The organism is Brevibacillus reuszeri, assembly GCF_001187725.1.
GTDB lineage: Bacteria > Bacillota > Bacilli > Brevibacillales > Brevibacillaceae > Brevibacillus > Brevibacillus reuszeri.
The window spans coordinates 922,747-980,417 of record NZ_LGIQ01000005.1; the positions used below are offsets into that span (position 1 = coordinate 922,747).

56 protein-coding genes and 2 other annotated features (2 of these 58 only partly in view) are annotated in these 57,671 nt (G+C 48.7%); of the genes, 53 read left to right on the forward strand and 3 right to left on the reverse strand.

Features of this window, described 5'->3' with window-relative positions:
• From lonB to ADS79_RS08000, 4 genes are all read left to right on the forward strand, one after another.
• Positions 1-396, forward strand: partial view of an ATP-dependent protease LonB gene (gene lonB / locus ADS79_RS07985; RefSeq protein WP_049737872.1) — the end only. The gene continues 1,299 nt to the left of window position 1, outside the view; 396 of the gene's 1,695 nt are visible here — the last part of the coding sequence; the start codon falls outside the window, past its left edge; it ends in the stop codon at positions 394-396.
• Positions 397-667: 271 nt separating this feature from the next.
• Entirely contained in the window at positions 668-3,007 is a 2,340-nt protein-coding gene (gene lon / locus ADS79_RS07990) for an endopeptidase La (RefSeq protein ID WP_049737873.1), read from the forward strand.
• Complete coding sequence (gene yihA / locus ADS79_RS07995; RefSeq protein ID WP_049737874.1) at positions 3,004-3,663, forward strand: ribosome biogenesis GTP-binding protein YihA/YsxC; 660 nt, start codon at positions 3,004-3,006, stop codon at positions 3,661-3,663. Before lon ends, yihA begins: the two co-directional genes overlap by 4 nt.
• A 44-nt stretch (positions 3,664-3,707) precedes the next feature.
• Positions 3,708-5,060, forward strand: coding sequence for a protein O-GlcNAcase (locus ADS79_RS08000; RefSeq protein WP_049737875.1), 1,353 nt, complete (start codon positions 3,708-3,710; stop codon positions 5,058-5,060).
• A 135-nt stretch (positions 5,061-5,195) separates the two neighbouring features.
• Here the strand turns inward: ADS79_RS08000 and ADS79_RS08005 are convergent, their stop codons facing one another.
• The gene (locus ADS79_RS08005; protein WP_307725630.1) at positions 5,196-6,131 is read right to left on the reverse strand and encodes a DMT family transporter; all 936 of its coding nucleotides are present in this window, start codon (positions 6,129-6,131) and stop codon (positions 5,196-5,198) included.
• A 271-nt stretch (positions 6,132-6,402) separates the two neighbouring features.
• On the opposite strand from ADS79_RS08005, the gene hemA reads away from it, so the two are divergent.
• From hemA to ADS79_RS08100, 19 genes are all read left to right on the forward strand, one after another.
• A complete protein-coding gene (gene hemA, locus ADS79_RS08010) occupies positions 6,403-7,764 on the forward strand; it encodes a glutamyl-tRNA reductase (protein ID WP_049737876.1) in 1,362 nt (453 codons plus the stop codon).
• Positions 7,765-7,825: 61 nt separating this feature from the next.
• Complete coding sequence (locus ADS79_RS08015) at positions 7,826-8,644, forward strand: cytochrome C assembly family protein (protein ID WP_049737877.1); 819 nt, start codon at positions 7,826-7,828, stop codon at positions 8,642-8,644.
• 21 nt (positions 8,645-8,665) lie between these two features.
• A complete protein-coding gene (gene hemC, locus ADS79_RS08020; protein ID WP_049737878.1) occupies positions 8,666-9,595 on the forward strand; it encodes a hydroxymethylbilane synthase in 930 nt (309 codons plus the stop codon).
• Positions 9,592-10,404 (forward strand): uroporphyrinogen-III synthase, encoded by an 813-nt coding sequence (locus tag ADS79_RS08025; RefSeq protein WP_049737879.1) that lies wholly within the window; start codon positions 9,592-9,594, stop codon positions 10,402-10,404. The genes hemC and ADS79_RS08025 overlap by 4 nt, the downstream gene beginning before the upstream one ends.
• The gene (gene hemB / locus ADS79_RS08030) at positions 10,388-11,365 is read left to right on the forward strand and encodes a porphobilinogen synthase (RefSeq protein WP_049737880.1); all 978 of its coding nucleotides are present in this window, start codon (positions 10,388-10,390) and stop codon (positions 11,363-11,365) included. The genes ADS79_RS08025 and hemB overlap by 17 nt, the downstream gene beginning before the upstream one ends.
• Before the next feature lie 3 nt (positions 11,366-11,368).
• Entirely contained in the window at positions 11,369-12,652 is a 1,284-nt protein-coding gene (hemL, locus tag ADS79_RS08035; RefSeq protein ID WP_049737881.1) for a glutamate-1-semialdehyde 2,1-aminomutase, read from the forward strand.
• 207 nt (positions 12,653-12,859) lie between these two features.
• Positions 12,860-13,336 (forward strand): GyrI-like domain-containing protein, encoded by a 477-nt coding sequence (locus ADS79_RS08040; protein WP_049737882.1) that lies wholly within the window; start codon positions 12,860-12,862, stop codon positions 13,334-13,336.
• Between the two features lie 117 nt (positions 13,337-13,453).
• A complete protein-coding gene (locus ADS79_RS08045; protein WP_049737883.1) occupies positions 13,454-14,266 on the forward strand; it encodes a HipA family kinase in 813 nt (270 codons plus the stop codon).
• A 262-nt stretch (positions 14,267-14,528) separates the two neighbouring features.
• Positions 14,529-15,320 carry an alpha/beta fold hydrolase gene (locus tag ADS79_RS08050; RefSeq protein WP_049737884.1) on the forward strand — a complete coding sequence of 264 codons (792 nt, stop codon included), beginning with the start codon at positions 14,529-14,531 and terminating at the stop codon, positions 15,318-15,320.
• Between the two features lie 88 nt (positions 15,321-15,408).
• Complete coding sequence (locus ADS79_RS08055; protein WP_049737885.1) at positions 15,409-17,283, forward strand: bifunctional metallophosphatase/5'-nucleotidase; 1,875 nt, start codon at positions 15,409-15,411, stop codon at positions 17,281-17,283.
• A 116-nt stretch (positions 17,284-17,399) separates the two neighbouring features.
• Entirely contained in the window at positions 17,400-17,729 is a 330-nt protein-coding gene (locus tag ADS79_RS08060) for a PadR family transcriptional regulator (protein ID WP_049737886.1), read from the forward strand.
• Positions 17,716-18,267, forward strand: a complete 552-nt coding sequence (locus ADS79_RS08065) for an HAAS signaling domain-containing protein (protein WP_049737887.1) — start codon at positions 17,716-17,718, stop codon at positions 18,265-18,267. Before ADS79_RS08060 ends, ADS79_RS08065 begins: the two co-directional genes overlap by 14 nt.
• Before the next feature lies 1 nt (position 18,268).
• Complete coding sequence (locus ADS79_RS08070; protein WP_049737888.1) at positions 18,269-19,117, forward strand: DUF4097 family beta strand repeat-containing protein; 849 nt, start codon at positions 18,269-18,271, stop codon at positions 19,115-19,117.
• Positions 19,118-19,258: 141 nt separating this feature from the next.
• The gene (hemE, locus tag ADS79_RS08075) at positions 19,259-20,296 is read left to right on the forward strand and encodes a uroporphyrinogen decarboxylase (protein ID WP_049737889.1); all 1,038 of its coding nucleotides are present in this window, start codon (positions 19,259-19,261) and stop codon (positions 20,294-20,296) included.
• A gap of 18 nt (positions 20,297-20,314) precedes the next feature.
• Complete coding sequence (gene hemH, locus ADS79_RS08080; protein WP_049737890.1) at positions 20,315-21,247, forward strand: ferrochelatase; 933 nt, start codon at positions 20,315-20,317, stop codon at positions 21,245-21,247.
• A gap of 13 nt (positions 21,248-21,260) precedes the next feature.
• Positions 21,261-22,670 (forward strand): protoporphyrinogen oxidase, encoded by a 1,410-nt coding sequence (gene hemY / locus ADS79_RS08085; RefSeq protein WP_049737891.1) that lies wholly within the window; start codon positions 21,261-21,263, stop codon positions 22,668-22,670.
• A gap of 90 nt (positions 22,671-22,760) precedes the next feature.
• A complete protein-coding gene (locus ADS79_RS08090) occupies positions 22,761-24,257 on the forward strand; it encodes a LysM peptidoglycan-binding domain-containing protein (RefSeq protein ID WP_049737892.1) in 1,497 nt (498 codons plus the stop codon).
• A gap of 13 nt (positions 24,258-24,270) precedes the next feature.
• Positions 24,271-25,269: a phosphotransferase gene (locus tag ADS79_RS08095; protein WP_049737893.1), complete on the forward strand. Its 999-nt coding sequence runs from the start codon at positions 24,271-24,273 to the stop codon at positions 25,267-25,269.
• The gene (locus ADS79_RS08100) at positions 25,256-26,251 is read left to right on the forward strand and encodes a protein kinase family protein (protein ID WP_049737894.1); all 996 of its coding nucleotides are present in this window, start codon (positions 25,256-25,258) and stop codon (positions 26,249-26,251) included. Before ADS79_RS08095 ends, ADS79_RS08100 begins: the two co-directional genes overlap by 14 nt.
• Positions 26,252-26,375: 124 nt before the next feature.
• On the opposite strand, the gene ADS79_RS08105 is transcribed toward ADS79_RS08100, so the two are convergent.
• Positions 26,376-26,558, reverse strand: a complete 183-nt coding sequence (locus ADS79_RS08105; protein WP_049737895.1) for a hypothetical protein — start codon at positions 26,556-26,558, stop codon at positions 26,376-26,378.
• A 157-nt stretch (positions 26,559-26,715) separates the two neighbouring features.
• On the opposite strand from ADS79_RS08105, the gene ADS79_RS35970 reads away from it, so the two are divergent.
• From ADS79_RS35970 to ADS79_RS08215, 22 genes are all read left to right on the forward strand, one after another.
• A complete protein-coding gene (locus tag ADS79_RS35970) occupies positions 26,716-28,818 on the forward strand; it encodes a PP2C family protein-serine/threonine phosphatase (protein WP_236699912.1) in 2,103 nt (700 codons plus the stop codon).
• Positions 28,819-28,885: 67 nt separating this feature from the next.
• Complete coding sequence (locus tag ADS79_RS08115) at positions 28,886-30,121, forward strand: ATP-binding protein (protein ID WP_049737896.1); 1,236 nt, start codon at positions 28,886-28,888, stop codon at positions 30,119-30,121.
• Positions 30,122-30,233: 112 nt separating this feature from the next.
• The gene (locus ADS79_RS08120) at positions 30,234-30,557 is read left to right on the forward strand and encodes an STAS domain-containing protein (protein ID WP_049737897.1); all 324 of its coding nucleotides are present in this window, start codon (positions 30,234-30,236) and stop codon (positions 30,555-30,557) included.
• A gap of 68 nt (positions 30,558-30,625) precedes the next feature.
• Positions 30,626-30,864, forward strand: a binding site (T-box leader).
• A gap of 39 nt (positions 30,865-30,903) precedes the next feature.
• Positions 30,904-33,576, forward strand: coding sequence for a valine--tRNA ligase (locus tag ADS79_RS08125; protein ID WP_049737898.1), 2,673 nt, complete (start codon positions 30,904-30,906; stop codon positions 33,574-33,576).
• Between the two features lie 43 nt (positions 33,577-33,619).
• On the forward strand, positions 33,620-34,993 hold the full coding sequence (locus ADS79_RS08130) for a bifunctional folylpolyglutamate synthase/dihydrofolate synthase (RefSeq protein WP_049737899.1): 1,374 nt from the start codon (positions 33,620-33,622) through the stop codon (positions 34,991-34,993).
• Between the two features lies 1 nt (position 34,994).
• On the forward strand, positions 34,995-36,377 hold the full coding sequence (gene murC, locus ADS79_RS08135; protein WP_049737900.1) for a UDP-N-acetylmuramate--L-alanine ligase: 1,383 nt from the start codon (positions 34,995-34,997) through the stop codon (positions 36,375-36,377).
• A 145-nt stretch (positions 36,378-36,522) separates the two neighbouring features.
• Complete coding sequence (locus ADS79_RS08140; protein WP_049737901.1) at positions 36,523-37,527, forward strand: ketoacyl-ACP synthase III; 1,005 nt, start codon at positions 36,523-36,525, stop codon at positions 37,525-37,527.
• A gap of 148 nt (positions 37,528-37,675) precedes the next feature.
• Positions 37,676-38,161: a prepilin peptidase gene (locus tag ADS79_RS08145; RefSeq protein WP_049737902.1), complete on the forward strand. Its 486-nt coding sequence runs from the start codon at positions 37,676-37,678 to the stop codon at positions 38,159-38,161.
• An 81-nt stretch (positions 38,162-38,242) separates the two neighbouring features.
• Positions 38,243-39,514, forward strand: coding sequence for a hypothetical protein (locus ADS79_RS08150; protein ID WP_049737903.1), 1,272 nt, complete (start codon positions 38,243-38,245; stop codon positions 39,512-39,514).
• Positions 39,515-39,678: 164 nt separating this feature from the next.
• Entirely contained in the window at positions 39,679-39,918 is a 240-nt protein-coding gene (locus ADS79_RS08155) for a DUF4321 domain-containing protein (RefSeq protein ID WP_049737904.1), read from the forward strand.
• Positions 39,919-39,926: 8 nt separating this feature from the next.
• On the forward strand, positions 39,927-40,514 hold the full coding sequence (locus ADS79_RS08160) for a Maf family protein (RefSeq protein WP_049737905.1): 588 nt from the start codon (positions 39,927-39,929) through the stop codon (positions 40,512-40,514).
• A 102-nt stretch (positions 40,515-40,616) separates the two neighbouring features.
• The gene (radC, locus tag ADS79_RS08165) at positions 40,617-41,315 is read left to right on the forward strand and encodes a RadC family protein (protein ID WP_049737906.1); all 699 of its coding nucleotides are present in this window, start codon (positions 40,617-40,619) and stop codon (positions 41,313-41,315) included.
• Between the two features lie 37 nt (positions 41,316-41,352).
• Entirely contained in the window at positions 41,353-42,396 is a 1,044-nt protein-coding gene (locus tag ADS79_RS08170; RefSeq protein WP_049737907.1) for a rod shape-determining protein, read from the forward strand.
• Positions 42,397-42,410: 14 nt separating this feature from the next.
• Entirely contained in the window at positions 42,411-43,373 is a 963-nt protein-coding gene (gene mreC / locus ADS79_RS08175) for a rod shape-determining protein MreC (protein ID WP_049737908.1), read from the forward strand.
• Positions 43,373-43,897 (forward strand): rod shape-determining protein MreD, encoded by a 525-nt coding sequence (gene mreD / locus ADS79_RS08180; RefSeq protein ID WP_049737909.1) that lies wholly within the window; start codon positions 43,373-43,375, stop codon positions 43,895-43,897. The genes mreC and mreD overlap by 1 nt, the downstream gene beginning before the upstream one ends.
• A 26-nt stretch (positions 43,898-43,923) precedes the next feature.
• Positions 43,924-46,368 carry a peptidoglycan D,D-transpeptidase FtsI family protein gene (locus ADS79_RS08185; protein WP_049737910.1) on the forward strand — a complete coding sequence of 815 codons (2,445 nt, stop codon included), beginning with the start codon at positions 43,924-43,926 and terminating at the stop codon, positions 46,366-46,368.
• A gap of 96 nt (positions 46,369-46,464) precedes the next feature.
• A complete protein-coding gene (gene minC, locus ADS79_RS08190) occupies positions 46,465-47,142 on the forward strand; it encodes a septum site-determining protein MinC (RefSeq protein WP_049737911.1) in 678 nt (225 codons plus the stop codon).
• Between the two features lie 19 nt (positions 47,143-47,161).
• Complete coding sequence (minD, locus tag ADS79_RS08195) at positions 47,162-47,956, forward strand: septum site-determining protein MinD (RefSeq protein WP_049737912.1); 795 nt, start codon at positions 47,162-47,164, stop codon at positions 47,954-47,956.
• 57 nt (positions 47,957-48,013) lie between these two features.
• The gene (gene rodA / locus ADS79_RS08200) at positions 48,014-49,144 is read left to right on the forward strand and encodes a rod shape-determining protein RodA (protein WP_049737913.1); all 1,131 of its coding nucleotides are present in this window, start codon (positions 48,014-48,016) and stop codon (positions 49,142-49,144) included.
• Between the two features lie 234 nt (positions 49,145-49,378).
• The gene (locus ADS79_RS08205) at positions 49,379-49,579 is read left to right on the forward strand and encodes a cold-shock protein (protein WP_049737914.1); all 201 of its coding nucleotides are present in this window, start codon (positions 49,379-49,381) and stop codon (positions 49,577-49,579) included.
• Positions 49,580-49,749: 170 nt separating this feature from the next.
• On the forward strand, positions 49,750-50,529 hold the full coding sequence (locus ADS79_RS08210) for a M23 family metallopeptidase (protein ID WP_049737915.1): 780 nt from the start codon (positions 49,750-49,752) through the stop codon (positions 50,527-50,529).
• Positions 50,522-51,358, forward strand: coding sequence for a M50 family metallopeptidase (locus ADS79_RS08215; protein ID WP_049737916.1), 837 nt, complete (start codon positions 50,522-50,524; stop codon positions 51,356-51,358). Before ADS79_RS08210 ends, ADS79_RS08215 begins: the two co-directional genes overlap by 8 nt.
• A 1-nt stretch (position 51,359) precedes the next feature.
• On the opposite strand, the gene ADS79_RS08220 is transcribed toward ADS79_RS08215, so the two are convergent.
• Positions 51,360-51,902, reverse strand: a complete 543-nt coding sequence (locus ADS79_RS08220; protein WP_049737917.1) for a GNAT family N-acetyltransferase — start codon at positions 51,900-51,902, stop codon at positions 51,360-51,362.
• A gap of 125 nt (positions 51,903-52,027) precedes the next feature.
• Here ADS79_RS08220 and ADS79_RS08225 point away from each other — a divergent pair, with 125 nt between their 5' ends.
• The 8 genes from ADS79_RS08225 to ADS79_RS08260 form a co-directional block, all read left to right on the forward strand.
• Positions 52,028-53,509: an Rne/Rng family ribonuclease gene (locus tag ADS79_RS08225; protein ID WP_049737918.1), complete on the forward strand. Its 1,482-nt coding sequence runs from the start codon at positions 52,028-52,030 to the stop codon at positions 53,507-53,509.
• Positions 53,510-53,576: 67 nt separating this feature from the next.
• Positions 53,577-53,653, forward strand: a sequence feature (ribosomal protein L21 leader region).
• A gap of 10 nt (positions 53,654-53,663) precedes the next feature.
• Complete coding sequence (gene rplU, locus ADS79_RS08230) at positions 53,664-53,975, forward strand: 50S ribosomal protein L21 (protein ID WP_049737919.1); 312 nt, start codon at positions 53,664-53,666, stop codon at positions 53,973-53,975.
• Positions 53,976-53,988: 13 nt separating this feature from the next.
• On the forward strand, positions 53,989-54,339 hold the full coding sequence (locus ADS79_RS08235) for a ribosomal-processing cysteine protease Prp (protein ID WP_049737920.1): 351 nt from the start codon (positions 53,989-53,991) through the stop codon (positions 54,337-54,339).
• A gap of 7 nt (positions 54,340-54,346) precedes the next feature.
• The gene (gene rpmA, locus ADS79_RS08240; RefSeq protein ID WP_063230242.1) at positions 54,347-54,640 is read left to right on the forward strand and encodes a 50S ribosomal protein L27; all 294 of its coding nucleotides are present in this window, start codon (positions 54,347-54,349) and stop codon (positions 54,638-54,640) included.
• A 107-nt stretch (positions 54,641-54,747) separates the two neighbouring features.
• Positions 54,748-55,329, forward strand: a complete 582-nt coding sequence (locus ADS79_RS08245) for a Spo0B C-terminal domain-containing protein (protein ID WP_049737922.1) — start codon at positions 54,748-54,750, stop codon at positions 55,327-55,329.
• An 18-nt stretch (positions 55,330-55,347) separates the two neighbouring features.
• Positions 55,348-56,625: a GTPase ObgE gene (gene obgE, locus ADS79_RS08250; protein WP_049737923.1), complete on the forward strand. Its 1,278-nt coding sequence runs from the start codon at positions 55,348-55,350 to the stop codon at positions 56,623-56,625.
• Positions 56,626-56,705: 80 nt separating this feature from the next.
• A complete protein-coding gene (locus ADS79_RS08255) occupies positions 56,706-57,302 on the forward strand; it encodes a PilZ domain-containing protein (protein WP_236699913.1) in 597 nt (198 codons plus the stop codon).
• Between the two features lie 276 nt (positions 57,303-57,578).
• Positions 57,579-57,671, forward strand: the beginning of a protein-coding gene (locus ADS79_RS08260) for a DUF1641 domain-containing protein (protein ID WP_049737924.1). It continues 357 nt past the right edge of the window; 93 of the gene's 450 nt are visible here — the first part of the coding sequence; the start codon lies at positions 57,579-57,581; its stop codon lies off the right edge, out of view.

The following is a 57,671-nucleotide window of genomic DNA, read 5'->3' on the forward strand; positions in this document are numbered from 1 at the left end:
CACATCAATTTTCCGGGGGGAAATCCCGTTGATGGACCCTCAGCAGGAATAACGATTGCTACCGCGATTTACTCAGCCATCAAGGAAAAGCCGGTAGACAATCTGCTCGCAATGACTGGTGAGGTAAGTATTCACGGCAAGGTAAAGCCTGTAGGTGGAGTCGTAGCAAAGGTAGAGGCAGCCAAACAGGCGGGAGCGACACGTGTATTGATCCCGGAGGAGAACTGGCAGAGCATTTTTAGCGACATGCAAGGGATTGAAATCATTCCGGTTTCTACTGTTTCACAGGTCATTGAGCTTGCGATACCGGAAGCTTCCCAGCAGGAAACAGAAGAGCCGGGCTTTACGCTTCAGCTGCCTGCAGAAGATTTGGCTTCCTCGCCAATGTCCCTGTAGCAGTCGAGAGCGCCCGTGGATTAGACATCGGATTGTGTTTGCGCTACAATGGAAAAAAGCTTCTGCTTGCAAAGAGCCTTAAGGCCCGTCTGGCTGTTGAAATGGGTCCCCAAAAAGTGCTTGAAAGGGGCAGGAAAGATTCATCTGCCTTCACTTTTTGGGGAGTTTTCAATTTTGCCGGTTGGGCTTAAAAACGGCTTGAAAAGCCGTTTTTCTCTGTTCACGAGGCTCTTGGTAAGAGGGATAGATCAACAAGGAGAGGTGCATCCGCTTGGGCGAACGTTCCGGTAAAAGAGAACTACCGCTTCTCCCGTTGCGAGGATTACTTGTATATCCGACCATGGTACTCCATTTGGACGTTGGACGGGAAAAGTCCATCCGCGCATTGGAGCAGGCAATGGTAGACGATAACAAGATCTTACTTGCGACGCAGGAAGAGGTCCACATAGAAGAGCCAGATGCTGAGCAAATCTACAGCATCGGTACTGTTGCACGTGTCAAACAAATGCTGAAGCTGCCAAACGGTACGATTCGCGTACTGGTTGAGGGCTTGCAACGGGCAAAAATCGAGGAGTATCTGCAACAAGAAGAATACTTCATCGTATCCATTACATACCTGCAAGAAGAAAAGGCTGACGAAAATGAAGTAGAGGCTTTGATGCGTTCTCTCTTAAGCCACTTTGAGCAATACATCAAGCTGTCGAAAAAGGTTTCTCCAGAGACGCTGACCTCTGTGACTGACATCGAGGAACCAGGACGTTTGGCAGATGTCATTGCTTCGCATCTCCCGTTGAAAATGAAGGACAAACAGGAAATTCTGGAGACGACCAACATCCAGGAGCGTCTCGAAATCCTGTTGAACATCTTAAACAACGAGCGCGAAGTGTTGGAGCTGGAGCGCAAGATCGGCAACCGTGTTAAAAAGCAGATGGAGCGCACGCAAAAAGAGTATTATTTGCGGGAACAAATGAAAGCGATCCAAAAAGAGCTGGGTGACAAAGACGGTCGTCAGGGCGAAGTCGATGAGCTCAGAGCACAGCTGGAGAAATCGGATGCTCCTGAGCGAATCAAGACCAAAATCGAGAAAGAGCTGGAGCGCTTGGAAAAAATGCCGGCGACTTCTGCAGAAGGCTCGGTTATTCGCACCTATATCGATACCTTGCTCGCTCTGCCATGGACGCGTACTACGGAGGACAATCTCGATATCCACAATGCCAAAAAGGTTCTTGATGAGGATCATTACGGCTTGGAAAATCCAAAAGAGCGTGTGGTTGAATATTTAGCTGTGCAAAAGCTGGTCAACGCTATGCGCGGTCCCATTCTTTGTCTCGTTGGGCCTCCAGGTGTGGGTAAAACCTCTCTGGCACGCTCTGTTGCGCGAGCACTGGAGCGCGAATTTGTGCGGATTTCCCTTGGTGGCGTGCGTGATGAAGCCGAAATTCGCGGTCATCGCCGTACGTATGTGGGAGCACTGCCAGGGCGCATCATCCAAGGCATGAAGCAAGCAGGAACGATCAACCCTGTCTTCTTGCTCGATGAAATTGACAAGCTTGCTTCGGACTTCCGTGGCGATCCGGCTTCGGCTTTGCTGGAAGTGCTCGATCCGAATCAGAATGACAAATTTAGCGATCACTATATCGAAGAGACATACGACCTGACAAAGGTCATGTTCATTACAACAGCAAACAGCCTCGATACGATTCCTCGCCCCTTGTTAGACCGGATGGAGGTCATTTCGATCTCTGGCTATACCGAGCTGGAAAAGCTGAACATTTTGCGTGGATACCTCTTGCCAAAGCAAATGGAGGATCACGGACTCGGTAAAGATAAGCTGCAAATGAACGAGGATGCCATGCTCAAGCTGGTGCGTCTCTACACCCGTGAAGCAGGTGTGCGCAGTCTCAACCGTGAAGCAGCCAATGTATGCCGCAAAGCAGCAAAGCTGATCGTGGGCGGCGAGAAAAAACGCGTCGTGGTTACCGGCAAAACACTGGAGGCACTGCTTGGAAAGCCTCGCTTCCGCTATGGCTTGGCAGAGAAAAGCGACCAGATCGGCTCAGTAACCGGCTTGGCATGGACACAGGCTGGCGGCGATACGCTGAATGTAGAAGTCAGCATTTTGCCAGGGAAAGGCAAGCTGACCCTGACAGGGAAGCTGGGCGATGTCATGAAAGAATCTGCTCAGGCAGCTTTTAGTTATATTCGCTCTCGTGCAGATCAATGGGGGATCGATCCATCGTTCCACGAAAAAAATGATATCCATATTCACTTCCCAGAAGGCGCGATTCCAAAAGACGGTCCATCTGCGGGAATCACCATGGCAACGGCACTTGTATCTGCTCTCACTCAAATTCCGGTGAAAAAGGAAGTGGGGATGACGGGCGAGATCACCCTGCGTGGTCGGGTATTGCCAATCGGAGGCTTGAAAGAGAAATGCATGTCCGCTCATCGCGCTGGCCTGACGACGATTATCTTGCCAAAAGACAATGAGAAGGACATTGAGGACATCCCAGAAAGCGTACGAAGTGAGCTGACCTTCCATCCGGTTGAGCATTTGGATGAGGTACTGCGCATTGCACTTACGAAGCAGCCAGCAGGTGATAAATCATGAAAGTAACATCCGCAGAGTTTATCATCAGTGCTGTTGGACCTAAACAATACCCGGAGGACGGCCTTCATGAAATCGCGTTGGTAGGCCGTTCCAACGTCGGGAAATCATCCTTGCTCAATAAAATGATGAATCGTAAAGGCTTGGCTCGAATCAGCTCGCGACCTGGAAAGACACAGACGCTCAACTATTTCCGCGTCAACCAGATGCTCTATTTGGTAGACTTTCCTGGATACGGCTATGCCAAGGTTGCTAAAACCATCAAAGAGCAATGGGGCAAAATGATTGAGGGCTATTTGAAAAATCGCAAGGAATTGCGTTTTGTCATTCAGCTTGTAGACATTCGCCATGCTCCGAGCAAAGATGATATTGCCATGTACGAGTGGTGCAAGCAAATCGGCATTCCGACAGTTGTTGTAGCTACCAAAGGCGATAAGATTGCACGCGGCCGTTGGCTGCAACATACCAAGGTTATCCGCCAAAGTCTGAACCTTCGGGGGGATGACACGATGATCATTTTCTCCTCAGAGACAGGACAAGGTAAGGATGAGCTGTGGGGAGAAATTCTACGACGCTTGCGTGGTGGAGAGGAAAATAGCAAACAAGCAGCTACCCCATCCGCTGAGCAGGCTGTAGCCAAAGCGAAGGAACCATCATAGACAGTCTGACCCCAAACCGGAGGGGAGAAGGGGAGGCAGCTTTCGTGAGCGAGCTGGCGTGCTTTGCCATTCGCGGTGTGATAGAAGGCTTCTACGGAACGCCCTGGACGCATGCGGAGCGGCTGGACATGATTGATTTTTTGCAGCGCTATGAGTACAACACGTATTTTTACTCGCCAAAGGACGATTTGTATGTGCGAGAGAGGTGGATGAAGCCACATCCGCAGTCATCGCTTGTGCAAATTGAAGAGCTGATTGCCAGAGCAAGTAAAGGCAGCATCCATTTTGTTTACTGCCTCAGTCCGGGCCTTAGCATGGAGTACAGTAGTGCAGAGCATCTGGAGCACCTGCTAAAGAAATACTCGGAAATGTATCAGCGTGGCGTGCGGCATTTTGGCCTGTTCTTTGATGACATCCCGATGCATCTTTTGCACGATGCGGATATGAACGGTTTTGAACACCTCGCTGATGCTCACGTACAGGTTACACTGCGTGTGTGGGAGCGGATGAATAGCTGGCCCGAGCAGGTCAAGCTGGTCGTTTGCCCGACACAGTACAACGGCATTGGCAAGGAGCCTTATGTCATACATCTGGGGCGCCACTTGCCCCAAGAGATTGACCTTTTTTGGACAGGACGCTTTGTTTGCTCGCCGTATTTGACCGATGGGGATGCGATACGCTTTCAGGAGTTTACAGGCCATAAGCCTCTGTATTGGGATAACTATCCCGTAAACGATTTGGCGATGGCAAATGAACTGCATATCGGACCACTCCGGCACCGTGATCCAGACTTGTGGAATCATTCGGCTGGTTACGTGGCGAATGCGATGTCTAGACCAGAGTGCTCGAAGATTCCTTTGATTACGACGGCGGCGTATTTGCGTGATCCAATCGGATACGATCCAGAAGCTGCTTGGGAGCTTGCGGTGAAGGACATCGTTGGCAAAGAAGATGCTGAGGCGTTTTTATCATTTGCCGACAATGTTCAGGGCTCGTTTTTGTGTGAGATGGAGTCGCCGCGCCTGTTGGAAGCGTTTCTGACCTTCCGCTTTCAATTTCTTCAAGGCGATCGTCAAAAGGCGGTTCAGGAGCTTACCCTATTGTTCCATGAGATGGAGCAAAATGCGCATCAGCTTTTGGGCGGGATGAAGAATCAAAAGCTGGCACAGGAAGCGCGATCATGGATTGAGAAGTATCGCCATTGGGCAAAAGTCGGGCAGTCAGCAGTGGCGCTGATCGAGAACGGAACCAGTGGCCGCATTCCCCAAGCTGCCTTTCATTTGCTCAAACTAAAGCAGTGGCTGAAACGGACAGAGCGGCTGCCAGAAAAAGTGTGCGGGCAGGTCATGAAGCTGTTTGTGGATGCTGTCATGCTGGAAGTCAAGAAAACAACGTAAAAAAAGAAAAAGGTTCCTGACCCGCTGTGGGGTAGGAACCTTTTTTGTACTATCGGAAAGTATAAATGTAAGGATGATAGTATAAGTGCAACTAAGGCTCCGCCAAAAGCTTGGCGGAGCCAGGTTTTCTAATGGCTAGGCTGACTTGCTGCCATCGTCTGCCCTTCGTTTGCGTGCGGTTTCGAGCCATTCCTTAATGGGCAGCTCAGCCAAGATCATTCCGGTGAAAATCATCAGGCAGCCTGTTAGCTGTCTGCCGTTTAATACCTCATGGATAAACACGTATGAGGTCAATGCCGCAAACACGGGCTCCAACGCGAAAATAAGGGCCACCCGCGTAGAGCTGGTTTGCTTTTGCAGGGCAGTCTGAGCCAGGAATGCGAGAGCGGTGGCAAAAATGGATGTTATGATTAATCCTGTGGCGACCTCTGGCAAAAAGATGATGGCTGGATCAAATGCACGGCTCCAATCCTCGAAGAAAAAGGAGTAAATCCAGCTCATCACTGCGACTGTACCAAGCTGCACAATCGCGAGGGGAAGTGCTTGAAAGTGTGGAGCGTATTTGCCTGTAAATACAATTTGCATAGCAAAACAGATCGCACAGCCAAAGACGAGAATATCACCCAGGTTAAAGCTAAACTCCTGGTTCTGTGTCAACAGGTACAAACCAGCGGCAGCTAGGATGACACCGATGACAGCTACCGGCTTGACTCGCTCCCGCATCAGCATAAACGAGAACAGCGGAACGAGGACAACGGACAAGCCTGTGATGAAGCCGGCTTTGGATGGTGTAGTATACAGGAGCCCAACGGTTTGCAGCGCATATCCGAGACAGAGCCAAAAACCAAGTATGATCCCGGCTTTGAGCAGTGGACCGCGCCACTGCCTTAGCTGTTGAGGGGATTTGATCACTAGAATAAGTAGTAGGAACAAGGCCGCAACGGTGAAGCGTACTGCATTAAATGTATTGGGTGGCAACGAGGTGATTGCCTGCTGAACGATGAGAAACGTCGTTCCCCAAATAAAAGCGATTAGAAGCAGAGTGATATCTGCCATCCATGGTTTTCTCAATTCCTTCCTCTCTCCTCCCGACGTTTTCCGAATCTTTTGGTCGTTTCTTTGTCTAGTCTGCATGATACGGTATTCGCTGGGTGATGGCAAGATGATTTGCATGGGCATCGATCATTCGGATTCGACAGGAAAAGCAGCGCCTAATTTTGACAAATTACACTTGCGTTAATAAACTTTTCACAATTACTCGTGGCTGATTCTGGACATAATGTTATAATGATAGTGCATTTTACATATTGCGATAGCAGGAAAGACAATCTGGGAGGACATTATGGATATTCTTTTGTTGGGCCTTAACTACAAAACGGCGCCTGTCGAAATTCGCGAAAAGTTTACATTTAGCGATGATGGGACCTCCCGCGCTCTTCATCTTCTCTCCCAGACGAAGAGCATTGCGGAATGTATTATTCTTGGCACGTGCAACCGCACGGAAATCTACGTCGTTTGTGACCAGGCCAATATCGGTCGCGACTATACTCGCCGTTTTCTGGCGGAGTGGTTTGGTGTGGAGAAGGAGCAATTTAAGGAACATCTCTATATAAAAGAAAACGAACAGGCGATTGACCACTTGTTCCGTGTTTCGTCTGGCCTGGATTCGATGGTCATGGGAGAGACGCAAATTCTGGGACAGGTGCGGGATGCGTTTCTGCTGGCACAAGAACAGAAGACGACGGGCACCGTGTTCAATACGCTGTTCAAGCAAGCAATTACGTTTGCCAAGCGTGCGCATACCGAAACGGCAATCGGTCAAAATGCTGTTTCTGTCAGCTATGCGGCAGTTGAGCTCGGCAAAAAAATCTTTGGCTCCTTTGCGGGCAAATCTGTCCTGATTGTTGGAGCAGGCAAAATGAGCGAGCTGACGGCAAAGCATCTGCATGCCAATGGCTCAGAGCACGTTGTGGTAGCAAACCGCACCTTGGAGCGGGCACAGCTGCTTGCTGAAAAATTCAAAGGTGACTCCTGTACGATGGAGCAGCTGCCTGAGGCGCTGCTCGTGGCAGACGTCGTCATCAGCTCTACCGGGGCAAACGGCTACGTCCTGGGGAAGAAAGAGCTGGCTCCGATCATGAAGCAGCGGAAGCATCGCCCGTTGTTCATGGTGGATATTGCTGTACCGCGTGACTTGAATCCAGACCTGCACGATCTTGATAACGTCTACCTGTACGATATCGACGATCTGGAAGGAATCGTTGCGAGCAACGTAGCTGAGCGTTCGCGTGAAGCAGAGCGATTGGATGTCATGATCGAGGAAGAGATCGTAGCTTTCACAACTTGGTATCAAACATTGGGAGTCGCGCCATTGATCGCAGCCTTGCGTGAAAAAGCATTGACGATCCAGGGTGAAGCGATGAAGAAGATCGAAAACAAGCTGCCGAATCTTTCCGAAAGAGAGATTCATATCATCCGGAAAACGACCAAAGGAATTGTGAATCAACTGATGCATGATCCTGTGGTTCGACTAAAGGAAATGGCGGCAACCAAGCACGGGGAAGAGGTGCTCGATATTTTCTCCAAAATGTTTGCGTTGGAGGAAATTCTGGAGCGCACTGAGCAGGAAGCGATCTGGGCAGACGACACGAAAAAACAGCTGTCCACTCGTGAGCAAGCATTGGTATCAAGAGTTAGAGAGTAAGCCATTTATAACATCTATATTCGCGACGAATAGATATCGATAGAGAAAGAGGGGAGAATGCATGGCCGAGGTGAGATGGATCTATGATCTGACGATCTTTCTCTACGCTGCAAGTGTTCTCTTCTATTTTAACGACTTCTTGCAGAGCAACCAGAAAGTCAATCGTCTGGCTTTCGGGTTGCTTGTTGTCGTTTGGGCCTTGCAAACCGTTTTTTTCGTCTCACAAACTGTCATGAAAGCCTATTTTCCTGTCATTACACTTTTTGAGACGCTCTTTTTTTATTCCTGGGTGCTAGTAAGCCTTTCGCTTGCTATTCACTATTTTTTTCGAATTGATTTGCTGGTATTTTTTACAAATATTATCGGGTTTGTCGTCCTTGTTATGTCTATGTTTATGCCGGAGACTCCGATTGTAGCCGTATCCAGTGTATTGAGCTCTGAGCTGCTTTTGACACATGTGACGCTCGCGATGTTCAGCTACGGGGCGTTTTCCCTCTCGATGATTTTTTCGTCGATGTATCTGCTACAGCATAAGATGCTGAAAGAGCGCCGCTGGTCGCCACTATTGCGCCGTCTGCCAAGTCTTGATCAGCTGGAGGGCTATGCGTATCGCATGAACATGCTGGGAGTGCCGATGCTGCTGCTCTCTATCGTACTAGGAATCATTTGGGGCAAGATGGTATTGCCAGAAAAATTCCTCTTGGATACAAAAGTCGTTCTTTCAGTGACGGTACTTGCCAGTTATTCTTTGTGGCTTTATCAAAGATACCGGGATACGGTGCAAAGGCGCAGACTGGCGCAATGGAACCTACTGGCGTTTTTACTTCTGCTCATTAACTTTTTGGGAGCAAATACTTATACATTTCACAGCTGGTGGTAACCGCTGTTTGAGGAGGCTGTCATGGGAAACTGGAAAGTGGGAACACGCCGCAGCAATCTGGCGCTTACCCAGACAAATTGGGTCGTCGATCAACTGAAAGGACTTGCGCCTGAGGCTGATTTTGAATTGCATGAAATCGTGACAAAAGGAGATCGCATTCTGGATGTAACGCTGTCCAAGGTAGGCGGAAAAGGGCTGTTCGTAAAAGAAATCGAGCAATCTCTTTTTGACAAAGAGACGGATTTTGCGGTTCACAGCTGTAAAGACATGCCATCTGAGCTACCGGAAGGATTGGTCATCGGGGCGATTCCGAAGCGTGTTGATCCACGTGACGTACTGCTGTCCAAGGACGGCAAGACGCTGGATGAATTGCCAGAGGGAGCACTTGTTGGCACAAGCAGCCTGCGCCGCTCTGCACAAATTTTGGCGCATCGCCCGGACATTCAAATCGAATCCCTGCGCGGAAATATCGATACACGCGTGCGTAAACTGGAAGAAGGCAATTTTGATGCAATCATTCTGGCTGCGGCAGGACTTGAGCGCGTAAATTTCGAAGGAGAGATCGCGCAATTTTTGCCGGTAGAGATCAGCTTGCCGGCAGTAGGTCAGGGTGCTCTCGCCATCGAATGTCGTGCAGATGACAAAGAGATGCTGGCTCTTTTGAAGCGCATTGACCATGAGCCTACCCGTAGAGCAGTGACAGCAGAACGCAGCTTCCTGCACAAGCTCCAGGGCGGCTGTCAGGTCCCAATCGGCGCATATGCTACTGTGGCAGAAGACAATCTGATTACCTTGACGGGAATGGTTGGTTCGCCTGATGGCAAGCAGTTGTTTAAAAATACTGCTACTGGCAACGATCCGCTGGCACTTGGTATCCAGGTAGCCGAAGCATTGCTCGCGCAAGGTGCAGGAGAGGTTCTGGAGCAAGTACTGCGGGAGAATCAGCAATGACAATTACTGGGTCCCGCGGGGCATTATCCGGCAAGCGCATTATGGTGACGCGAGCGAAAAGCCAGGTGCGGGAGCTGGTAGAGAAAATTGAGCATTTTGGTGGAGAAGCATATGCCTTTCCCCTTTTAAAAATGGTGCCGCCAAGTGATACCAGCAAGCTGGATAAAACGATCAGACAGCTTGGCACCTATGACTGGATCGTTTTCACGAGTGTGAATGGGGTGCGCTTTTTTCTTGAGCGAATGAAGATGCTGGGTGTCGGTTTGGACGCAATCACAAGCAAGCTGGCTGCGGTGGGTCCCAAGACAGCAGAGGTACTCATCGCCGAGGGACTGAGCGTAGAAGTAATTCCGTCAGATTACGTGGCGGAGGGACTTTTATCCCGTCTCCATGACCAGCTGCTTCCAGGGCAGCGGGTATTATTGCCGCGGGCTGACATTGCTCGCAAATTGCTGCCCAAAGAGCTGGCGGAGCTTGGGATGGATGTTACAGAGGTAGATGTGTATCATACGGTCATTGATGCACAACTGGCTCCAGAAGCTGCTTCGCAAATCCAGCAAGGCAAAATCGATGTTATTTTGTTCACCAGCTCATCAACGGTGACGCATTTTGTTTCTGCGCTGGCGCCGTTCGAGGCTCCGGGCTGGCTTGATCAGGTACGGATTGCCTGTATCGGGCCAATTACTGCAGAAACAGCACGACAACATGGACTAGTTGTTCAAGTAGTTGCAAGCGAGTATACGGTAGATGGTTTACTAGATGCTTTGATAGAGAATCTGGGAGGGAACTCACATGGCACAAACATTTGATCGTCATCGCCGCCTTCGTTCCAGTGCGGCAATGCGCAACCTCGTTCGGGAAAATCATATTCGCATGGATGACTTGATTTATCCGTTGTTTGTAGTAGAAGGTACCGACATCAAAAATGAAATTTCATCGATGCCAGGTGTTTATCAGTTCTCTTTGGACCGTTTGGCTGAGGAAATGAAAGAAATTGCGGAAGCAGGCATTCAGTCTGTGCTGATGTTTGGTATTCCGGATCATAAGGATGCTTGTGGCACTGAAGCATACAATGACGATGCCATTACGCAGCAGGCGATTCGCCAGATCAAGGAAGCTTACCCGGATATGGTCGTGATCGCAGACACTTGTCTGTGTGAATACACCGATCATGGACACTGTGGCGTACTGCATGGACATGATGTGAACAATGACGAGACGTTAAAGCTGCTCGGCATGACCGCTGTATCCCAAGCGAAAGCAGGCGCGGACATTATCGCTCCTTCCAACATGATGGACGGATTTGTCATTGCGATTCGCGAAGCGCTGGATGAAGCAGGCTATCAGCATATTCCGATCATGTCCTACGCAGTGAAATACGCGTCTTCCTTCTACGGTCCTTTCCGTGAAGCTGCATGTTCGACGCCACAGTTTGGCGATCGCAAAAGCTACCAAATGGATGCTTCCAATGCTCGTGAAGGACTGCGCGAAGCCGCTTCGGATGTAAAGGAGGGCGCAGACTTTTTGATCGTGAAGCCAGGTCTTGCCTTCATGGATATGGTCCTGCGCCTTCGTGAAAACTTTAATCTGCCAATCGTGGCGTACAATGTAAGTGCGGAGTACTCCATGGTCAAGGCAGCTGCGCAAAATGGCTGGATTGATGAACAACGCATCGTGATGGAAACACTGGTTGGCTTCAAGCGCGCTGGTGCTGATTTGATCATTACCTATCATGCCAAAGATGTGGCAAAATGGCTGCGGGGTGAGTAGAAGATGAATCGTGAAAAATCCACTCAATATTTTGCAGAAGCACAAACGTACATACCAGGTGGTGTGAACAGCCCGGTTCGTGCATTTAAAAGTGTGGGCGGCAACCCGGTCTACATTTCCAAAGGGGAAGGCTCTCGCATTTTCGATGTGGATGGAAATAGCTACATCGATTACATCGGTTCTTGGGGACCGTTGATCCTCGGTCACGCTCATCCAAAGGTACTGGCTGCCATCACAGAAGTGGCGGCATTGGGAACCAGCTTTGGTGCCCCGACTTACCGGGAAACAGAAATGGCAAAGCTCGTCTGTGAAATCGTCCCGTCTGTTGAAGTCGTGCGTATGGTAAACTCGGGAACAGAAGCTACGATGAGCGCACTGCGCTTGGCACGCGGCTACACAAAGCGCAACAAGATCATGAAATTCGAAGGCTGCTACCACGGGCATGCAGACAGCTTGCTGATCAAGGCTGGCTCCGGCGTAGCGACACTGGGTCTGCCGGATAGTCCTGGCGTACCAGAAGGAACGGCACTGAACACGATTACGGTGCCATATAATGATCTGGAGAGTGTAAAGCTCGCTTTTGAAAACTACGGTGATGATTTGGCAGCAGTCATCGTTGAACCGATTGGTGGCAATATGGGAGTCGTACCTCCACAGCCTGGCTTCCTCGAAGGCTTGCGGGCAATCACCGAACAGTACGGAAGCTTGCTGATATTTGATGAGGTCATGACAGGCTTTCGCGTTGCATTGGGTGGAGCACAGCAATTGTTTGGCATTACCCCTGACCTGACAACAATGGGAAAAGTAATCGGTGGCGGTTTGCCTGTTGGTGCGTACGGCGGAAAACGGGAGATCATGCAGCAGGTTGCTCCGGCTGGTCCTATCTATCAGGCAGGTACACTTTCCGGGAACCCGCTCGCTATGGCGGCTGGCTTGGCTACGCTGCAAGAGCTCAGCAAGCCAGGTACTTATGAGCAACTGGAAAAGCTGTCAGCAAGACTCGGTGAGGGCCTCGCTGACAATGCTACAAAGCTTGGGATCCCACACACCATGAATCGTATTGGTTCGATGGTCTGCCTGTTCTTTACAGACACGCCAGTCATCAACTACGAAACAGCGAAAACTGCTGATTTGGAGCGCTTCTCCGCGTATTTCAGCCACTTGCTGGATGGCGGCATCATGATTCCACCGTCTCAGTTCGAGGGAATGTTTGTTTCCTTGGCGCATACAGAAGAAGACATCGAGCGGACCATTGAGGCGAGCTACAATGCAATGAAAAAGCTGTAAAACGAGATGAACTTTTGAACACCTCCTCGACTTGATCAGGAGGTGTTTTTACTATTCAACCCATGCCTTTTTTTCAGGCGCCGGTTTTAGGAGAGCTTTACAGAAAAAAAGGATTTTTTTGTAAGGAATTTTTTTGATTATGATAATATGGAATCCAGGTGGTCCATTCTGGGACAGACCGTATTTTCGATGATGAGGTGAGCGAAAATGGAAGGGACAATCGTGACAGTTCCACAAAAGCATTTTATTGGTCTTAGCTTCTCAGGCACTTTTCCGATGCTCGTAGAGTTCATGCCAAAGCTTTGGGCAACATTTTTGCAGCGTCAGCAAGAAATTCCTCATGTGATACACCCAGAGCTCCGCTACGATTTCAGTGACGAAAATTTTGAACATCGCATGTATACCGAATACATCGTTGTCGAGGTGGAGCGGTTTGAGCAGATCCCGCCAGGTATGGTCGGCTTTACTGTCCCTGAAAGAACCTACGCTCGTTTTACGCACACAGGGCCAATGGAGCAGGTACAAGACACTTATCAACAGCTATTTGCCTGGTTGCATAAGAACGGCCATCAACAAAATGAGCAGGCTGTGCGCATGGAACGCTACGATGAGCGATACGTCCCGACTGTTCATGAAGCAACTCGCATGGAAAATACGTATGAGATTTTTATTCCACTCCGATAAACGCCTGCCTAGTGAGCACCTCTTTTTTTAGAAATCGAGGTGCTGTTTGCTCTCCTTTTCATCCTTTTGCCCCCCCTCCATATAATAACTAAGAAACGAGGGAGGAGATGGACAAGGGTGGGCAGAGGGCGATGGAGATATCGCAAGCTTTTTCGCAAACGGTATGGCCGCATAATTTGGCTGGTTATCAAACGCAACGGGCAAAAAGGATTTTTTAAGTTTCCCGTTCAAAAGAAGCAGCGCAGGGAACATCGTATACTTGTCGCAAACGAGTATATAGCAGCTGCCCTTGCAAAAAGCGTCGGTCTTCCGGTGGCAAAAGTAAAGCAGGTCACGGTCAGAGGATCCAGGGGAATTCGACGAAGGGGACTGCTCTCGCAAAAAGCTAGCGCGAACAAAGTCATTCCGTGGAAAAAGGCGAAAAAGAGAGTATATCGGAAGCCGCAAAAGAAAGTTAAAAAAGCAGACTTGCTTGCACGAATCGTTGCTTTTGATGCTTGGATTATGAATCCGGACCGAAACAATCGCAATTTGATTTTATACCGTAAGAAATCAGCGAAGCACTACAAATGGTACCTCATTGACCATGGGATCGCTGTGTTTGGAAAGCCGAGCAGATGGAGCCTGCGCAAGGCAAAAAGGAAATTCCGAAAAAAGAAAGCTTACAAATTTACGATGCATTCTGGCAGCAAGAAAAAGCAACGGATTCCGAAGGGACTCGAGCGCTTTACGTTAGACAATCGGAAATCCTTTGATAAGATGGTCAAAAAAATTAAGAAGCTGCCTAATTCCGTCATACGCAAGGCTGTTAAAAAAGTACCCAAAGGCTGTCTGCGGAGAGCGGAAAGAAAATTTATTACGAAAGTATTGATCCATCGCAAGAAGCAAATTAAGAAAATTGTGAAGCGAATTTCCAAGCGTTTTAAGTAGGGGGGAGAATAGAGGAGGAGACCGCGTCTCTTTTACGGTAGAGGTCGCTCACTGCAAAGAAACGCTTCCACGGCTTTCACGATGGCTTTGAGAGCTTTCTATACGCACGAATAAGAATATCAGCCTACTATTCTTCTGGGGAGGATGCTTCAGTACAGTCGGTGACTGTTGGTAGACAAGCCTAAACAGGGGATACGACTGGTTTAATGGTGAGCATCAGAGGGCACCATTTTGAACAAGACGATGAAAGGAAGATGGACAGATGATGAAATTCGCAGAACTCAAAAATGGACAGAAAATCGCTTATGTTGAGGAAGGGAAGGGCGAAGCGGTTATTTTGCTGCATGGCTTTTGTGGCAGCTCAGGGTATTGGAAGAAAGTAATGCCGCAGCTTGCAGAGTCCCATCATGTAATCGCGGTCGATTTGCGTGGTCACGGAGCCAGTCTGGCCCCTGATGAGCCTTACACAATGGAGCGGTTTGCAGAGGATATAGCCCTGTTTATCGATGAGCTTGGCTTGCCGCGTGTTCATTTGTTTGGTCACTCTCTGGGGGGATACGTGACCCTGGCGTTCGCAGAAAAATATGCGGACAAGCTGGAGAGCTTTGGCTTGATCCACTCGACCTCGTATCCGGATGATGAAGCAGCCAAGGAAAATCGAGACAAAGGGGCGACGAGTATTCGCGAAAACGGAATCGAGCCGTTCATAAAAGCGCTGGTTCCCAAGCTGTTTGCAAAAGGCCATGTAGCGACGTTGCCAGAGGAAGTGCAGATGACAAAAGAGATCGGGCTATCGACGATTCCGATTGGCGCAATCAATACGCTTCGAGGCATGCGTGATCGGGCAGATCGTACACATGTGCTCAGGGAAACCAGCATCCCTGTGCTTTTGGTCGCAGGTACAGAGGATCAGGTTATACCAGCTGAAAAGACATTCGCAGTTCAAGGCGAGAAAATCAAGCAGGTGCTGCTGCAAAACGTGGGGCATATGGGGATGCTTGAGGCGCCTCGTGAAATGGCTGAAGAAATCCGTGCCTTTTTAAGAAAGAGTTAATGAAAACAACACCATCGTACTAGAAATATTTGCTATAATAGACGAGGTATTCTATCAATTTATACATAAAAGAGAGGGGAAATTCTACATGAAAAAGGCTCGTCGCATTACGATGACGGCGTTTGCATCGGTTGTCTTTGCCTCCCTGATGGCAGGCTCTGCATTTGCTGCACCGCTTCACCCGGTAAACCACGCTGATTGGATGGTAAAAAAATCCATTATTTCTGCTGGCCAAAATGGTGATCTGGCGTTGGACCGTGCAGTAAACCTGGCTGAGGTTGCAGTTGTATTCTCTAAATTGAAAGATGCGAAAGTCGGCGCTGCAGCAGCTGGTGCGCACTGGTCAACTCCTTACTTTGACTGGGCAAAATCCCAAGGGGTTCTGACTCAAGACGATTATAAAAACCCAATACAAGCTGTATCCTCTGCAAAATTGACGCAAATGGCTGCGAAGCTGGGCTACAAGCTCGCTTTGGAAAACAAAGCAACCGTAACTCGCGGTGAGTTCTTCCAGGCATTGGGCGATGCTGCGACTACACATGTAACGATTGCTCACACAAATGATACACATGGACATATCCAGGAAGATAAAGGCCAAAAAGAGTTCGGTTTTGCAAAAATTGCTACCTTGCTCAAGGAATGGCGCGCGGAAAACGACAACTTCCTCTTGCTGGATGCGGGTGACACGTTCCAAGGAACGGTATTCGTTAACCAATTCAAGGGAGAATCAGTTGTTCCAATCCTCAACAGCTTGAACTACAACGTAATGGCAGCTGGAAACCATGAGTTCGATTTCGGCTTCGAGCAACTGCTCAAGCTGCGTGACATGCTGAAGCACCCAGTCATTTCCGCTAACGTGTTCAAAGCGGACGGCAAAGAACTGTTGGTGCCTACCTTCAAAGCTGAAATTGGCGGCAAAAAGTTCGCTTTCGTTGGCTTTGTAGCAGAAGATACGCCAGTTTTGACTCACCCGGACAACGTGAAAGGTCTTACTTTCAAAAGCCCGGTTGAAGTCGCCAAAACAGTCGTTCCTGAACTGAAAAAAGAAGTGGATCACGTGATTGTTGTTTCCCACATCGGTGTGGATGTAGACCGTGAAATCGCAAAAAACGTACCAGGCATCGACCTGATCGTGGGCGGACACTCTCATACACCGCTGACAACACCTGAGCTCGTAAACGGAACGTACATCGTACAAGACTGGGAATACGGTAAGTCTCTGGGACGTGCGGACTTGTACTACCTCGGCAAAGAGCTGGTTGCATTCAGTGGCGGTCTGAAAGAGTACGATGAAAATGTTGTGGCTGATCCTGATGTGGACAAAATGGTTCAAGAGATCGTAAAACAAATCGACTCTGTGATGAATGTGGTAATCGCGAAGTCTGAGGTTCCACTTGATGGTGATCGTACGCTTGTTCGTGCAAAAGAAACAAACATCGGTAACCTCATCACTGATATCATGCTTGAGCGCACAAAGTCCATCAAAGGCTATGAAGCAGATGTGGCACTGGCAAACGGTGGCGGAATCCGCACACAGCTGGATGCAGGCGACATCACGAAGAAAAACCTGTACACACTGTTGCCATTTGAAAACAATACCCTTTCCGTAGTGGAAGTAACCGGTGAAGAGCTGAAGCAAGCACTGGAAAACGGTGTGAGTCAAGTGGGAACAGGTGCTGGACGCTTCCCACAAATCAGTGGCATGAGCTTTACTTACAACGCATCGAAGCCAGTAGGAGAGCGCGTGCTGGAAGTAAAAGTAGCTGGACAGCCACTAGATTTGGCGAAAAAATATAAAGTAGCTACCATCGACTTCCTGGCAGCAGGTGGAGACGGTTATGAATCCTTCAAAAAACCATTCTTCAACACTGGCTTGTCCATGTACAGCATCGTTGAAGAAGGCTTGATCAAGCGCAAAGTGGTCAATCCAAAAGTAGAAGGCCGCATTGTAGAAGTGAAGTAAGTGTTGCCAAAAAGGACAGGGGCGAAAAGCAAGCTTGGCCCCCTGTCTTTTCCTTTCATAAAGTACCTTGCAATATATAGTAGCTGTTTGGTAAGCTTTTACATGGGTGATACATATTGAATGTTCAGTTTAAAAAAGGTGTGCTGGAGCTGTGTGTGCTCGTTCTGGCAGCGAACCATGACCGTTATGGCTATGAATTAGTTGACAGTATTTCGGAGAAGTTTCATATCGCCGAAGGTACCGTTTACCCCTTACTCCGACGCTTGACTCAGGAAGGCTTTTTTACCACTTACCTGAAAGAATCGCAAGAAGGACCACCACGCAAGTATTACCAGTTAACTGAGCAGGGACGTCGATATATGAACGATCTGATTTTGGAATGGCGCATTTTCAATCGCGGTGTCAATCAGATCATTAAGGAGGGACTCGGGTATGACGAGGCGTGAGTTTATGGATGAATTAGGTCTACTGCTCGGTGGGTTGCCCGATAAAGAGCGGTTGGATATACTGGCGGACTATACCGAGCACTTCCTGATGGGAATGAAGCAAGGGAAAACCGAGCAGGAGATTGCCGAGAGCCTGGGCAGTCCCAGATTGCTGGCAAGAGAACTGCTCGCTGGTTACCGAATTGACCAGGCCGAGTCAAATGCCAGTGTGGGAAACATGACCAGGGCAATCATTGCTACGATTAGCCTAGGATTTTTTAATGTGATTTTCGTTCTTGGACCACTGATGGGGTTAATCGGCATACTAATGGCATTCTATGCTGTTACGCTCTCTCTTCTGGTGGCACCATTCGGGGTATATCTGCAATACGGGGTTCCTGCTCCATCACATGAGCGTCTGCTGCTCCTGTTTGGCTGTCTGACCTCCATAGGACTGGGTGGCATGCTTGGAGTGGGCTTGCTGCGCTTGACGAAGTGGCTTTACCGTCAATTTTTGCGGTACCTCCAATTCAATGTGCAGCTAATCAGGGGGAAATGAAATGAAGCATTGGGGAAAAAAGATATTTGGAATTAGTCTGTTATTGTTTCTGCTAGGCGCTTCTGGACTTGTTTGGATGTTTACAAAACAGGACTATTTTTCTTTTTCATTGGCGCAAGTAAATGAGGAACGAACCATTCAGGAAGCGTTCACGTCTGTGGATGTGGCGACCGGCACAGTGGATGTAGTCATTACCCCAAGTTCATTACCCACGGCAAGTGTACGTCTGGTTGGGGAAGCAAGCGACCAGCAGATGGAGCGCATGCAATTTGCAAGCAAGGTGCTGCCGGATGGTACGTTAAAAGTAGATGTGAATGAAAAGCTCCACGTCAATTTGTTTTTCCCGGTGAGTGGCAGGCTTCAGCTCGAACTGTATTTGCCTGAGAAAGACTATGAAAAATTGGCGCTGAACACGGCGACAGGCGATATCAAAGCATCAAAGCTGAGCGTAAAGAAGACGAACATTGTATCCAGCACGGGAGATGTCGAGCTGGATGGGCTGTCGGGAGAATCACTGGATATTCAAACGGATACGGGAGATATGAAGCTCTCAGGAATTCGTTCTGCCGTACAGATTCAAACGACTACCGGGGAGATCGATTCGCTGCTCCTCCCAGAGCTTGTGCACAACGTCTCGATTGAAAGCGAAACAGGAGATATTCGCATAAAGGTCGATCAAGAGCCAGCAGCAGCAAATCTTGATTTGTCGACAGAAACCGGCTCTATCAAGACTTCATGGAAGACACTTTCTTATGAGCTGAAAAGCGAAAAAAAAGTAACAGGCTCCATCGGCACTGGCGGTCCAACTGTGAATGTCAGGACAACTACGGGTGATATCCGCATTCAATAGGAGAAGTTTGGAAAGACTGATGGTTAGGATTGGAAACATGAGAAACGAAAAGATTTTGACACAATAGGTCCCGTTTTAGGGGAGGGGCCAATGGTATCATAATTATTGGGATAGATTATTGTGCAAGGAGAGGTTTATTTCATGACCGCAAAACCATTTAACGATACTTTTTTGAAAGCGTGCAGAGGGGAAGCCACGGATCATGTGCCGGTGTGGTACATGCGCCAAGCCGGTCGCTATCAGCCGGAATACCGTGCTATTCGTGCGAAGCATAGCTTTTTTGAAATGAATTACATACCAGAAGTTTGCGCAGAAGTAACTCGCTTGCCTGTAGAACAGCTCGGGGTGGACGCTGCAATCCTGTTTGCCGATATCATGACACCGTTGAAGCCGATTGGCGTAGATGTGAATATCGAGTCTGGCATTGGCCCGGTCATCGCAAATCCGATCGAGTCCCTGTCTGATGTACAGAAGCTGGAAGATCTGGACCCGGAAACGCATGTTCCGTACATTTTGGAATCGATCAAGATATTGCGTGAGACGCTTTCGGTTCCGCTCATCGGTTTTGCAGGTGCACCGTTTACCCTTGCGAGCTACATGATTGAGGGCGGACCTTCCAAGCACTATCATAAGACAAAAGCGTTTATGTATACCGAGCCTGCAGCATGGCAAGCGCTGATGGACAAACTTGGCGATCTGACCATTACGTATTTGAAAGCCCAAATTAAAGCAGGTGCACAAGCTGTACAGGTATTTGATTCCTGGGTAGGGGCACTCAATGATGAGGATTATCGCGAGTTTATTACGCCAGTGATGACACGCATCTTCAATGCTTTGAAGGATACGGATGTACCGACCATCTATTTTGGAATCGGGGCAGGCCATTTGCTCATGGATTGGAACCGTTTACCTGTAGATGTAGTGGGGCTGGACTGGCGGACGTCGATCACGACAGCAAGAGATATGGGCGTAACCAAAACGCTGCAAGGAAACCTTGATCCGACCTTGCTTCTCGCTCCATGGGAGAAGCTCGAATCCAAAGCAAAAGAGATTTTAGACGAAGGAACGAATCAGCCAGGCTTCATCTTTAATCTCGGCCATGGTGTATTCCCGGATGCTAAGGTAGAAACGCTGCAAAAGCTAACTTCGTTCATCCATAGCTACAAGCGCAACGCGTAATTTCGGAGGTGCAAGAAAATGTCCAAACAAAAGACAGGGCTCTTGTTGATGGCGTATGGCACGCCGCGAAGTCGTGAAGAGATCGAGCCTTACTATACTCACATTCGTAGAGGACGCAAGCCTCCACAGGAACTGTTGGATGATTTGACCGAGCGCTACGAAGCAGTAGGTGGAGTGAACCGCTTTGCCGAAATTACGGACGAGCAGGTAAGTGCGCTGGAGCGGGAAATGAACGAGCGCTACCCTGACCGCGAGTTTGTCTGTTATTTGGGACTCAAGCACATCGCCCCGTTTGTAGAAGATGCAGTCGATCAGATGAAAAAAGACGGGATCACAGAAGCAATCAGCTTGGTGCTTGCGCCACATTACTCCAGCTATAGTGTCAAAGAATACAATGGACGCGCCAAGGAGCATTCAGAATCTGTGAATGGCCCTGTTATCCATAGCATTGAAAGCTGGTACAAAGAGCCAGGCTTCATTTCGTATTGGGTCAATGCCATCGAGGACACGTTTGCTTCGATGTCTGCCGAGGATCGTGAGCACGCAGTTGTTATTTTTTCTGCGCATAGTTTGCCTGAAAAAATCCTCAAGTCAGGTGATCCATATCCGACGCAGCTGGAAGAAACGGCAAAGCTGATTGCGGAAGAAGCGGGTGTTGCTCATTTTGCGATTGGCTGGCAAAGTGCAGGAAATACGCCAGAGCCTTGGATCGGACCCGATGTGCAGGATTTGACGAGAGAGCTTCATGCCAAGCATGGCTACAAAGCCTATGTCTATTGCCCGGTCGGTTTTATTGCTGAGCATTTAGAGGTCTTATACGATAATGATATGGAATGCAAAGCAGTGACGGATGAGCTGGGCGCCCATTATTATCGCCCTTCGATGCCAAATGCCAGACCTGCTTTTATCTCCTGTCTGGCTGATGCTGTCGAGAAGAAGCTGGCGAACTAGGGGATCGAATCAGATGAATGAGAAAACCTACCATATTACGATTGTTGGCGGCGGTATCACCGGATTGACCGCCGCTTTTTACTTACAGCGGGAAATCGAAGCAAAAGGCCTTCCGATTCGCTTTCAATTAATTGAGGAGCAGGATCGTCTGGGAGGAAAGATCAAGACGTGGCGACATGAAGGCTTTGTCATTGAGCAAGGGCCAGACTCCTTTTTGGAGCGCAAAACAAGTGCGGCACAGCTCGCAGCCGATCTGGGGCAAAAAGATGACTTGGTGCGCAATAGTACAGGTCAAGCGTACATTTGGCACAAAGACAAGCTAGTAGCCATTCCTGAGGGAGCTGTTATGGGGGTTCCGACGAGACTCATGCCGTTTGTGAGCACGGACCTGATTTCGTGGCCGGGAAAAATTCGCGCTGCAGCAGATCTGATTCTTCCTGCAACAGAAGGGAATAAAGACATCTCCGTCGGTGATTTTTTCCGTCGCCGCTTGGGTGATGAGGTTATCGAAAACCTGATCCAGCCTCTTCTCTCTGGAGTCTATTCGGGAGACATCGACAAGCTCAGTCTGCTTGCAAGCTTTCCACAATTCGCCCAGCTCGAAAAACAACATCGCAGCCTGATTCTGGCGATGAAGCACTCTCGTCCGCAATCTAGCGGTCAAGGGAAGCCGAAGGGCATTTTTCTGACGCTAAAAAATGGCTTGGAGTCGCTGGTTGAGGGAATCGAAAAAAGCTTGCCGGCTTCAAGCATTCAAAAAGAGACCGGTGTCCAGGAGCTGCTGAAAAAAGAGGACGGCGGCTATACGCTTGTTCTCAAAAATGGACAGCAGATTGAGACAGATGCTGTTCTGTTTACGGTGCCGCATGCCGTAGCTGAACCGCTCCTGCGTCCTTATGCATCCGTCCCGTCCTTGCCACAGGCGAAACCGCATATGGTCGCCACAATCGCTATGGCATTCGGTGAGAACGCAGTCGATGTTGGAATGGAAGGGACCGGATTTATTGTGCCCCGTCATTCTGGAGCCAAAATTACGGCTTGTACATGGGCGCACCGAAAATGGCCGCATACGACACCGGCAAACAAAGTGCTTCTGCGCAGCTTTGTGGGCAAGGCAGGCGAGCAGTCATTTATGCAGCAGACGGATGAAGAGGTGCTGGACGTAGTGCTCCACGATTTGCGCAAAATCATGAGCATTCCGAAGCAACCGGATTTTTATAAAGTGACGCGCCTTCAGAATGCCATTCCGTATGTGGTCGGTCATCTGGATTGGGTGCGGGACGTCAAGAGTAAAATTCAGTCGAGCTTGCCTGGGGTCTTGCTTGCTGGCGCCTCTTACAGTGGTGTTGGCGTGCCGGATTGTATTGACCAAGGAAAAAAAGCCGTATCAGAACTGATCGCAACAGTTGGACCGGGGAGGTAAACCCCGGTTTTTCCTTTTTTCGGGTGCTAAACGGCTCGTCCTGTCCATATAGTATAGGGAAATGTCCTGCACCTGAAAGGAGGAGCACGAATGGCGTTACAGGATGGACTGCTCTCGTTTGCCATCAAGGAGACCATTTTCCTCTCATCCGATAAAGCTGGAATAGGCGAATTGCAAGAGCTGGAATTGGTTCCTGATGTAGAGGTATTGGAAAATGAAAACTACATCTCGATTACCGGTTGCTTGCAATTATTCGGCAAGTACGAGCCAATCAGAGAGGTCGCTGAGGCAAATAGCGGCGGAACGGAAACTCTGGTTGAAGCGATGACGTTTTCGCCGTTTCGCCAAGAGGCTACAGAGGAAGGGTATTACGGCTGGGAGGAGCAGATTGGACATCGAATTCCGCTAAACATCACAATTCCATTGGAGAGAATTGCGGAAATCGGCGATATTTACGCAATTGTAGACAGCTTTGATTACAGGCTGGAATCTCCACACCAAATGTTGATTGATGCTGAATTGAAGATCATGGGGATCGCTTTTGCCGAGCAAGCACAAGAGCAGGAGCAAGAACAAGAATATCAGGTACAGCCCCAGCTGTATTACCAAAATGAAGCGGAGGAAGCTCCTGAAGAGGCATGGGAATATTCTCATATAGCGGCTGATGAGCCTGAGTCTTATGTTGAACCCGCTTCACTCGATGAGATTGAACAAAAATTGAGCGAGCTGGAAAATGAGATGGAGCGTCAGTCTATGCCATCCTCTTATGAATCGGCAGAATCTCCATCTCTATACGACGCACCTGCTCTCTCCACGTCCTACCCGGGGGAATATGCGCTGCAAAGCTATGGAGAAATCACGGAAGAAGCGGCGAGAGAGTCTCAGGAGGCGTGGGTAGCAGAATCTTCTGCCTATGAATCAGCAGGGGATGACTCTCCCTCCTATGAAGCGCAGGCAATGGATGCGGAGCAGCATGAGCAATGGACAAATGTGAGAACGCAAAACGAGGAACAGGATGAGCCGGTGCTTGCCATTCATGAACAGGAGCAAGAGCCACTCGATTTCACACCTGTAGCTAGTGATCAGCCTGAATCCACAGAGGTAGCCGAAGTCGCCGAAACGACCGAAACTGTTGAAGCTGAAGCAGTCAATGAGGACGTTCAGGTTGACGCAGAGCCTGTTATTGCCGAGGTGGAAGAAGAGGAAGAAATTGAAGTGCGCGTAGCCATTTCAGGCAAAGCTTCGCGAGAAGAAGCCGGAAATGTGAACATTACCTCGATCTTTTCACAGGCAACCCGGTCGAAGCAGGAGGCGATGGCGCAAGAAGCGGAATCATCAAGCTCCTCTCGTAGAGGAATGGCATCCTCTGCAGCTCCAGCTACATCGGAAGCGATGCAAAATCTCACTTCATTTGTCAAAAGCAAGGAAGAGCGCTCCAGTACACTGAAAATGTGCATTATCCAGCGTGATGAGACCTTGGAGCATATCTCTCAACGCTATTCCTTGCCGGTTTCCAAGATCGTGGAAGTAAACAGGTTGGCTACCGAGCAACTTGTCGCCGGACAAATCCTGTACATTCCACAATAAGGAGTGTGGGACCGTGGACAAGATCGACATTTCTGAAGTATGTCAGCATTATCGAGCGCGCGTGATTCGTGTCACGCCGCTCGATGACTGTTATTTGGTTGAAACAAACCGCGGTCCGAAAGAGCTGCATGTCTGGCCACGTGTCGATGTGATGCGCTGGTCGTTTGCGTGGCGAGAACGGTTGGCCGGTCAAGGCTTTCGCGAGCTGGAAAGGTTTATCCGCACTCGTGAAGCCAAGCCGTATCTCGTTGTAGGCAAACGCGGAGTTACGATGACCGATCATCTCAGGCATATTGAAGCGTGCTCGCCTGGAGAAGATTTTGCCAGACAAAGTGGTCGCGTCGTGGGCATGATGCATTTGTCACAGCAGGAGAGTCCCATACTGGCGGGAGACGATTATTTGAAGCAGGAGCAGATGAACGCCGAAGCAAAGTGGGCACAAGCCAAAGCTGTAGTCGAGTCGTATCGGGCAAGATACGGCAAGGAAAAAGGGGAAAAACGCTGGGTGGCAGAATTGATGACTCCGCTTTTGCAACGAATGGAGCGGTCAGCATTGATGCTCTCCCATGAGAGTATTACCCCAGACGCCATCAATGTCGCCCATCGGGATTTGCTGCGCGATAATTGGGGAATGGTGAATGGCAAGCTGTATTTACGGGGATTTTTTCGGCCGCAGCTATCCATTCAGCAACGAGATGTTGCCAGTTTTTTGCGCGACCTGTACTTAACCCATAAGGATATACGGCAGGTACATGCATTCCTGGACGGATATGAGGAAGTAAAGCCGCTTCAGTATTCGGATTATACACTCATGCTTGCTTTTATGGCCAGGCCGCGGGAAGTGTGGAAGAGTGTGGAGTCGTATGTAAAACGTGTCTCCCGCAATAAGGAGGTGTCAGCAGCAAGTATTGAACAGGCCTTGCAAAGCCAGCAGGCGGTAGATCAATTGCTGCATCATATTGCTGATCGGGCCGAGCGATCAAGGAGTGTGGGAGTAGATGAGCCGCTTTGACGACATTTTTCCATTGTTTCGGGAGTATGACATGTTTGCGCAATCGATCGATGTGATCAAGGAACCGAATGTATTTAAAGCAGCAACTCCATATGGCTCGTATGTTTGCAAGCGATCAAAGGCTTCTGGCCAACGTCTGCTTTTTATCAGTGATGTGCTCCGTGAAGTGCAGCATCGTGGTTGGGATGGGGCTGTCCCATTTCTCTATACCAAGTTTGATGATCCGTATGTAGAAATAGGAAATCAAGCCTACTATTTGACAGCTTGGCAGCAGGGAAGCGAGCAATGGGCAAACGAGCCACTTGCTTGGGCCACCCCGATGGTGGAGCGGTTGGCAGAATTGCATCATTTGACGCAAAACTACAAATTTGATGATCCCAGGCAGGTAGAGCCGTTAATCGACGCTTTATTGAATCGCTGGCAATATTGGCAAAATCAAATGGAAAAAGCAGCGACAGTAGCACAAGAGCGTCCTTATCAATCTCCGTTTGATCTTGTTTTTCTTGCAAATAAGGCTTTCATAGCAGAAATGGCAGAGACAGCTACCATTCTGTTAACAGATTGGCGGGAGCGGCATGAGACACACGCCCATTTCCGGTTGTCGCTGATTCACGGTTATCCGCACCCTGCCCACATCGTTCCAGATCGTTCGGGCAAAGGCAAGCTGCTAAATTTCGAGCGTGCTGCCTTCGATACGCCGATACGTGACCTGACCTTATTTTATCGGACCTACTTTCAAATGGCCGGGGATGAGGTCGGTGCAACCCAGCTGTTTCATCGTTATACAGGAATTTTTCCCTTGCGTCCCGAGGAGATCGAGCTGCTCGCGTCGTTTCTCTCTTACCCGGAGCGAATTATGCGCGATACGGATATTTATTACAACAATCGTCGTGAGTGGAGTGAGTTATACGCGGTGAAACGTTTTGAAAAAAATATGGACCGCCTGATGCGCCTGCATCGCTGGGTCCAGCAAGCTTTTTAGAGAGCAACGTCTCACCGCGTGGGGCGTTGTTTTTTTGTTCGGATACGCAGTTCACAAATGCTGATCTGGTATGCTTGCAGACATGGCTTCGCCAAAAGATATGGAGTAGCCTGATTTTTAACGCTCATAACCACTCTAAAACGATAGCGACGTAGATCACGGCGAGCAGCCCTAGCAACACTACATCAAAGGAAGTGGGAAACAGGATCGTACGAACAAATTGAAAAACAATTAAAGGGAGCAACACTTGCTTGCAGCCATACTTGATTCGCAAATAAGTGGGATTGTACTTCCAGCGGAAATTCATCCAGATCACCTCATTTCAGCATATGCGCAGCATCCTATGACAGTGCCTATAACGTCGGTATGTGGTGACATTTCTTGGGGAGAAGGTTTGAAGGATCGTACAAAAGGGAAGGTAAATGGGCAGATAGGCCAGGACTTATATATAAAGGTGATACAAAATGATTTGGGAAGCATTGTTATACGGTCTGGGTAGCGGCGGGGGTGTGTACATCGCGCTCTTATCGAATAAATGGAAGAAAACAAAGCAGTGGGAAGATGTCTCTTTTTTGCAAGGAATCGGGCTGGTAGCCTGGTGTATCGGGAGCGTACTTGCGCTGTCTCCTGTGTGGTGGATGCAAAAATTAAGCCTGCCCGTATCCTTGATCACCTATGCTTCGTTTCTCAGGTCGTTGCACGTATTTCCGCTTGCTACACACGCCACCTCTGGGCGCTGGAAAATGATTATCGACACGTTGGCATTGGTTGTTACTTTCGCGTTGATGGTTGTTATCCATGATCTCACTTATCAAGCAGAGGGTCACTCCCCAGCGATGATGTATTGGCAGGGGGGTTTTTACTTGCTATTGCCAGCCTTTAGTATCTTCCTCATCATTCGACAACTGCAGGGGACTGCACGATTAAAACGAGAAAGGCTGCTTCTCTCGACAATCCTGTTTATTGCCGTTACGATGATGACTCCGATGGTTCCTTCTTCTGTCCTGATATGGTGTGTGTTGGTTTCGTTCGTCTGCTTGTTTTTTGCCCATCGTGGGTTGGGACAGCAGCAAATCCTTCACATTGCCAAAACCGAATACCGCTATTTATTTGAACGGCAGAAATTTGGCAAGCAGGATGCAATCATCTCGCAGTTTATGTTGCTTTCCATCACTTTCGCACTGGTCGGCATTCCGCAAATCCCTTATTATGGTAGAGTGGGTTTGGGAGCGGGTATATTGTTCGGGCTGGTTCGCGTCTACTTGACAACTCGGGAAAATCGTATCCTGATGAATCAAACATTAGTGGCAGCCAGCCACCTGGAGCAAAAATATGAAAACCAACTAGAACAAATTCAATTGCAGAACAAAAAGTTGTCACAGGTTCTGGGATTGAAGCAAAATTACGAGTACCTCCTATTGGCGAGCAACGAGCAAAGCTTGCGGGAAGTAAACTATGAGACGCTTCAGCAGGTGATCGAAGAACTGGTAGATACGTGGTTTGCGAGAATGGATACGCTCACGTTTTTTCAGCTTTCTCTGGAGTCTAAGAGTGGCGAGGTTTATTTTCGATTGGAGCGAGGCAGCAGAGGTTATTCTGGCAGCCTGCATCACGTCAACACGCGCATGATCGTGTCAGAGCAGCGAGATACTGCGCTGGTGCCAAGGTACGTGTCACTGTTCGCACAAACATCAGTAGTCGATCAAGGTCATGCAGAGCTGGACCATTCCTTTTTTCAAGTGCTGCTGGTTAATGTGAGAGGGCTGATCTTGCGCTGCTTGCACGAGCATCAGGCGCTGGAGCTGGGTGTGATGGAAACAGAGATGGGGCTGGCAAGGCGCATACAATCGATGCTTATCCCCAAAGAAGAGTTAATCATAAAAGGTCTTCGGGCACGTACCGTCTACGCGCCGATTACTTATGTTGGTGGCGATTATGTTGATTATATTCGGATCGATGATCGTTATGTTTGTTTTATCGTAGCGGATGTTTCTGGACACGGACTGCCAGCTAGCTTATTGGCAACAGGCATTTCGAGTGCGGCAAGAGCTGTTTTGCAGACAAGCTGGTCCCCTGATGTGATTCTCGAAAGGTTAAACCAGTTGCTGTACGAAAATTTATCGAAAACCCGCTTATTTATCACAATGATGGTTGCCTGCTACGATAGCTATGAGCATAAGCTGCTTTTGAGCCGTGCAGGTCATCCCAAGCCGCTGTATTTATCCACCACCAGACAATCTGTTTTGGACTGTCGTGGAGGTGTGGGCCTGGGGCTTTTGCCTGATAGCACTTATCCGCTTGAGGAAGTACTCTTAAAAGAAGACGCTATGCTACTCATTTATACAGATGGACTCGTAAACACGGGAAGAAAAGATGCGTTTCACTACCTGCAGCAATGGTTGGGAGGATTATCAGCACTATTGGATGATCCTGGGAATACAAACGATGAGGTCATTGATCGGGTAGAATCCTATGTATGGGGAATGACCCGAAGAGAGAAGCAAATAGATGATATATCTGTGTTGATTCTTCAATTTCAGTCTGACCCTCACACGAAAGTCCAATAGCTACCGGAATATTAGGATATCCGATAGGAATCCAGCGAAAAAACGTCAATGAACAGGAGGATGAACGGTGATTCTGTGTGAGCAGTGTCCGGACAACCCTGATTGTCGTAATTGCCTGGATGCTCTGCGCTCAGGAGGTTCTGCGCAAAAAGTGCTTCCGTCTAGATCGGTACATGTAACCAATCTTGCAACGAAAGAGACAACGGTAGCGCAGCTGCATGCAGTTAGTCGGACGGCAATCGGATTGTATAGTAAAGAGCAGTCATTGCATGGACGTATGGAAGTAGAGCTGGCCCCAGATTTCCGTATTATTGGGAGTGGGCTGCGGGGAATCGCAGGTGTCCCTTACTACGTTATTGATATAGAAAAAGTGTTGCGGCGAGAGGAAGTGCTGGAGCGGCTCCTGCTGGATGAGTTTCATAATTGGCACATGAGCGACGAATTGAACCCGATCGACGTCTTGCCGGATTGGAAGGAACGAGATGACAAGCGTGGCCGTTTGATCAAGCAAGAGCTGCAAAAGCTGTCCATTTTGCGACGGATCGAAACGATTTTTCTCTATCTCTATGATCAAGGAAGTATTCGTCCGATTAGCTCAAATCGGGCAGATCGAGATATCGAGCGAGAGATGAAGCGTCTGGTAGAAGCATCAGATGCGGGGGCCTCGGTGAGAGAACAACTGATGTCAGCGGACGGGAAAAAGGTTTTTGAAGTGTACGCTTCTCCATTGCCTGACCAAACGAGTGGAATCGCTCTTATTGACGTTACATCGGCGATCATGGAAGAACGGAAGCGCAGAAGACGCGAATGGGAAATTTACCGAGACATTTTGGCAGTCGTCACCAAAGAAAAGCTTCTTTTACTAAGTGATGAGGAACTGTTTTTCCTGCTTCGCGAGGGTCATAAATCGTTGGCGATGGATTTACGTGCTCCTGAAGAGCTTGCGGAATTGCGACGTTCTTTTAAGCGCGTATTAGAGCCTGTCGGCATTTCTGACAAGCGGCTGTTGCAATTTATGGTAGCCGTGAACGAAGCTGCCTCGAATACGCTCAAGCATGGCACCGGGGGAACGATTACTTTGCATATTTCGGCGGATAAGAGGCTGTGCAGAGCTGTCATCCATGATACAGGATCGGGAATCGTTTTGGAGGACTTGCCGCGGGCTACGCTTCAACAGGGCTTTTCTACGCGACATTCGCTTGGAGCAGGGTTTCAGGTGATGCTGCAATATTGTGATCGAGTATACCTCGGAAGCTCGCTTGCAGGGACTAAATTAATTCTGGAATGCTCGATTGACACATAAAGGAAATTTCAAGAATGTGTCAAATGTTTGTAAATGAACAAGAGCGGGTACTATAGTTAGTAGAGAAGGAAGTACGTCAATTGTACCGATACCTTTTGAGAGGAGTTAGAGCATGGACTACCGAGCAACAGAGACAAACGGGCAGGCTACGTTGTTTTTCGCCGGGGAGTTGGACATGGCTGTAGGTGATCAAGTAGGTGCGTTGATCCAACAGTATGGAGGGCGAAATCAAACCGTTACTGTCGATTTTCAAGGTGTCTCCTTCGTAGATTCTTCCGGTATTGGCAGTCTTTTTTTTACAACAAAAGAATTGCTTGCTCTGGGCAAACAAGTGGAAATTGTTAATGTTCGCGAAGAAATACTGGACATACTAAGTGTACTTGGCTTTACGGAAGCATTGGGCATCAGTGTTGGGAAAGCAGAAAAAACCGGGTGAAACCGGGTTTGACGCATAACGGACTGATTGTATATAATAACGTAGAGTTAAGTTGTCAACTACATATCTAATCAACGATGATCGGGAAGAGTAGGTCAGGATGCCTTGGCAGAGAGGAGAATCAGTTGCTGCGAGATTCTCTAAGGTAAAAAGTGACTGAAGGTCGCCCGGGAGTTATTCCAGTGAAGGGAATCCCTAGCTGGAAACGGATCGCAACCGTTATCTTGTCAGAGGGAACATGCAGAGTCAGTTTGCACGCTGTATGTTAACAAAGGTGGTACCGCGAAATAATCCTTTCGTCCTTTGGATGAGGGGTTTTTTTATTTTTTTCAAGGAGGAGTCACATATGTCAACACAGCCAACACAAGACATTGACCAGCTGCTGCCGAAAAATTATGATCCAAAGGCAGCTGAAAACAAATGGTATCCGTACTGGATTCAAAAAGAGTTTTTTAAAGCTCACCGCGACCCGAATAAAAAGCCGTACACCATTGTGATTCCGCCTCCGAACGTCACAGGAAAGCTCCATTTGGGGCATGCACTGGATACGACACTCCAAGACATCATCACCCGTACGAAGCGGATGCAAGGATATAGCACGTTGTTTTTGCCAGGGATGGACCATGCAGGTATCGCTACACAGGCTCGTGTAGAAGCAACTCTGCGTGAGGAAGGCATCTCGCGCCACGATCTTGGACGCGAAAAATTCGTGGAAAAGATTTGGGAATGGAAGCATATTTACGCCTCGCACATTCGGGAGCAGTGGGAAAAGCTTGGTCTGGCTCTGGATTATTCCCGTGAGCGCTTTACGATGGATGAGGGCTTATCCACTGCCGTACGTGAGGTTTTCGTTCGCCTCTATGAAAAAGGGCTGATCTATCGCGGCAATCGTATTATCAACTGGGACCCCGCAGCGCGCACAGCTTTGTCTGACATCGAGGTTATTTACAAAGAAGTAAAAGGTGCTATGCACCACATGCGCTATCCGCTGGCTGATGGAAGCGGGCATATTGAGGTGGCTACGACACGTCCAGAGACGATGCTGGGGGATACCGCCGTTGCTGTCCATCCAGAAGATGAGCGCTATAAGCATCTGATCGGGAAAACCGTTATTTTGCCAGTAGTTGGGCGCGAAATTCCAATCGTGGCGGATGACTATGTTGATCCGGAATTTGGTTCTGGTGCAGTAAAAATTACGCCAGCACATGATCCTAACGACTTTGAGCTCGGCCTGCGTCACCAACTGCCACAAATCGTTGTCATGGATGAAACAGGTACGATGAATGACGAAGCAGGCATTTACAAAGGTCTGGATCGTTTTGCCTGCCGTAAACAAATCATCAAGGATCTCAGCGAGCAAGGTATCATGTTCAAGGTGGAGGAGCACGTTCACCAGGTAGGGCACAGCGAGCGCAGCGATGCAGTAGTTGAGCCGTATTTGTCCACCCAGTGGTTTGTGAAAATGCAGCCACTCGCAGATAAGGCGCTGGATAACGCTGCAGGTGAAGATAGTGTTAAATTTGTACCAGAGCGCTTCAAAACCAATTATTTGCGCTGGATTGAAAATATTCGCGACTGGTGCATTTCGCGTCAGCTCTGGTGGGGACATCGCATACCAGCATGGTATTGCTCCGATTGTGGGGAAACCATCGTATCGCGTAATGACGTGACGGAGTGCCCTAGCTGCCATAGTCACCAACTCTCGCAAGACAACGACGTTCTCGATACATGGTTCTCTTCGGGACTGTGGCCATTCTCTACTCTTGGCTGGCCGGAAGAATCCGAAGACATGAAGTACTTCTATCCGACAAACGTACTCGTAACAGGTTACGATATCATCTTCTTCTGGGTTGCACGTATGATGTTTAGTGGATTGGAATTCACTGGAAAAAATCCATTTGAGACTGTTTTGATTCATGGCATCATCCGGGACTCCGAAGGACGCAAAATGTCCAAGTCGCTCGGAAACGGTGTTGATCCGATGGAAGTGATCGAAAAATACGGTGCTGACGCGCTGCGCTTCACATTGGCAACGGGTAACTCACCGGGGAACGATCAGCGCTTCTATTGGGAAAAGGTAGAGGCAAACCGCAACTTTGCCAACAAGATCTGGAATGCGTCCCGTTTTGCTTTGATGAACCTGACTGATTTCAGCTACGACGATATTGATCTGAGCGGCGAGCTGTCCACACCAGACAAGTGGATTCTATCCCGCCTGCAAGCAACGATAGCGGATGTAACCCGTCTCTCTGATGCCTTTGAATTTGGTGAAGTTGGCCGTGTTCTTTACAACTTCATCTGGGATGATCTGTGCGACTGGTACATCGAGATGGCGAAGCTGCCATTGTACGGTACTGATGCAGCAGCGAAAAAGACAACGCAATCTGTTCTCGTAACGGTACTCGATCAAACACTCAAGCTTCTGCATCCGTTCATGCCGTTTATGACGGAAGAAATTTGGCAGGCATTGCCGCACCAAGGAGAATCAATTACAGTAGCTCCTTGGCCAGTTGTCAATGAAAAATGGATCTTTGCCGAGGCGGAGAGCGAAATGAACCTGCTGATGGAAGTCATCCGCAGCGTACGTAATATTCGCGCTGAAGTAAACGTGCCTATGTCCAAGAAGATCGAACTGTTGATCAAGCCAAGCGATGCGACTTCAGCAGATCGTCTATCGCGTGGAGAAGAGTATATTGCTCGCTTCTGCAATCCGGAGCGACTGGAAATCAATCAGCAACTGGCGACACCAGATAAGGCGATGTCCGCTGTTGTTACTGGAGCAGAGCTGTTCTTGCCGCTTGCAGGCTTGCTTGATTTGGATCAGGAGCTGAAGCGACTGGAAAAAGAGCTGGCCGGCTTGCATGGCGAAGTCGAGCGGATTGAGAAAAAACTGAACAACGCAGGCTTCATGGCCAAAGCACCGGAAAAAGTGGTTGCTGAGGAAAAAGCCAAGATGGCTGACTACATGGAAAAGCGGGATAAAGTAATCGCCCGGCTTGCTGAATTGAAGGGCGAATGATCCTTTAGCTAGCCGCATATTTTTGAGAATGGAGCATTGAGGTATGCATGCAGAAGAAGGATTTGTCGAATATACAGAAGCGCTTGACTGGCTGCATGGCCTTCTTGCATTTGGTCAAAGACCGGGGCTGGAAAGAATGCAGTGGGTGCTGAAAGAACTAGGGCATCCCGAGCGCAGAGTACCGTTCATCCATGTAGCAGGCACAAATGGCAAAGGCTCTACCTGCGCCTATCTTACCCAGATGCTGATGGAAGCAGGCTACAGTGTAGGAACGTTTACATCTCCCTATTTAATCGATTTTCGTGAGCGAATCCGTTTTAATGGGAATATGATTTCAGAGGAAGATCTGCTGCAGCTGGTGAACGAGGTAAAGTCCTTGGTAACCCGCTGCGAGCAGGAAACCGAGTTTGGTTCTCCTACGGAGTTTGAGGTGATCACGCTGATTGCCATTCTGTACTATGCTAGAGTGGCAAGACCAGCGGTGGTTGTATGGGAAACAGGGCTTGGGGGTCGTTTGGATTCTACAAACGCCGTCATCCCTCTTGTTTCCGTCATCACCAACATCGGGCTCGATCATACGCATGTTCTGGGTGACAATCTGGTAGACATCGCCCGTGAAAAAGCAGGGATCATCAAGCCTGGAGTACCTGTCGTAACAGGAGAGACCAGACCTGAGGTGCTTGCTGTATTCCAGGAGCGTGTCAGCCAGACTCACAGTACACTCTATCAGTTCGGTAAGGATTTTCATGGAGAACAGATTTCGGAACAGCTCGGTGAACAACAATTTCGTTACCGCAGCATCCATCGACGCCATGAGTCTACCTACCGTTTGACTATGAATGGAGGACATCAGACAGATAATGCTTCTGTTGCTCTGATGACCATTGATGTTTTGCGCAACTATTTCTCTTTTTTGCTGGAAGAGGAGGAATTGTTTCGAGGTTTGCAACAAACGCGTTGGCCTGGTCGTCTAGAAATAGTCTCCCCAAGACCTTTGGTACTCTTGGACGGAGCACACAACCAAGAGGGGATGGAAGCGCTCGTAAGCAGTCTGGATCGTTTGTTGCCACAAGGGAAGAACTTGCATTTGCTCTTTTCCGGGCTTGCAGATAAGCCGCTCTCGCAAATGGCAGAGACGCTTATACCGCTCAGATCCCGCATGAAGTCTATTCATGTGACGACGTTCGACTTTCCACGTGCAGCTGATGCTACGGCTTTGCACGATGCGTTTCAGACAGGCGGATGGGAAGCAGAGCTTCTCGATGCTGTTCCTGACTGGCGAGCATTTCTACTTGCTTGGACGAAGGAGAAACAAGCAGCGAAATCAGATGATTGTTTAGTTGTCTGCGGTTCGCTCTACTTCATCGCCCAAGTGCGCGCATTCTTTCCCACTACAGCAGAAGAGGCAGGTGAATAGGGTGGATCAGGCTAGGCACGTCCACTTTGTGGGCATAGGCGGATATGGCATGAGTGCCATTGCCCGCGTCTTGATCGACCTTGGATACAAGGTAACCGGCTCCGATGTCGCCATGAACGATTTGGCGAAAAAGCTGGAAGCAAGAGGGGCGGTCGTTCATATCGGCCATCAAGCTGCCCACGTGGAGGGAGCAGACATCGTTGTATACTCCACCAGCATTCCAAAAGACAATCCCGAGGTTGTTGCAGCAGAGGAAAAAGGGATTGTGGTCATGCATCGCTCGCAAATGCTTGCCCGCATCTTAAACGAACGGACAGGTGTGGCAGTCGCAGGAGCGCATGGCAAAACCACGACTACTTCTATGATTTCGCATGTAATGGAAGAGTGCGGAGTAGACCCGACCTTTATTATCGGCGGAGAATTGATGAACGCCGGAACCAATGCCAAGGCAGGAACGAGTGAGTATGTCATCGCTGAGGCGGATGAGAGTGACGGCTCGTTCTTGGAATACAGACCGATGTACGAAATCGTCACCAGCATCGAGCCAGACCATCTGGAGCATTTTGACGGTGATTTTAATAATTTGAAGCAGGCGTATGTAAAATTTCTCAGTCACTTGAAACCAGGGGGAAAAGCGGTCTTGTGCATCGACGATTCGCATGTGCGTGACGTGCTCCCTTCGGTAACGGAGACGGTAGTATCGTATTCAATTGATCCGGCAATGGCAGGTCAGGCAGATTACCGCGCAGAAGCGATTCATTGCGGAGATCGTTGCAGCACATGCCAGATTTATCATAAGGACCAGCTTCTCGGTGAGCTGATTCTCACGGTGCCAGGCAATCACAATATCGCAAATGCACTCGCAGCGATTATCGTCTGCCTCGACACTGGCTTGTCATTTGAGCAGATAGCTGCTGCGTTGACGACCTTCCGCGGAGCAAAGCGCCGCTTCCAGATTATTGGTGACGCGCGTGACGTTCTCGTTGTGGATGACTACGCTCATCATCCGACAGAAATTATTGCGACGCTAAATGGGGCGAGAGCTTCTGGTAGAAGAGTGATCGCTGTCTTCCAGCCTCAGCGTTATACCCGAACCTTCTTTCTCATGGATGAGTTCAGCCGTGCCTTCGCGGAAGCGGACGAGGTGATTGTGACCGACATCTACTCGCCAGCTGGAGAACCGAAAATTGAGGGAGTAACCTCAGAGGTGCTGGTGGAAAAAATTCGCGTCAATAGCCATCCGCGCGCGCAGTACATCCCAACGAAGGAACAGATGCAGGAGCAAGTTTTCAAAGATTTGCAGCCTGGGGACCTCGTATTGACGATGGGCGCAGGAGATATTTGGAAATCAGCTTACTGGCTGGCAGAAAAGCTGGAAAAATAAGCGTATATACCATGAAAGACTTGGACCAATTGGTTCAGGTCTTTTTTTGGTTGTACCAAATGCACGCAATACATAATTTTTAGTACCAGATACTAATATCTAGTGTTATAATGAGGTCGTTAAAAACTCTCGAGGTGATAATGATATGGAAATGAATCCTGAGCAAAATAAAGCACGAATTACCGCAATCGGCACCTACGTTCCGACGCGTGTTATGACTAATGCAGAGCTTGAGCAAATGGTTGAGACATCCAATGAATGGATATTGCAGCGAACCGGTATTCATGAGCGAAGAATTGCCGCAGAGGACCAATTTACAAGCGACCTTGCCATTGCGGCTGTCGAAAAGTTGATTCATACCTATCAAAAAAGCGTAACGGATGTTGATATGATTCTGGTGGCCACAAGCACTCCTGATTATCCGTTTCCGAGTGTTGCTACTCAAATACAGGCTCATTTTGGAATCGAACAGGCTGGCGCACTGGACCTTTCTGCGACCTGCGCCGGGTTCACGTATGCCCTGCATGTCGCAAATACGATGATCTGCTCAGGCTTGCATCAAAAAGTATTGGTCGTCGCGGCCGAAACACTTTCCAAAGTGACCGACTACACAGACCGTACGACGTGCATCTTATTCGGGGATGGTGCAGGAGCTGTTTTGGTTGAAAGAGACGAGAAAGCTCCAGGCTTTCATTCCTTCTATCAGGGATCAAAGGGAGACGGAGGGATACATGTCTACCGTACCGGTTTTTCTGAAAAAATGTTCGGGCGCGATTTGACAGCAACCGGGTGCATTGTCCAAAATGGCCGAGAAGTGTACAAATGGGCGGCAACAACCATTCCAAAAGCGATGGAGGAAGTAGTTAGCCGAGCGGGCAAAAGCTTGGAGGATGTGGACTGGTTCATCCCACACAGTGCGAATCTGCGCATGATTGAGTCCATTTGCGAAAAGAGTGATTTCCCGATTGAAAAGACCCTTGTCAGCATGACGCACTACGGCAATACATCGGCCGCCAGTATCCCGCTAGCACTTGATCTGGGGATTCAGCAAGGAAAGGTGAAGAATGGCGACACGCTCCTTTTGTACGGATTTGGAGGTGGTCTTGTCCACGCGGGCTTGATGCTGACATGGGATGTGGATGGAAAGTAATGAAAAGAATATGCCGACCAGGTATGATGCCAGGTCGGTTTTTTTGTGCCATCGGTTCATAGTACCTTCTTGCCAGTGAAGCTCTCGATTTCCTACAGGTGTTTAGAGGGGGGCGAGCTTATTTGAAAATACAGGAGGGGTGGCGAGAATGTGGTTCTTGCTGGAAAAGCTGAGACAACCTGATGTGGTTCAGTTGCTCGTTCATTTGCTTTTCGTAGGGATATGCTTGTACGTCGCTTGGACCGATTTGCGAGAGAGAAGAATCCCTAATGACGCACTTCTATTTGGATTTCTTTTTACTACGCTCCTGGCCCTCCTTTTTCCCGAGGCGTTTTCGTGGTCGATGCATGCTCTGCCTGCGATCGCCTTTACTCTGGGATTTGTTCTGCTCAGTCTCTGGTGGCCTGCTGCACTGGGAATGGGAGATGCCAAGCTGCTAGGGCTGCTGGCCTACGGGCTAGGATTTCAGGCGTTTCTCTCTGTGTTTACGCTGGCATGTACATTTGCGTTTTTGACCGCTCTATTATTGCTGAGCTGCAAAAAAATAAAAGCGGGTGGGACGCTTCCCTATGCACCTTTTGTGGCTGTAGGGATGCTCTGTGAGCTGATTTTTCATCTGCTAGATTTTAATTGATAGAATTACTAGTATGTGTCATAACCCGTCCAGAGGCAACGTAAGCTAGTACAAAGAGCCTGTTGCTGGGAGGGCATGACTATGAGCGGAGAAAAACGAAACAATGTCACCGTTAAAATGAACGGGAAGTTTTGGGAAGAAAAGCGTGAGAGCAGTGCCGACCAACGAACACCGAAAGAATTGCCGCCACGGGTACGGATTCAAGGACCACCCATTTCGATTCCGGGTCCTACTCACGTAAAAAAAGGAAATGATGCCTACGATCGCATGATGCAGCTGCGAGAGATGGAAGAGCGCGAAGCACCAAAAGAGACAGAGATTCCAAAAGAGCCCGAGAAGCCGGATATAGCCGAGCTGTATGAAGGGACTTATGGAGAATCGTTTGGCAGGGGGAAGATAAGTCGACTCCTCTCCTATTTTCCAAAGGGACCCGTTCTGCAAACGGTTTTGACCACTGGAGGGGCAATCGCAATCGGGCTTTTGTTCGGATTTTTAGTGTTAACGGTGTTTACGAAGGAAGAGTTCTCGGAATCCTATCGCAATGTGCTGGAGGATACAGTACAAACACTGACTGCCGCAAGTCCGGGTGATGTACCGAAGATCGCCGGTCCCGTTTTGCCTGGGGTAACAGGCAGTGCAGGGCAGTCGGCTCCTGCTGCATCAGCGCCCGTAGGCACCGGGAGTGAGGTGCCGCTTCAGCTTCCTGAGATCAGCATGTTTGTGGCGCAAGCAGGCGTCTTTCAGAAGGACGCGGCGCCAGATGCCGTTGTCGAACCGCTCAACAAGATGGGAATCCCTCATCTCCTTTACAAGGACAGTGCCAAACAATATATGTTTGCAGCGGTAGCGCCGACAAGAGATGCTGTTCTTGGATTTGCGACTAGCTTGAAAAACAAAGGAATGGATGTTTACGTCAAAGAGTTTTCCTTCCCTGCCTTCCAAGGAACGATTCCGATTGTTCAGGCGCAGACAGCGGGAGCAAATCCCGATGTGAGTGGCTTTTTCAGCAAGGGAGTAAAACTGATCCAAACGTTATCAGCTCATTCGGGTCTGATTATTACGACAGGTCAGCTATCCTCTACTCCGCAAGAGACGGCTACGCTCAAAGAACAGCACCGCCAATTTCTGGAAGCCAGCCGTGTGGTGCAGGTTCCTGAGACAATGAAGCCGCAATATACAGCGATGTTAAATGGCGTTGATCAGGCGATGGCAGCCAGAGAAAAAATGGCGGAAGCCAGCGCAGGTAAAAAAGTAGAGAGCGCAGAATCCTATGCGTGGCAAGTGCAGGCGGGGGTTTTGGAGTATTTGGAGGGCTACGCAAGTCTGCTACAGCAGGCAGAGAAAAAAGAATAGAGGCATCTGGAGCAACCAGACTTCCGCAATGTTTTCTTGCAGGGAGTCTTTTCTTTATATACAGTAACTACCAAGAGCAATCAGGGATTGTTTCGCACTCCCCCATTTGCTAAACTTATTGATGGCAAAAAGAGAATCCCTTCTAGAAAGGGAGTTGGGGAAGTATGGGAAAAGAAACGCTTATACTGTTGTTATTGTTGGTCAGTGGGCTCTTGTTCGGTAGTATTGTCGGGGAGATTTTGAGTCCCTGGGTTCCTTTCCTGACCAAGAGCAAAACGATAACATGGTCGCCTGCGGCAGATTTAGAAATTTTGAAGTACGACCTGAACTTTCAGGTAAAACTAAATCTAGCCAGTATTGGAGGGCTTGCCCTCGCATTTTGGATCCATCGACGTATAAAGTAGGGTGAAAAATGACGAACACGAACACATCTCTCATTCTAGCTTCATCCTCACCACGCCGCAGAGAATTACTGCAAAATCTCGGAACCCCCTTCGAGGTTTTGACGAGCGATGTGGATGAGACTACGGCTCCAGAGCTTTCGCCAGAGGATGTGGTGAAAGAGCTGTCCCTGCGTAAAGCAGCGGCTGTCGCTGATCGGCTGACAGAAGGGATCGTCTTGGGATCGGATACCATTGTTGTGTTAAACGGACAAATTTTAGGGAAGCCAATGGACGAGAGTGATGCATTCCGAATGCTATCGATGCTGCAAGGTCAGGAACACACGGTTTATAGTGGTGTGGCACTGATTGATGTCGCTACGAAACGCTCGGAAGTATCGTTTAGCCATACCCAGGTGAAGATTCGCCCGCTTTCAAAAGAGGAGATCAATTCTTACATTGCAACGAGGGAACCGATGGACAAAGCAGGTTCCTACGCCATTCAGGGTATTGGTGCTACAATCGTGGAAGGGATCAAAGGCGATTATTTTACCGTTGTCGGTCTTCCGCTATGCTTGACTGCCAATATGCTCTCTCGTTTTGGTATTGTGATTTTATAGTTGTCTAGCTTGGCTTCAAGCGGCAACGGCCATACTTCTGATGATCGCTCTCCATGCCAGCCGTTCCGATAAAAGTGTAAAATGGCTGGAGGCGGTAGAAAAATGGCAACAAATACCTGTAACAAAATAACCGTGAAAAACGTCCCTTACTATGAACGTCCTCGGGAGCGGTTGCTTCGAGAAGGAGCAGACCATTTGTCTGATACAGAGCTTCTTGCCATTTTACTGCGGACAGGCAGGGAACAAGAGACTGCCTATGAGCTTGCTCAACGGCTGTTAGTCAGGTTTGGCGATCTGCGAGGGGTAGCTGAGGCCTCCCATGCAGAGTTAACTGAGCTAAAGGGGATCGGTCCAGTAAAAGCGATAGAATTGCATGCTGCGTTCGAATTAGGACGCAGATTAGTTGCGGTTCCACGTAAAAGTCGGGCTTCAATCCGATTGCCACGTGATGTGGCCGATCTGATGTCGACAGAGCTGGCTCATTTGACACAGGAGCATTTTGTGTGTCTCTTTCTCAATACCAAGAACCACGTGATTGGCAAGCAGACTATTTTTGTAGGCAGTCTGGACGCTTCCATCGTGCACCCTAGAGAAGTCTTCAAAGAAGCGATCCGTCGCAGCAGCGCATCAGTGATTTGCCTACATAACCATCCGAGTGGTGATCCTACGCCAAGCAGGGAAGACATCGCGATCACACATACTTTGCGTGAAGCGGGTGAGTTGGTGGGAATCTCCTTGTTGGATCATGTGATCATAGGGGATGGCAAGTACGTCAGCTTAAAAGAGCAGGGGTACTTATAAATGCTTGCAATTGTATAATAGCGGAAGGAGTTTTTTTATGTTTGGAGGATTTACACGTGACTTGGGGATTGACCTCGGCACTGCTAATACATTGGTTTTCGTAAAAGGAAAGGGAATCGTTGTGCGGGAGCCGTCCGTCGTAGCGATTCGTACGAACAATAATACAATCGAGGCGGTAGGGAATGCGGCAAAGAGCATGATTGGCCGTACACCTGGAAACATCGTGGCTGTTCGTCCAATGAAAGACGGTGTTATCGCTGATTTTGATACAACTGCTACGATGATGCGCTATTTCATTAATCAAGCGCAAAAAAACCAAGGCTTGTTCAGCCGTCGTCCGAATGTGATGGTTTGTGTGCCATCCGGTATTACGGCTGTAGAAAAACGTGCAGTGGAAGATGCAACCAAGCAGGCAGGAGCCAAAGAAGCGCATACGATTGAGGAACCGTTTGCAGCAGCAATCGGCGCAGATCTACCTGTATGGGAGCCGACAGGAAGCATGGTAGTAGATATCGGTGGGGGTACGACAGAGGTCGCGATCATTTCCTTGGGAGGAATTGTTACTTCCCGTTCGATTCGTGTGGGTGGAGATGAGATGGACGGCGCGATTATGCAATACATCAAGCGTCGCTACAATCTGATGATTGGTGAGCGCACGGCTGAAACGCTGAAGCTCGAGATCGGTTCTGCGATTGCACCGGAAGAAGCGGAAAACGTAGATATTCGCGGGCGCGATCTTGTGTCCGGACTGCCAAAAACGCTTTCAGTAAGCAGCACGGAAATTGCGGAGGCACTGGGCGAAACAGTGGCCGCAATCGTAGAAGCAGTAAAGGTTACATTGGAAAAAAGTCCACCGGAGCTTGCAGCTGACATCATGGATCGGGGCATTGTACTGACTGGCGGGGGAGCGCTCCTGCGCAATATGGATCGCTTGTTAGCCAAAGAAACGGGAATGCCTGTGCACGTAGCAGAAAATGCGCTGGACTGTGTAGCTATCGGTACAGGGCGAGCACTGGATAACATTCACCTGTTCAAGTCGAAGCATGGGATCACCTCTTCCCGACAAAAACGGGGTAAATAAACGGAGGTCAGGGCATGTCGTTTTTCGGGAACAAGCGGCTTATTATCGTACTAGTTGGTCTGGTTTTGCTCATTTCAGTCGTAGGCTACACATCTCGAGAACGAGTCAATCTGACATGGCCAGAAATGTTTTTCAAGGATACCTTCAGCGTGGTGCAGGGCTTGTTTTATCGCCCTGCTCAGGCTGTTTCTGGCTTTTTTAAGGAAATTGATGATGCGTACAAAGTCTATGAGGAAAATAAGGCACTGAAGGCCGGGCTTGATCAATATGCGCAAATGAGCGCAGAATTGCATGATTTGAAAGCGGAGAACGAGCGTCTGCGGAAATTGGTAGGTGCACAGGATTCTCTTAAATCGTATAAACTTCGTTTTGCTGAAGTAGTGGCGCGCAATCCTGATACCTGGAACAACGTGATTACCATTGACCAGGGCCTGAAGCAGGGAATCAAAAAGGATATGGCGGTCATTACATCCAAAGGCATGGTTGGCCGCGTACAGAGTGTAGCCAATTTTTCTGCTACAGTGGAATTGTTGACCAGCTATGAAAGACGTGACCACATTTCTGCTGATATTCAGGCGAAGCAAATCGTAAACGGTGTAGAGGTCTATCAAAACATCAGCGGTGTCGTAGAAGAATATGACTCCCAAGAGCGTATGCTCGTCATGCGAAAAATTCCATGGGGCCAGAAAATTGAAGCAAAACAATTAGTGATCAGCTCGGGTCTTGGTGGAGTCGTTCCGCGTAACTTGCCGATCGGCTATATCGTGCGCGTCGAACCAGATGATTATGGCTTGACTCAAACGGCGTATATTCAGCCGAGTGCTGATTTCTCGCAATTGAACGAGGTTATGGTTGTGGAACGCAATTTTTCAATTTCAGCAAATGGCGAAGTGATTCCACAGCAGCCTACGAACGGAACATCTACACCTGGGGCGAATGACAAAGCGACACCGCCTGCAAGTGGAGGTGGACAGTAATGGCCCGTTTTCTGCTGACAGTCACAGTCGTGTTGCTGTTTGTACTCGAAGGAACTGTCATGCAAGTCATTTCACCGGAGACATGGGGTCTGTCATGGACGACAGTACCCCGCTTTGCGCTTGTATGCTGCATTTTTATCTCAGCGTTTCTGGGCAGACGAGAAGGTCTTTACTACGGACTCGCATTCGGCTTTCTACAGGACGTTTTGTTTGGTCAGGTCATCGGCATTTACATGATGTCGATGATGGTAGCAAGCTACTTTGCAGGGATGATCGTTCTTTTGTTTCAACGAGGGTTTGGTATGATGCTGGTTACGACCGTGCTCATTCTGTTCGGTCATGAGTGGTTATTATACAGCCTCTTCCGATTGTTTTCGGTTGCCCCTTATGATGTTCAGTGGATTCTCACTCGCCAAATTCTGCCGAGTGTGATCTTCAATCTCGCGTTTGCCTTGATTGTGTACGTTCCAATTTCGAAGATGTGCAATAACATTTTGGCAAAACGCGATTTGCATATGGAATAAGGGACCCGGAAAGGAGGGAACTGCTCGTGGAAGAGACCAAAGAACCGAAATCTCACATTCCCATGAGACTCAATATCTTGTTCTTGATCGTCTTTTTGTTCTTTGCTGCGATTATTTTACGGCTTGCCTTTGTGCAGTTGGTAGAAGGGGAGCAGTATCGGCACGAGTTAGAAAAGTTCAGTATTCGCGAGCTGCCCATTTCTGCTCCGCGTGGCCGGATTCTGGATAAAAACGGAGTTGTGCTGGTCTCCAATAAGCCGGTGTATACCGTTCAGTATGTAGAAGAACAGGGCAAAGATATTGATGAAGAAAAAGTGGCGGATCGTCTAGCTAAAATATTAATTCCGGATATCACGAAATTCGGGACAGATAAAGAGCTACTGAAAAAAACGATCGACCTGCGTTCAACTCTGCCAGTAGCGTTTGGTAAAGATGGTACGAGTAAGCTGAAAGAGCAAATCACAGCCAAATTAAAAGCAGTTCCAAAGCAGGAAGATGTGGACAAGATGACAGACTTCCAGCTAGTGAAAACAGCGATGTATGTAGGGCTGCGTGTACGCTCTCCGTTTGACGACCAAGAACGCCGGGAAGTTATTAAAAAACTGAGTGCCCATTTAAAAGCAACAGGCCAACAGCTTCCTGATTTTAATAATGTGTCCGATACAGAGCTGTTGAAAAATGCGATCAGTACCAATCTTGAAGTAAACCTTACTCTGGATAAAGAAGATAGGACCGATTTGGCAAAAGAAGTAAAGGCACAGATCCGGTTGCTGCCTTCTCCGACGGGGCTCTCTGATAAATCGGATATGGACCTGCTTCGGTTAGTAAACTTATTCGGTATGGATATAGATTTACGGCTGTCAGAAGAACAGCGCCAGTTCCAGTGGCATAAGCTTTCCCTGCTGCAGGAAATGCGTTCCCCACAATTGGCAAGCTACATCCCGCGCAGGGTCAAGGTGAATATTACTCAAGCTGAGATGTTCCAAATTGAGGAACGACGGACGGAGCTGCCAGGAATCAGTGTAGAGCTGGAACCAGTGCGCCAAATTTTCAAGGACCCTGATGGATCAGCGTTTGGAACGCACTTTCTGGGCTATATCAATGCGATCAAGCCCGAGATTTTAAAGGAATACGTAGCACAGGGCTACAATGCGATCGATAGGATCGGCGTCACCGGTTTGGAAAGCTCCTACGAGCGCTTTTTACGAGGCAAGGATGGCATCATGGATGTCCATGTCAATAAAAATTCCGAGACGGTAGAAAAAACGTTACGCCGAGCACCGGAGCCAGGCAACGATCTGGTGCTTGCTCTGGATTGGCGGTTTCAAAGCAAGGTAGAAGCGATCGTGAAAGAGGAGTTTGAAGCGTTTAAGAAAAAACCTACGACTCCAAAAGAATTTAAAGATACGCACGTCCTTGTTATGAACCCGAATACGGGTGAAGTATTGGCTATGGCGAGCTATCCCGACTACGATTTGAATTTGTATTATGATCGCAAGGAATTCAACAAAGTATATTCGACCTTAATTTTGCCCAACGAGTCCAATCAGTTTATTTATACGCCGTATCCACCAGCTTCAACCTACAAGCCTTTGTCCGTCATGATTGCTCTACAGGAAGGGTTGACTACACCAAATGAGACGATCAATGACCGCGGGGGATTGCCGGTAGGAACATCGTATAAACGTAACTGGAAAGCCGGAGGACACGGTATCGTGAATGCTCGCCGTGCCTTGCAGGTATCAAATAATACGTACATGTATGAAATGGCAGTCCGCCTGCTTAGAAGAGGCGGGGATAATTGGATAAAACAGTTTTCTATTCTCGATTACTACAATGCCCAGTTTGGTTTAGGCGTCAAAACCGGAATTGACTTGCCGGGTGAAAAAACGGGTTGGGAAAACAGTAACACTTATTACGGTAACCTGGCCGATGCCATGATTGGTCAATACGATTTGTTTACGCCTATGCAAATCGGGCAGTACGTCTCGACGATTGCCAATGGCGGTTACCGGATTCGCCCGCATCTCGTCAACGAGATTCGCCGTGGTACGACTGATCCGAAAAAGCCTGGACAGACGCTGACGCTGATTGAGCCGCAGGTGCTCAACCGCGTGGATATTGATCCAAAGTACATCCAGGTAGTTCGGGAAGGGATGCGACTGGTTACACAGCCAGGTGGTACGGTTTCTAGAGCATTCACTGGCTTGCCGTTTACAGTTGCTGCCAAATCAGGTACGGCACAAACAGGGAAAAGCGCAGAGAACGCCTTGGTCGTCGGCTTTGCTCCTTATGAAAACCCGCAAGTCGTTTTCGTCGTTATTGCGCCAAACAGCTTGCGTGACGGAACCTCCAGTTCTGACGCAACGGGTCCAATCGCGCGTCGTTTACTTGAAGCGTATAACGAATTAAATCCGGGAGTACTCACCCACGGAGTAGTTCCCCCGCCTTCTGAAACAACCCAGCCATAGTGAACATGAGGCTATTTGACCTGATTCGGCAAATTTTTCATGCAGAGCAGGAAAAATCTTGCTGAGTGGCGAAAGATATCGGTCGAGGTGAAACCGGTGACGACTGTGAAAAGCAAGGTCACAATCAAAGGGACGAAAGACGGACTCGTCTTCTTTATGGACGATACTTGTTCCTTCGACGAGCTGCTGGCCGACTTGCGTGAAAAAATAGAGCATAGCCACCAACAGATTTTGTCGGGGCCGCTGATTCGGGTATCGATTAAATTGGGAAAACGTTACTGCTCACCTGAGCACCAAGAGCAGTTGACTCAAATTATCCGGCAAAAGGGGAACCTGGTTATTCACACGATTGAAGCCGATGTGATTACTCGGGAAGAAGCTTTCGCTGAACGTCTTAAAACCCATTTCTCCGTGCAGGTGCTTACCGTTCGCTCTGGTCAAGTATTGGAGTTCGATGGTGACTTGCTCCTGCTAAGAGACGTCAATCCAGGCGGAACGATTCGCAGTACCGGAAATATTTACGTGCTGGGCCATCTGAGAGGATATGCCCATGCTGGTATTTCTGGAGACAATGAAGTCATTATTGCTGCAGCAGTCATGAGTCCTACCCAATTGCGGATTGCAGATGTAATCAGCAAGCCTGGTGAGGAGTGGACGAATAATTCCGGGGGCACCGAATTTGCTTATCTGGAAAATGAGACGATGCTGGTGGCGAAAATGAATTACTTGCCGCGAATTCGCCCCGAGCTGGGTGAAAAAAAGCATGAGGGTTGAGGGAAGAGGAGGAACGGACGTGGGGATAGGAATTGTCGTAACTTCAGGCAAAGGCGGCGTGGGAAAGACGACCACTTCCGCAAATTTAGGAACGGCACTAGCACTCTTAGGCCAAAAGGTATGCATGGTTGATACGGATATTGGACTCAGAAATCTGGATGTGGTAATGGGGCTGGAAAACCGGATTATTTATGATCTGGTCGATGTTGCTGAAGGCGCGTGCCGCCTCCCGCAAGCACTCATCAAGGACAAGCGATTTGAAAATCTTTCGCTCCTGCCTGCTGCCCAGACAAAGGACAAGTCTGCAGTTAGTCCTGAGCAAATGAATGAAATCGTGACGCAGCTAAAGCGCGAGTTTGATTACGTAATTATTGACTGCCCAGCTGGAATTGAGCAGGGCTTCCGCAATGCAGTAGCAGGAGCAGATCAGGCCATTGTCGTGACGACTCCTGAAAAAGCAGCCGTGCGCGACGCTGACCGCATTATAGGTCTTTTGGAGCGCGAAAAAGTAGGTATGCCGAAGCTGGTTATCAACCGGGTTCGCTCTCACATGGTGAAAAACGGGGATATGCTCGATGTCGAGGATATTTTGGATTTATTAGCCATTGACTTAATCGGTGTAGTACCTGATGATGATCACGTGATTAAATCAGCGAATAATGGTGAACCTGCGGTTATGAATCACGAATCTCGTGCTTCCATCGCTTATCGCAATGTTGCCCGCAGACTGTTAGGGGAAGCCGTTCCGTTGCAGCCTCTACAGGAAAAAGCAGGGGTTTTCCATAAGATGCGCAAGTTTTTTGGGTTAAAATAGGTAAGGCAGGGCTCCCTTCTGAAAAAGAGGGGAGTCACGTTTTCTAGGAGGAAATGTATGGACCTGGAAAAACGTTATTTAAAAACGCTGGACTGGACCATTATTATGATTTTGATAGGGCTCGGTGTGTTCAGTTATCTGGGTATCTCAGGATCGGCAGCTGGGGTTGACAAGGCACATCAGCAAGTAACGTGGTATATTATCGGATTTACCGTGCTTGCTGTTATGTTGCTTTTTGACTATCGGTTGTTCCACAACACTGCATATATCCTGTATGCTTTTGGGCTCATTTTGCTGATTGGTGTATTCGAAACGAAACCGATCAACAATACGACCAGTTGGTATGATCTTGGACCTGTATTGTTTCAACCATCCGAGCCGATGAAGCTATTTACCATTTTGACCGTTGCCAGGTTTATGGCAAAGCGTGCAGATGATCCGGATCGATTTTACTACTTTTACAAATTGATTCCTGTCGCTTTGCTCGTAGGAGTCCCCTTGCTGCTGATTTTGCTTCAGCCTGACTTGGGAACGTCATTGGTATTTATGGCGATGCTGGCTACTATGCTGATCGTTGGTGGGCTCCGCTTGAAGCACACTGTGTATTTGCTTGGATTGATCGGCAGCTTCTTTGGGACAATGACCTTGCTGTACGAGTACAGGCAAGACATTTTCTTTAAAATCGTCAAGCCCTACCAGTGGGATCGGGTCGTATACTGGATGGACCCGGATATTGATGCGATGGGGAAAGGCTTTCAGCTCAAGCAGGCGCTGATCGCGATTGGCTCCGGTCAATTGTTCGGAAAAGGAATTGATACGCCTACACAAGCCAGCTTCGGTTGGGTGCCGGTTGGTGAGAGTGACTTTATTTTCACTGTCATTGCGGAGAAGCTTGGTTTTGTTGGAGCCGGCTTCCTGATGATTTTGTTTTTCTTTTTGATTTACCGGATGATTCGTATCGCGATGGAAGCCAAAGATCCATTTGGGTCTTATGTCGTAGCCGGAGTTGTAGGGATGCTTACCTTCCAGGTATTTGAAAATATTGGAATGACGATCCAATTGATGCCGATCACGGGAATTCCGCTTCCATTCATCAGCTACGGGGGGAGCTCGCTGGTTACCAACTTCATGATTATGGGTGTCGTCCTCAACATCGGCATGCGCAAAGACAAGCTGCGCTTTGACTAAATGCGTGACAAATGGAAAATCGTATGATAAAATCATCCTAAGTTAACCATTTTTACAAGTTATAGTGATTTGATTGATTGGTTATGGGTCGTACGATTGTGAGTGACGTCACCATTTGTCAATCGCAATTCGTATGGCTTTTTTTCCTTGACGCAAAAGGCTTATCTGTAAAAAAGAGGTTAACGCTACACTCTTTCGCCTTGCGGGGCGTAATGTTCAGGGAGGTTTTGTTTCATGCAACAAGGTATCGTAAAATGGTTTAATGCAGAAAAAGGATACGGTTTCATCCAAGTTGAGGGTGGCGACGACGTATTCGTACATTACAGCGCGATCCAGACAGAAGGTTTCAAATCTCTGGACGAAGGCCAAAAGGTTGAGTTCGAAATCGTTCAAGGAAGCCGTGGTCCACAAGCTGCTAGCGTATCTAAACTGTAAACTTCGACAGATTCGAAGGCAGTCTCTCAATGGGGAGACTGTCTTTTTTGCGTTTTGCGCACGAATGGGTGCCACTAAGAATCACCGGCACTCCTCAGTACAGGGTACGTCATAAAGCAGGTAGACAAGTCATAGGATAGTACAAAGGCTTGGCCTGCGGAGGGATGTACATGTTCGGTGAAGTAGATCGGGTAAAAGAAAGAAGACGCGAACGATTGGAACGAATCCGTACGCAGTCGCGTGACAGCTATTCTCCCTTTGTGGATGATTGGAAAGATCCTATTGAGCCGACACCAGACCCGTTTAGCTTCCAGCTGCGGGACGATGATTCGATGAATCAGCGGCCTTCTCATGAAAAATGGGGCCTGCAAATTCTCGCTTCTGTGATTTTGATCGGGATGGCGTATGTGTTGTTTCAAACGACATTGATCCCGGCATCATGGAAAAATCAGGCGCGTGAAGTAATGACGCGTGATTTTAATTTTGCAGGCGTAGCGGACTGGTATGAGGCGCGATTTGGTTCTTTACCAACGCTATTGCCTTCGTTAATGGGGCCGAATGCTGTGCCGGCAACAGGAACAGGCAAAAAAGAAGCAGTCTGGAGGCTGCCTGCTACCTGGAAGGTGGTCAAAGCATTTGAAGCAAAGAGTGCAAAGGTCGTACTGGACACAGGGATGGCAGCGGACGTAACGATCGGAGAAATGGGCTGGGTCGCGTTTGTCGGAGAGCAGCCTGGCTTCGGTACGACTGTGATTGTCCGTTTGACCGAGGGGCGTGAGGTCTGGTTCGGCAATTTGGATGGGGTAAAAGTAACCAAAGACGAGGTGCTTCAACCAGGGCAAGAAATTGGGACTGCCCGTGCTGTCAACAATACGTCACGACACTTGTATCTGGGATTCAAAGCCGACGAACAGTTTGTAAATCCACTGGATGTGATCCCCTTTGAATAGGGGCGGATGGCTTGGAATAAAAGTACGGATTCATTTGCTCTTTTGGGCAGTGATTGGCCTGTCCATTGTGACAGGTCATTTTTTGGAGGTCATCACTTTATTTGCAATCGTTCTGATCCACGAAATCGGGCATGTGGCAATGGCGCGAGAGCTGGGCTGGACAGTTACAGAGGTGCAGCTGCTTCCGTTCGGTGGTGTAGCTACGATGGAAGACGCGTATGCGACAGACCCGCTGGACGAAATTGTAGTTGCCTTAGCTGGCCCATTTTTAAACATCGTCATGATGGGCGTATCGTTTTTGTTTTGGTATGCGGATTTGTGGACGGAGGAGTGGGCACGTTTTTTCCTAGTGAGCAATGCGACGATCGCCCTGTTTAATTTACTACCGATCTGGCCGCTAGATGGCGGACGAATTATGCAGGCCATGTTTTGCTGGTTTTTGCCATACCGGAGTGCGGCGCTTCTCTCTTTGACGAGTAGTACGCTGCTTGCTGGAATTCTGGTTGGCTTTTCGGGTTTGGATATGCGCGTGAATTTGCTGGTGATCGGAATCTACTTGCTCGCTGTAAACATTCAATCCTTTTTGAAATTTCCGTATCAGTTTTTCCGGTTTTTGATGGAAAAATATGTGCGCGAGCCGGATGAACATTCCGTTCATGCCTTGACGGTCGCACCTCATGAGACAGTGCTGACCGTCACTCATAAGCTGCGGAGAGGGTCCTCGCATTTGTTCTACATACAGGGAGCCGGTCTGTTGCCAGAGGAAAGACTTTTGCATGCGCTCTTATTTGAGCAGAAGCATGATGCAAAGATCGAGACTCTGCTCTAGATTACAAGCCAGTGGAAGGGCTCCATTCCAGTAGCCAGCAATCTCGCATGCTTCCTTCATGCGATTCGTGCAAAGGAAGCATTTTTACTTTGACGAAGCCGCACTTTTCATAACATCGCAGTGCACGTTCATTCGAAATCTGTGGATCCATGACCACCTTTTGCACGCCGACCACGCTTGCTAGATACTCAAGCATCGTCTGGACAAGCTGTGTCCCGATGCCACGGTTCCAGAAATCAGGTTCACCGATGAATTGATCCATGCCATAGATGTTGGCTGCACGCTCGTAGCCGTATTCTGCTTTGTCCTCATTATCCAGTGCATAGAATTGCACATAACCGATGGGCTTTGTAGCATGGATGATCAAGCAACGAGTAGCAGTATCACCCTCATCAAAAAAATGCTTCTGAACGAGAGCAGCATCATGCGGGCGATCGCGCCCCTCGTAGTATTGCAAAACACGCTCATCCGACAACCATTTTGCAAGATGCTGGGCATCCTCTTGCTGCAGCCTGCGAATCAACCAATCTCCAGCCTGTATCATCGCACCTCACCTCGTCTCCTGATTCGTCTTTTCTTTTCCAAATGCCTATGATAGATTACTTCCTATGAGTCTGATAGTCCTTCTAGCGGACAAAGATTTGTACGGATGTATAGGGAGTGACAGTAGTGAGACAAATTGCAATTAGCGGAACGGGCGGACGGGTACGTGCTGCCTTACTGGAAAAAGGACGGCTGCGAGAATGGCGAACAGAGCATGAAAGCTCGGAGGTTATGGCAGGCGAGATTTTTCTCGGGCGTGTGGCGGATGTCAAACCAGGCATTCAATCGGCCTTTGTCGATATTGGAACGGATAAAAACGCGTATTTGTATGTGGATGACACCTTACCTAGAGATGGGGCAGGGGCGCAGACATCGAAGCAGGCGATTAACGAGCGGATTCACGTAGGAGAAAAAATACTGGTGCAGGTCAGCAAGGAAGGCTCTGAACTAAAAGCACCAAAGCTCACCATGCGGATCAGCGTTCAGGGGCGATTTCTCGTCTTTTTACCCAAGGAAGAGGGAATATCCATATCCCGTAAAATCAGTGATCGGGAAAAGCGCCAGAATCTTGAGCAGACACTTGTGCCGCTGCTGGAAAAAGGCGAAGGCATTATCATTCGGACGGAGGCAGCTGAAGCCGATGCAAGACAGCTGATTGATGAGCTGGATTATTTGCGAGAAAGCTGGCAGGAGACACAACAGCAAGCGGCAGGAATGAAAGGTCCGGGACGTGTAAGTCGCACGGGGGCATGGCTTGAAAGCGTTTTGCGTGAATTTTTATCACGCGGAGTGGATGAAGTGATTGTAGAGCATGCCGCGATCCATCAGCAAGTTAAAGCGTTTATGACCGTGTTTGCTTCCGATCGCTTGCAAGTCCTGCGCTGGTATCAGGGGAAACAGCCGATTTTTGAGCAGCTTGGCGTCGAAGCGGCTGTGGAACGCACCCTGCAAAGACAAGTATTCTTGAAAAGTGGTGGCCATCTGGTCATCGACAGGACGGAAGCCATGACGGTGATCGATGTAAATACAGGTTCGTTCACCGGGGGAGGCGGTCAGCAGCGTGAGCAGGCGGTCACGGCAACCAATCTGGAGGCTGCGGAGGAAATCGCGCACCAGCTGCGTCTTCGTGATATCGGTGGCATCATTCTCATCGACTTCATCGATATGAAAGAGCAGGCAAACAAGGAGAAGCTCTTGTCGGTTTTCAAGCGTGAGCTGACACGTGACGATGTCCCTACGACGGTGCTCGGGATGACGGCATTGGGGCTGGTGGAGATGACGCGCAAAAGGGTTCGGCCAAGTCTGTCAGAAAGAATGACGGAGCCATGTGTTGCCTGTGGTGGTCATGGGCGTGTATGGTCGACGGATGAGATTTACCATAGGCTACAAAATGAGATTGCTGCCTTGAAAAGCAGACAGGATGCTGAAGCAGTGCTGGTACAACTGCCGACTCGCCTGTATCACAGCCTCACCGAGCGCAAGGAGCATGAAGGCTGCGAGTGGATAGAGAGCGTATACAAGCTGCATGATCCATGGCTAAGGCCGGATGAATACCGGATTGTTTACGTTGGCAATGACACGGAAGCAAAGCGCTTGTACGAAAGATAGAAGCAAATGTCTTGACTGGGCTATGACTGCTATGATAATCTAATGGTTGTCATGCAGCTATGCCTCGTGCATACTGTAACCGCACGAATCAGGTCACAAGTCGTCATTTTTGGCGCACCTGTAGAGGCGAGTCTGAGTATAGGAGGTGCACACAGTGTACGCAATTATCGAAACCGGTGGAAAGCAATACAAAGTTGAAGAGGGAGCAGTTCTCTTCATCGAGAAATTGGCTGATGTTGAAGGTGAAGTAGTTACTTTTGACAAGGTTCTCCTCGTGAGCAAAGACGGTTCAGTTACAGCAGGTACTCCTACTGTAGCTGGTGCAACGGTAACTGGGAAAGTAGAAAAACACGGTAAGTCTGCAAAAATTATCGTGTACAAATACAAATCCAAGAAAAACTACCGTCGCAAGCAAGGTCACCGTCAACCATTCACTAAAGTTGTGATCGAAAAGATCAACGCTTAATTGGTGACTTGTTATGATTGAAGTGATCGTGAACCGTGCATCGCACGGGATCCATGAAATTAGTATTTCCGGACATGCCAATGCGGGTGCCTATGGAGCGGACATCGTTTGTTCTGCTGTATCGGGCATCAGCTTTGGTGTATTAAACGCCATTCATCCTTTGACAGGAATCACTCCTGATGTCTCTGTCGCACAAGAAGGCGGTGGGTTCTTGAAATGGACGCTCTCCTCCTCGGAGGATGAGGCCATACTAGAGAAGCAGCAGCTTTTGGCAGAGGGCATGATTATTGCTCTGTTGTCAGTGGAGGCGCAGTACGGAAAATACGTAAAAGTGCAAGATGATAAATGGCAAGGAGGTGTCTGATATGAATATGCTGTTTAATTTGGACCTTCAGTTTTTCGCTTCGAAAAAAGGGGTAGGTTCCACAAAGAACGGTCGCGACTCCATTTCCAAACGTCTGGGTGTGAAGCGTGGTGATGGACAATTCGTTACTGCTGGTAACATCCTCGTTCGCCAACGCGGAACGAAGATTTATCCAGGAACTAACGTGATGAAAGGCGGAGACGACACTCTGTTTGCAACTGCAGATGGCGTTGTTCGTTTCAAACGTCTGGGCCGTGATCGCAAGCAAGTTGTGATCGAGCCAGTTGCTTCCGAAGCATAATATCTGGAAAGAAAAAACCCAGCTACTTAGCTGGGTTTTCTTTTTGCCCGCTTTTTTTTGTGATACAATAGGTAGGAAAGAAATTCTTATCGACTTGGGTGAATGAGATGGGGTACGAGCGGAGACTGTTTACACAGCAGACCGACCAGCTGCTGGATGTTTTGAACAGGCAGCGGCATGACTGGTTGAACCACGTTCAGGTTCTGCTCGGCTATTTGCATTTGAACCGTACTGAACAGGGAGAGGCGCATTTGAAGCGAATCGCGCAGATGGCTATGCAGGAGTCCATGGTGGCTCGTCTGAATAGCTCCCTTTTGTCCGTCTTCTTCTTGACATTTAATGCGCTGAACAAGGACATGCTTTTGGAAGTAGACGTGTGCAATCATGTGGATCTCACGCGAATAGCTTTGGACGAAAAGCATTTGTTTCAGTTGGTGTCAGAGATATTATGCACAGCGAACGATCACGTAGACCAAAGCGGGTACGAGCCTGCGAACATGCAAGTAACTCTATCTACTGGCGAGAGTGGCGTTCATTTTCGTTTTGACCTGGCCGGAGGACTTTGTGCATCCGGATTGGAAGAATTGGAAAAACTGATACGTAAAAGCGAACAGAGTACGGTGGAGGTCACCGAGTGGATACATACGGAAAAAGAATGGGTCCTGGATTTGGTGGTTCCATTCGCGTAAAGGAAAGAAGGTGACACCATGTTTGTCGATCAGGTAAAGATTTATGTAAAAGGTGGAGACGGAGGAAACGGAGCCGTCTCTTTTCGCCGGGAAAAGTACGTGCCCCTCGGAGGTCCAGCGGGTGGTGACGGTGGACGCGGTGGAGATGTTATTTTTGTCGTAGATGAAGGCTTGCGGACATTGGTAGATTTCCGCTATCAAAAGCATTTCAAAGCACCTCGCGGGGAGCATGGACGCAATAAATCCCAGCATGGTGCCGGTGCAGAAGACATGTATGTTCGGGTGCCTCCGGGAACGACCGTCATTGACGACGATACCAAGGAAGTCATTGTAGATTTGGTAGAGCATGGTCAAAGTGCGGTGATTTCCAAAGGCGGCCGTGGTGGACGAGGAAATATTCGTTTTGCTAATGCGTCCAATCCAGCACCACACATCTCGGAGAACGGTGAACCTGGACAAGAACGGTACATCATGATGGAGCTCAAGCTGATTGCCGATGTAGGTCTCGTTGGATATCCGAGTGTAGGGAAGTCGACGCTATTGTCCAGCGTGACTGCTGCCAAACCGAAGATTGCAGCTTATCATTTTACGACGCTGACGCCTAATTTGGGTGTGGTTGATTTGGGGGAGCAAAGCTTTGTCATGGCTGACTTGCCTGGACTGATCGAGGGTGCCCACGAAGGTGTAGGACTGGGGCATCAATTCCTGCGCCATGTAGAGCGTACCCGTCTCATCGTGCACGTTATCGATATGGCGGGAGTTGACGGTCGTGATCCGTATGAGGATTATTTGCAGATCAATCGCGAGCTGGTCCTGTACAACCTCAAGCTAGAGGATCGTCCACAGATCGTGGTAGCAAACAAAATGGATTTGCCAGAAGCGGAAGAAAACCTGAAAAGCTTCAAGGAAAAATTGCCGGATGTACGCGTATACGAGATTTCCTCTGCAACTAGACAAGGTGTGCAGGAATTGATGTATGCAATCGGTGATTTGCTGGCAACCATCCCGGAAAAAACAACCGTCGAGGAAGTTGTGGAAGTGGAAGAGCGCGTGGTCTTCCGCGCGGAAAAAGAACCGGACGGATTCGAAATCACAAAGGACGACGAGGTATTTGTTGTCAGTGGTGAGAAGATCGAGAAATTGGTACGCATGACGAACCTCAACAGCTATGACTCGGCACAGCGCTTTGCGCGTCAAATGCGCGGCATGGGTGTGGACGATGCACTGCGTAAGCGCGGAGCGAAAGACGGAGACACCGTACGTATTGGTAAGCTAGAGTTTGATTTCGTGGAGTGATGACAAAGACAATGATTGATATCCCATCCCTCACCCCATTTATGGCGGATAAACGGCTCCAACGAGGTGCTGTTTTGCAGATGATGATCTCTAAACAGGTAAAAACCCCGATTCAAGTAATGATCGAGCATGTAAAAAGTGGCTATCTTGTGGTTTCGCATGAGATGAAGCCAGACGCGATACCGGATTTGCTCGGATCAACAGTACGTGTTCGATGGGAAACGGATGCGGCTGTCAATACCATTGATTTGGAAGTAGTTTCGGAACAGACCGTATGGCCAATCAGGCTCCTCGCCATGATCCCGATCAGTGTCGGTGTAGAAATAGCGCTCAAGGGCAAGCTGGATGTGCTTCCGCCTGACAGCGTCATCTCTGTTCCCTATAAAGTGATGGGAGCAAGACCGATCGAGGAAAAAGGACAAGCCCTCCTCCTTAAATTTTCTCCTACGCGTCTTGTGCTCGCGACGGATGGCTATGTATCAAAAGGGGAATTTCTCCACTTGTCATTCACGGTTCCTTCCTCCAACCAGGAGATTGTCGGCATGGCAAAAGTGGTAGAAAAGAATTTCCAGGATACACAGACAGTCATTGAACTAATTTTCACAGATATTAATGAAAAGCATCATCAAATCATCAAAGATTACTATAAAAAGCTCGTTACTGCCGCTTCTTCCTAATGAAGCGGTTTTTTTCCTTTGCTGTTCCTTGAAATAAGGTATATAGTAGAGTACATAGAGTTCTAAATCGAGCCTGTTCAACAACAGATTTGAATTTTCGTTTTCCTGTATTTGTTTGTGAAATCATGCACTACTTGATTATTTCGTTAACATGCATACTTCACTTTGTGAAAAATATAACAAACAAGCTAAGCTGGGAGAATGGCGGCCTTACTCGTATGAACAGGCATCGAGAATAAGAGGCCTCTATTTCAAAGCAAAGGAGGACGTTTTCCTATGTCTCAAACAACTACGCAACAAGCTGCTGCTGAAGTAGCAAGCACAGCTACACTGGCACCTGAGCAACAATTGGATGTGCTCGATCAGTTG

Bases quoted from the DNA above. Each gene is read 5' to 3' on its own strand.
- yihA (WP_049737874.1), top strand. From the start codon at position 3,004: ATGAAAGTAACATCCGCAGAGTTTATCATCAGTGCTGTTGGACCTAAA.
- hemA (WP_049737876.1), top strand. From the start codon at position 6,403: ATGGATATTCTTTTGTTGGGCCTTAACTACAAAACGGCGCCTGTCGAA.
- ADS79_RS08015 (WP_049737877.1), top strand. From the start codon at position 7,826: ATGGCCGAGGTGAGATGGATCTATGATCTGACGATCTTTCTCTACGCT.
- hemC (WP_049737878.1), top strand. From the start codon at position 8,666: ATGGGAAACTGGAAAGTGGGAACACGCCGCAGCAATCTGGCGCTTACC.
- ADS79_RS08025 (WP_049737879.1), top strand. From the start codon at position 9,592: ATGACAATTACTGGGTCCCGCGGGGCATTATCCGGCAAGCGCATTATG.
- hemB (WP_049737880.1), top strand. From the start codon at position 10,388: ATGGCACAAACATTTGATCGTCATCGCCGCCTTCGTTCCAGTGCGGCA.
- hemL (WP_049737881.1), top strand. From the start codon at position 11,369: ATGAATCGTGAAAAATCCACTCAATATTTTGCAGAAGCACAAACGTAC.
- ADS79_RS08040 (WP_049737882.1), top strand. From the start codon at position 12,860: ATGGAAGGGACAATCGTGACAGTTCCACAAAAGCATTTTATTGGTCTT.
- ADS79_RS08050 (WP_049737884.1), top strand. From the start codon at position 14,529: ATGATGAAATTCGCAGAACTCAAAAATGGACAGAAAATCGCTTATGTT.
- ADS79_RS08055 (WP_049737885.1), top strand. From the start codon at position 15,409: ATGAAAAAGGCTCGTCGCATTACGATGACGGCGTTTGCATCGGTTGTC.
- ADS79_RS08065 (WP_049737887.1), top strand. From the start codon at position 17,716: ATGACGAGGCGTGAGTTTATGGATGAATTAGGTCTACTGCTCGGTGGG.
- ADS79_RS08070 (WP_049737888.1), top strand. From the start codon at position 18,269: ATGAAGCATTGGGGAAAAAAGATATTTGGAATTAGTCTGTTATTGTTT.
- hemE (WP_049737889.1), top strand. From the start codon at position 19,259: ATGACCGCAAAACCATTTAACGATACTTTTTTGAAAGCGTGCAGAGGG.
- hemH (WP_049737890.1), top strand. From the start codon at position 20,315: ATGTCCAAACAAAAGACAGGGCTCTTGTTGATGGCGTATGGCACGCCG.
- hemY (WP_049737891.1), top strand. From the start codon at position 21,261: ATGAATGAGAAAACCTACCATATTACGATTGTTGGCGGCGGTATCACC.
- ADS79_RS08090 (WP_049737892.1), top strand. From the start codon at position 22,761: ATGGCGTTACAGGATGGACTGCTCTCGTTTGCCATCAAGGAGACCATT.
- ADS79_RS08100 (WP_049737894.1), top strand. From the start codon at position 25,256: ATGAGCCGCTTTGACGACATTTTTCCATTGTTTCGGGAGTATGACATG.
- ADS79_RS08105 (WP_049737895.1), bottom strand. From the start codon at position 26,558: ATGAATTTCCGCTGGAAGTACAATCCCACTTATTTGCGAATCAAGTAT.
- ADS79_RS35970 (WP_236699912.1), top strand. From the start codon at position 26,716: ATGATTTGGGAAGCATTGTTATACGGTCTGGGTAGCGGCGGGGGTGTG.
- ADS79_RS08120 (WP_049737897.1), top strand. From the start codon at position 30,234: ATGGACTACCGAGCAACAGAGACAAACGGGCAGGCTACGTTGTTTTTC.
- ADS79_RS08125 (WP_049737898.1), top strand. From the start codon at position 30,904: ATGTCAACACAGCCAACACAAGACATTGACCAGCTGCTGCCGAAAAAT.
- ADS79_RS08130 (WP_049737899.1), top strand. From the start codon at position 33,620: ATGCATGCAGAAGAAGGATTTGTCGAATATACAGAAGCGCTTGACTGG.
- ADS79_RS08140 (WP_049737901.1), top strand. From the start codon at position 36,523: ATGGAAATGAATCCTGAGCAAAATAAAGCACGAATTACCGCAATCGGC.
- ADS79_RS08145 (WP_049737902.1), top strand. From the start codon at position 37,676: ATGTGGTTCTTGCTGGAAAAGCTGAGACAACCTGATGTGGTTCAGTTG.
- ADS79_RS08150 (WP_049737903.1), top strand. From the start codon at position 38,243: ATGAGCGGAGAAAAACGAAACAATGTCACCGTTAAAATGAACGGGAAG.
- ADS79_RS08155 (WP_049737904.1), top strand. From the start codon at position 39,679: ATGGGAAAAGAAACGCTTATACTGTTGTTATTGTTGGTCAGTGGGCTC.
- ADS79_RS08160 (WP_049737905.1), top strand. From the start codon at position 39,927: ATGACGAACACGAACACATCTCTCATTCTAGCTTCATCCTCACCACGC.
- radC (WP_049737906.1), top strand. From the start codon at position 40,617: ATGGCAACAAATACCTGTAACAAAATAACCGTGAAAAACGTCCCTTAC.
- ADS79_RS08170 (WP_049737907.1), top strand. From the start codon at position 41,353: ATGTTTGGAGGATTTACACGTGACTTGGGGATTGACCTCGGCACTGCT.
- mreC (WP_049737908.1), top strand. From the start codon at position 42,411: ATGTCGTTTTTCGGGAACAAGCGGCTTATTATCGTACTAGTTGGTCTG.
- mreD (WP_049737909.1), top strand. From the start codon at position 43,373: ATGGCCCGTTTTCTGCTGACAGTCACAGTCGTGTTGCTGTTTGTACTC.
- rodA (WP_049737913.1), top strand. From the start codon at position 48,014: ATGGACCTGGAAAAACGTTATTTAAAAACGCTGGACTGGACCATTATT.
- ADS79_RS08205 (WP_049737914.1), top strand. From the start codon at position 49,379: ATGCAACAAGGTATCGTAAAATGGTTTAATGCAGAAAAAGGATACGGT.
- ADS79_RS08210 (WP_049737915.1), top strand. From the start codon at position 49,750: ATGTTCGGTGAAGTAGATCGGGTAAAAGAAAGAAGACGCGAACGATTG.
- ADS79_RS08220 (WP_049737917.1), bottom strand. From the start codon at position 51,902: ATGATACAGGCTGGAGATTGGTTGATTCGCAGGCTGCAGCAAGAGGAT.
- ADS79_RS08235 (WP_049737920.1), top strand. From the start codon at position 53,989: ATGATTGAAGTGATCGTGAACCGTGCATCGCACGGGATCCATGAAATT.
- rpmA (WP_063230242.1), top strand. From the start codon at position 54,347: ATGCTGTTTAATTTGGACCTTCAGTTTTTCGCTTCGAAAAAAGGGGTA.
- ADS79_RS08245 (WP_049737922.1), top strand. From the start codon at position 54,748: ATGGGGTACGAGCGGAGACTGTTTACACAGCAGACCGACCAGCTGCTG.
- obgE (WP_049737923.1), top strand. From the start codon at position 55,348: ATGTTTGTCGATCAGGTAAAGATTTATGTAAAAGGTGGAGACGGAGGA.
- ADS79_RS08255 (WP_236699913.1), top strand. From the start codon at position 56,706: ATGATGATCTCTAAACAGGTAAAAACCCCGATTCAAGTAATGATCGAG.